We start from the raw sequence: 54209 nt of genomic DNA, 5'->3' as shown, positions 1-54209 counted from the left end.
CTGGCTCTATCTCCGCGGTGCGCGGTTCCAGGAGCGCGGCACCACCAGCGAGCTTCTGTTCCTGCCCGAATACCCGCTGGTCTACTTCATCGCCGCCACGGTGTTCGCGACCGGTGTGATCCTCGGCCTTCATACGCTGGCCCGGATGGTCATGGGCCGCAAAGGATGACCGTCTCCCTCATCGCCTTTGCCATCGTCATCGGGCTTGTCCTTCTGCGGGTGCCCATCGGCATCGCGATGGGCGGCGTCGGCGCGATCGGGTTCGTCTATCTGCGGGACGGGCGCTGGTCCGCGGGGCTCGGGCCGGCGGCGGATTCGATCCTCGACGTCACCCAGAACGATGCGCTCTCGGTGATCCCGCTCTTCATCCTGATGGGCATGCTGATCGCGCAAAGCGGCATGGCGCACGACCTCTATCGCGCCGCCTATGCTGCGGTGGGCCGCCTGCCGGGCGGGCTTGCCATGTCGACGATCCTCGCCTGCGGCGGGTTTTCCGCCGTCTCTGGCTCGTCGCTCGCCACTGCTGCCACGATGTCGCAGGTCGCGCTGCCGTCGATGCGCAAATACGGCTATCACGACACGCTCTCGACGGCCTCGGTCGCCGCGGGCGGCACGCTCGGCATCCTGATCCCGCCGAGCATCATCCTGATCATCTACGGCTTCCTGACCGGCCAATCCATCGGCAAGCTGTTCCTCGCCGGCATCCTGCCCGGGCTGCTCGGCATCGTCCTCTACCTTTTCGCGGTGGCCTTCGTCGTCTGGCGCAATCCGAAGGCAGGCCCGGCCGGCGATGCCATGGATGCGGCCGAAGCCCGCAAAAGCATCATCCGGGTGATCCCGATCCTGATCCTTTTCGTCATCATCATCGGCGGCATCTACGGGCAGATCTTCACCGCCGACGAAGCCGCGGGCGTCGGCGCCTTCGGGGCGATCCTGATTTCCATCGCCATCGGCCGGTTCAGCTGGTCCGGCCTGGTCAGTGCCCTTGCGCAAACCGTCAAGACCTCGGTCGGGCTCTTCGTTCTTCTGATCGGCGCCGACATCTTCAACCGGCTCATCACCCGCGCCGGGCTGCCCGACGATCTGCTGGCGCTGGTCCAGGGCAACGGGTTCGAGCCGTTCACGGTGCTCGCCATCATGATGGTGATCTATCTGATCCTGGGCGCGGTCTTCGAAAGCCTGTCGATGATCACGCTGACCGTGCCGGTCTTCGCCCCCCTCATCGCATCCCTGGGCTTCTTCGAAGGCGACGTGACGGGCGAGACGGCGCTGATCTGGTTCGGCATCATCGTCGTCGTCGTGACCGAGATCTCGCTGATCACGCCGCCCATAGGGCTCAACGTCTTCGTCCTGCGCTCGGTCGTGCCGGACGTGTCGACCGGTACGATCTTCCGGGGTGTCACGCCATTCTGGCTCGCCGACATCGTCCGCCTGATCATCCTGATCGCCCTGCCGGCCTTCGCGCTTCTGCTGCCGATGGGCGTATTGGGGTTCGGAGGGTCCTGACCGCCGGACGGAGGGGAGGGGCCGGACACCGAAGGCAGATCCCCGGATCCGCATCGGCTCCTTCACCGCACTCGAGCGGGACAGCCTCGACAGACCGGCCGCGCCAGGCCCAGGCGCGCTCTACGGCGCGTCCGAGACCAGATCGGAAAGCTGCACGATATCGAACGGCTTCTCGAAGAACCCGATCGGCGACACGCTTTTCGGCAGCTTGTCCTGCGATGCGACCGTGACGATCGCATAGGGCACCGCGGCCTTCTCCAGCGCCGCGGCAAGGCCTTCGGCCGTGCCGTCCTGAAGATGAAAGTCGATGATCGCGATATCGGGCTTGTGCCGCCCGATCGCCTCCGCCGCCGCCGCGCTTTTCGCGAACGGCCCGAGAACGGCATAGCCATGCTCGATGAAGTGACCCTTCAGATCGAGCGCGACCAAAGCGTCGTCTTCGGCCAGAAGAACGGTTTTCCGGGGATTCGCCATGACGCCGTCTAACAGCGGGCCGGGCAAGAGATAAGACGCGAAACCTCAGGCATCTACGGTCTCTTCGGCCTGGACGGTGACCCCCGCCTTCGGCACGTCAAGCCTGACGGTCGTTCCCTGCACATCGCCAGCCGCGACATCGAGATTTCCTTCAAGACCGCGAACGAGGCTTTCAATGATGCGCCCGCCCAGCTTGCCATCCGCCGGCCAGTTCACGTCATCAGAGATGCCGACACCGTCGTCCGAGACGACAAGCCGAAACACGCCGTTGCTCAGCGTCTTGGCCTCGATTTCCAGCAGGCCCTCATCGCGGTCCTCGAAGGCATGTTGCAGCGCATTCGTCATCAGTTCGGACAGGATCAGCCCAAGCTGCGTCGCCGTCTGGAACGGCACACGCAGTTTCTCGGCATCGATATTGACCCGCACCCCGCTGCGGCCGTCCAGATGCGCGACCGCATTCGCCACGCGGGACAGATACGCGCCAAGCGCCACGGTCTCTTCGCCGTCGGTCTGATTGATCTCGTCCTGTCCGGACAGCTCCTCGTAGAGCAGTTGCAGCGTCTCCACGCGCCGGGCCAGCATGTTGAAGTCCTGCTTGGGGTCCTCACCACTTCCCCGGGATTGCAGCCGGATCATGGAAACCACCATGGCAAGGTGGTTCTTCACCCGGTGCTGTATCTCTTCAAGGGCGCGTTGCGTTTCGCGATCTTGCCGCACCTTCTGCTCGTCCGGTGAAACCTCGATCTCAAGCTGCAGGCCAACAAAGTAAAGCACCGTTCCGTCCTCTCCGACGAGGGGCGAGATCATGAGCCTGTTCCAGAACATCTCTCCGTCGGGCCGGTAATTTCTGACATCGACAACCGCTTCTTTCTCACTCGCGATAGCCGCGCGCAGCTTTTTGATCGCCTCCTGATCTCTATCGTCCTGCTGCAGAAACCGGCAGTTGCGCCCGATGGCAAAGTCCCGGGCGTAGCCGGTAATGGTCGTGAAAGTATCGTTCACGTAAACGATCGGATTGTCTTTGGCACGCGGGTCCGTCAGGACGATCGAAATAGGTGCTTTGGCCAGAGCCTCCAGCAGGCTCATTCCGGCAAAGGAAACCGGGCTTTCGGTGTTGGGATCTGTCATCTCCGTGCCTCCGATGTTCGGAAAAGCTGAGCCAGGTCCCAAAGCAAACCCCAGCTCCGCCACGGCGGAACGAGGTTTCAACAAGAGGTCACGACAGCAGCAGTCCCAGCAGTATCTAAGGCGACCCCCGCTTTGTCAATTTAAGGTGACAGCCATACTGATCTATACCTATTGACACCCGGGAATGCCTTTTTGGCAGGCAGCCTGCCTGTCCCATGGCCTGAAGCAATCCCCGCATTTCTCGTCCATCACGTGAAGAGTTGCGCTGCACCGCAGCAGAACGCTCCGCTACCGGGCGATGTTGCGCTTGAATGTCCGACGGAAAGCCGACGCGATGCCGACCAGGTGCCGACACGCCCCCAACCCCTGATTTCCCTGAATTAACGGCCGATTCGCGGTGGGTCGCCGTTCCGCACCGCGCCCCCCACCGTCCGGTCCGCTTACGATCCGGTCACACCTGTGGCCACGTCAGGAGACGGCCCGCCCCTCCCGCACATCCTCGGGCACCTCGTCCAGATGATCCTCGTGGATATAACGGGCGTCGCAATAACCGCACTCGACCCAGCCCTTGTCCATCGGGATCTGCAGCCACACGCGCGGATGGCCCAAAGCCCCCTCCCCGCCGTCGCAGGCGATCCGGTAGGCGGTCACGATCTTGACTTCGGGCGCATCCATAACATCGGGTCCTTGCACTTGCAGGGGCCGCGCCCCCTGTTAGGTAAGCGCGGACAATAGCGCCCGCGCCGCCCCGCGCAACAGGAACTGCCCATGCCGCCCGCCATCGAGATCTCCGGCCTCACCAAAACCTACGCCGCCTCAAACCGGCAACCCCCGAAAGAGGCTCTGAAATCCGTCGACCTGACGATCCCCCGCGGCGCGATCTTCGGCCTGCTCGGTCCCAACGGCGCGGGCAAGTCGACGCTGATCAACATCCTCGCCGGTCTCGTCAACAAGACCGCCGGAACCGTCAAGATCTGGGGCTTCGACCAGGACGTGAACCCCCGCCAGTCCCGCGCCTCCATCGGCGTCATGCCGCAGGAGCTGAACCTCGACCCCTTCTTCACCCCCCGCGGCTCGCTCGAGGTGCAGGCGGGCCTTTACGGCGTGCCCAAGGGTGAACGCCGCACCGACGAAATCCTTGATCTCATTGGCCTTTCCGACAAGGCCGACGCCTATGCCCGATCGCTCTCGGGCGGCATGCGCCGCCGCCTGCTGCTCGGCAAGGCGCTGGTCCATTCGCCCCAGATCCTTGTCCTCGACGAGCCCACGGCGGGCGTCGATATCGAACTCAGGAACATGCTCTGGCGCAATGTCCGCCGCCTGAACGAGGAAGGCATGACGATCATCCTGACGACCCACTACCTCGAAGAGGCCGAACAGATGTGCGACGAGATCGCGATCATCCACCAGGGCGAGGTCCGGGCGCGCGACACGACTGCCAACCTTCTGGGATCGCTCGACAAGAAGACGATGGTCATCCTCCCGAAGGAACCGGGCAACGTCACCCCGCCCGAAGGCGCCACGCTCGACACCCGCCCCGACGGCCAGATGGAATTCACCTACCGCACCTCGCAAACCAGCGCCGACGCCATCCTCGACGCCGTCCGCGCCTCCGGCATCTCCATAAGAGACGTCAAAACCCGCGAGGCCGATCTCGAGGACGTCTTCCTTGAATTGACCCGCTGACCCCTATCTTGACGAAGACCGGACGGCTGGCGGACAGTCCCCTCGACGCCGCCAGAGAGGGAGAGCCGATGCCCCAAAGCGATCCGAAACCCCGCCTCGCCCTCGCCGCCTGCCTCGCCCTCCTCCTGCCGCTCAAAGCCCAGACCGAGGCCTTCCGCACTTTCGAAGGCCATGGCGGCCCCGTGATGGACGTGGCCATCTCGGAGGACGGCGCGACCCTCCTGACCGCCAGTTTCGACTACGCCGTGGGCCTCTGGCCGGTCGGCGACGACGCTGCGCCGGTCTGGCTCGACGGGCACAGGGCCGCGGTAAACGACGTGGTCTTCCTCGCGGATGACCGGGCGGCGTCCGGCGGCGACGACTTCGCCGTCATCCTCTGGAACCTCGCCGACGGAACGGCAGAGCGCCAGTTCAACGGCCACCAGGGCAAGGTCACCGCCGTCGCCCCGCATCCCGGCGGCCAAACCCTCGCCTCGGCCAGCTGGGACGGGACGATCCGCCTTTGGGATCTGACGAGCGGCGACAATACCGTCCTCAGCGGCCACGATTCCGGCGTCAATGACATCATCTGGACGGCAGACGGTTATCTGATCTCGGCCGGGGCCGACGGCGCGGTCTATCTCTGGGACACCGCCAGCGACGCGCCAACCCGAACGCTGGCCGAACACGGCTTTGGTGTGAACCGCCTGACGCTCGGCCCCGGCTGGCTCGCCTATGGCGCCGTCGATGGTGGCACCCGCATCCTCGATCTCGCGACGGGGGAAGAGCTGGCCGATCTCACCCTCGAACGCCGGCCCATCCTCTCCATGGCCCTCTCGCGCGACGGCCAGCACCTCGCCGTCGGCGACGGGGAGGGATACATCATGGTGGTCGACACCGCCGACTGGACCATCACCCGCGACTTCCGCGCCGCCGTGAACGGCCCGATCTGGGCGCTTGCCTTCACTGCAGAAGGTGGCCTGATCGCCGGCGGCATCGCGGACGAGGCCTATCTCTGGCCCCTCGACGGGGAAGAGACCCTGCCCGCCATGGCCGAAGCGCCGCGCGCCTTTCACACCGATCCGAACGAAGTCTCGAACGGCGAACGGCAATTCCTGCGCAAATGCTCCATCTGCCACACGCTCGGCCCAGACGGGGAACGCCGCGCGGGCCCGACGCTCTACGGCGTCTTCGGCCGCCGGGCCGGAGAGCTTGACGGCTACGCCTATTCCGACGCTCTGACCGGCAGCGACCTCGTCTGGGGCGAAGACACGATCGACCAGCTCTTCGATGTGGGTCCCGACGTCCTCACCCCCGGCTCCAAAATGCCCATGCAGCAGATCGCCTCCCCCCAGGATCGTGCCGATCTCGTCGCATTTCTTAAGGAACGGACGGCTCCCGCAGACGCCAAATAGTGCCCAATTCCGCAGCATAGCTGGCTTTGATCGGCGGTTTTCCACTCATCCGGGATCTGCCGCATTCTCCGCAACCGCGCCCAGAACAAATCACTAACTTGCCCCAAACGCCTCCCAGACCGGCCACAAGCGACCGTTAGGTAAAGGTCAAGCAGTAAAGAGTTTTTGGAGTTTGACCCATGACTGCATTGGCCCAGAAGATGACTAACGACACAAACGATTGCTTCCACACCCTGGCAGAAGGCACCCGCGTTCTGACCCCGAAAGGCCCCGTCGCGGTCGAGGCGCTGACCGAGGGGATGGAGATCCACACCAAGGGCGGCCAGACCGGCATCGTTCGCAGCGTCACCCGCCGCAACAGCGTCGACGCCCCGATCCGCTTCGACCAGGGCGCCATCGGCAACACCGAAGACCTTGTCGTCGCCCCCTGGCAGCGCGTTCTCGTCACCGGCTTCCAGGCCGAGATCCTTTACGGCCAGTCCGAACTGCTCGTCCCCGCCGCCGACCTGGTGGACGGCGACGCCATCCATCGCGGCGATGCCGGCCAGGTCGCCTATCTCGAGATCGAGCTCGACGGCGAGCACACGATCATCGCAGGCGGCGCCACCGTGACCGGATCCATGCCCGCCCCGCGCACGCAGACCCCGGCCGAACAGCTGCCGAATGTCCGCTCGATCTTCTCGGGAAAGCGCCGGTCCTTTGGCGCCGGCGGCATCGCGACGGCCTGAGATGCACGATACGTTTACCTCCCACGCGGCGCGCTTCGTGCCCGTCCAAAAGGCACCGGGCGACGATCGCCCTGCCCGAACCGGCAAGACGTTCAGTGCGTCGGTGAAGATCAGCGCGTCCAGCGATCAAAGAGATACGGATTTACGGAGTAGCAAGACCAGCTCCGTATCCTGAGGGCGACCTGTACCGCCCGAATGTTGTGTAACAAGTGATGTGCCAATGGCCCTGTTCCTGATGCCGGAAGAAACTGCCGCACGCCTGAAGGATCGCCTTCTCGCGCTGGCAGAAACAACCCCGATCCAGATACAGCGGGCCAGCGACCTCCGCGTCCAGATCGTCTTCACCAAGGATGAACTGCGCGATTTCGCCGCCGAACCCGGTGATCCGATCCTCGTCGCGGCGGACGATCAGGACGCGTTCAGGGCAGCCATTCCCGAAAGAGACAATGACCGGCGGTACTACACGCAGGTCCGAAACGAACGGGCTCTGTCCCGGTACGATCCGTTCACGGCAGTGGGCAGAACGCAAAGTGTCAGGATCGAAAAAGGTTGAGGTCACGGCGGGTCAAGATCCGCGGATAAGGATGAAGAGCAGGTAAATGGCATTTCTTTTTGATTGGTCAGAAATTGGTAGCCCAAACGGCTCCGCCACGATCAATGATGGCTCTGAAAGCACGACACTGACGGTGGTCTCCGACCCCGAGGTCGGATATTTCGGCGGCAATTCAAGCTTGACCGTGTCAAATCTCCCGGATGGAACTTCGGCAACAAGCCTCGTCACCTTCAGCACACCGGTCGAAAACGTAACATTCGAGATCTTCGACCTCGATGCGAGCCCCGGCAGCTGGGACGACGAGATCACGGTCAATGCATTCGACGCGAACGGCAATCCGGTCACGGTCAACTTCAGCGATCTTGAGAGCTACCATGTTCAGACGGGCAATACCGTCGAAGCGAACGACAATTCCAGCCCTGGTATCGAGGGGTCCGGCGCGCCGGACTCGATCACCGTTTCGATCCCAGGCCCACTGACGAGCATTGAAGTCATCTTCGCGACAGGAAGCTCGAGCGATGACGGGGGAATCGTCGACTTCTCCGATATCTCGGGCGACATCGCCTGTTTCGCAGCCGGCACACTGATCGAGACGGCGCAGGGGCCCGCGGCAATCGAAGACCTTCGGGTAGGGGCACTCATACGGACCTATGACGGGCGGGACGAACAGCTTCGCTGGATCGGCTCCAGCACCGTGCCCGCAACGGGCCGGTTCGCCCCCATCGTCTTCGCCCCCGGCGCCATCGGAAATGTGCGCGAACTTGTGGTGTCGCCGCAGCACCGCGTCCTGGTGACGGGCTGGCAGGCCCAGCTGCTGTTTGGTGAGGACGAGGTGCTGGTCGCCGCCAAGCACCTCGTGAACGGCGAGACGATCCATCGGCGCGAGGGGGGAGAGATCACTTACTATCACCTCCTCTTCGAACGCCATGAAATCATCCTCTCCGAAGGCACCCCGACCGAAAGCTTCCATCCGGGCCAGGTCGGCCTCGACAGGATGGAAGCCGACCAGGTTGAAGAGGTCTACGCCCTCTTCCCCGAACTCATCGACGATGTCGCGAGCTACGGCCCCTCTCGCGTCCCGTCGCTGAGGCGGCATGAAGGCCAGCTTCTGAGCCTCTGACGCACGCCCGGGCGCGCCCGCTCAAAGAACGCGCCGCATAACCGGCCGCTGCGGCGTGCGGCGGGCGATCTCGGCAAAGCCCGCCCGCTCGAACATCGATCGCGTGCCGTGCCACAGCCATTGCGGCTGCGACCGCTCGGCCTTGTCGACGGGATAGCCCTCGACCGCCTCGGCCCCGTGCGACCGGGCAAATGTCACCGCGGCCGACAGCAGATCGTGGGCAATCCCCTGCCCGCGCCGATCCGACGGCACCACGAAGCACACGACCGACCAGACCGGCACGTCGTCGACCGGCTTCATCACCGGCGACCGCGCCAGCCGCCTGAAACTCTCCCGCGGGCCCAGCGTCACCCAGCCCACCGGCGCGCCGTCCTGATAGGCGATCAGCCCCGGCGCGGGCGCCTGCCCCGCCAGATCGTGCAGCATCGCCTTCCTGGCCTCTTTCGGCGGCACGCCGTCCGGCAGATCCCGCTTGCCCGACAGGCGATACTCCATGCACCAGCAGCTCCGTGCGAAGGAACAGCCCTTCCCGGCAAACAGCGCCTCCAGATCGCCGAAGCGATCCTGCGTCAGAGGCCGGACGTCCATCATCGCGCCGCCACGTACCAGGCCCGGATCGCCGCCCGCTCCTCATCCGTCATGAAAGACAGGTTGCCGGGCGGCATCGCATGGCTCCACCCCGATTGCATCGCGATCCCCCGCGCGCCCGCCGCCACCTGCTCGGGCGTCTCCAGCACCACGCCCTTCGGCGCCCAGTGCAGCCCCGGCCAGACAGGTTCCTCCGCATGGCACATCGAACAGCGCCCGGTGACGATCCGGTGGATCTCGTCAAAGCTCTCAACCGCTGCGAACCGCTCCGCCCCCCGGGTCATCGCCGCCTCCTCCTCCACCGGCGCAGGAGCGACCGACAGCCAAGCGATCGCCAGGAAAATCACCGCCGTCGCCGCCCAGGTCCAGTTCGGCTGGCCTTTCCTCGCATGCATCGTGTTGAAGTAGTGCCGGATCGTCACCCCCATCAGGAACACCAGCGACGCGATGATCCAGTTATACGGCGTCGCGAAGGCCAGCGGGTAATGGTTCGACAGCATCAGGAAGATCACCGGCAACGTCAGATAGTTGTTATGCGTCGACCGCTGCTTCGCGATCACACCGTACTTCGCATCCGGCACCCGCCCCGCCTTCAGATCGGCCACCACGATCTTCTGGTTCGGGATGATGATGAAGAACACATTCGCGCTCATGATCGTCGCGGTGAACGCCCCCAGATGCAGCAGCGCCGCCCGGCCCGAGAAGACCTGCGTGTAGAACCACGCCATCGCCACCAGCACGCCGAACAGCACCACCATCAGCGTCGTCGCATGGACGCCCAAGGGCGACTTGCACAGCTGATCGTAGATCACCCAGCCCACGGCCAGCGACGCGCCAGAGATCAGCACCGCCTGCCACACCGCCAGATCCGCCACCTGCGGATCGATCAGATAGAACTCCGCCCCCAGCCAGTAGACCAGCGCCAGCAAAGCCGCCCCCGACAGCCAGGTCGAATAGCTCTCCCACTTGAACCAGGTCAGATCCTCCGGCATCCGCTCGGGCGCGACGAGGTACTTCTGGATATGGTAGAACCCGCCCCCGTGAACCTGCCATTCCTCCCCGTCCGCGGGGCCGGGAATGCTCCGGTTCAGCCCCAGATCCAGCGCGATGAAATAGAACGACGACCCAATCCACGCGATACCGACGATGACATGCAGCCAGCGCACCGCGAATTCCAGCCACTCCATGAGGATCGCCCAATCGTACATCCTGCCCGCTCCGTCTGGTCCGACCCCTCAGTCACCCGATCCTTGCACGAAACGCAATGCGTCCCTATGGCGTTGACCCATCAAGACAGCAATTCCGGAGTGCGATCATGAGTGGCCTTCTGACCCTGCTCGACGATGTCAGCGCCATCGCCAAGCTCGCCGCGACCCAGCTTGACGATATCGGCGTCCAGGCGACCAAGGCGGGGACCAAAGCCGCGGGGGTCGTAATCGACGACGCCGCCGTGACCCCGAAATACGTGACCGGCCTGCCCGCCGCCCGCGAATTGCCGATCGTCTGGAAGATCGCCCGCGCCTCGGCCTTCAACAAGCTGGTGATCCTGCTGCCCGCGGCGCTGCTCTTGAACGCCTTCCTGCCCTGGCTCATCACCCCGATCCTGATGCTGGGCGGCTGCTATCTTTGCTTCGAAGGGGCCGAGAAGGTCTGGCACCTGATCGTCCCGCACGAAGAGCATGGCCCGCAGGAGGCCGAAACCCTCGACGCCGCCCACCTTGAAGAAACGCGCGTCAAAGGCGCGATCAAGACCGATTTCATCCTCTCGGCCGAGATCATGACGATCTCGCTCAACGCCATCGACAGCGACAGCACCTGGATTATCGGCACCACGCTTGCTGCGGTCGCGGTCGGGATCACCGCGGTGGTCTACGGCGCCGTCGCGCTGATCGTGAAGGCCGACGACGTGGGCCTGAAGATGAGCCAGAGCGGCCGCCTTTCCGCCACCCGTGCCGCCGGCCGCGGCATCGTCGCCGGGATGCCGCATCTGCTGACCTTCATCTCTACCGTCGGAACCGCCGCGATGCTCTGGGTCGGCGGCAGCATCATCGTCCACGGCCTGCACGACCTCGGTTGGCACTGGCCCTACGAGACGATCAAGTACGCCGCCCAGGCCACCGCTGCCGCGATTGCCACCGCAGAAGGCTTCGTCACGTGGTTCATCACCGCGCTTCTCGACGGCATCCTGGGCCTGATCCTCGGCCTCCTCCTGATCCCCGTCGTCGGCAAGGTCATCCTGCCGCTTGCCGCCGCCTTCTCGGGTAAGAAGGAAGAGCAGACCCAGCCGCATTGAAGGTTCCAGCCTGTCAAGCGTCTCCGCCCCGCCCGGGATCAAGCGGCACCGCCGCGCCGGGCGAGCGCCTGACCGTCCCGCGGTCTGGCGCTTTGCCACCTGCGCACTGCCCGCTCCATTTGTGGGACGAGCTTGGCTGCCATAAAGCGCGTCGTTCCACCGTTACAGCGCCAGCCCCCGGTCAGGCGCGCGCCCGGCGCTCGGCACTCATTGGGTAAATTGCAGGAGTCTTTGCCTTTCGGCGCTGCTACCGCCGCCGCGGATCCGCCGGGAACACCCCCAAGAGCCTCACATCCGTCGTGAAATAATCCAGCTCTTCCATCGCCAGCTGCACCGCGCGGTCGTCCGGATGCCCCTCGATCTCGGCGTAAAACTGGGTCGCCGTGAACTTTCCGCCCACCATGTAGCTTTCCAGCTTCGTCATGTTGATGCCGTTCGTCGCAAACCCGCCCATCGCCTTGTAAAGCGCCGCCGGAATGTTGCGCACGCGGAAGACGAAAGCGGTCATCATCCCGGCCTTCCCCCGCCGCTTCAGATCCGGCTCCCGCGCCATGACGAGGAAGCGCGTGGTGTTCGTGTCATGGTCCTCGATCTTCCGGGCCAGGATATCGAGGCCGTAGATCTCCGCCGCCAGCTCCGACGCCAAAGCCGCCTCGGCCGGATCGCCCAGCTCCGCGATATCCCGCGCCGCGCGCGCGTTATCCGCCCAGTTCAGCTGGTCGAACCCGTGCTCCCGCAGGAAGTCCCGGCATTGCCCCAGCAGGATCGACATGCTGCGCACCCGCTTCACGTCCTCCAGCCGCGCGCCCTTCACGCCCAGCAGGTTGATATGCACCCGGACAAAGGATTCCTCGACGATATGCAGACCGCTTTCGGGTAGCAGCGAATGCACATCCGCGACCCGCCCGTAAGTCGAGTTCTCAACCGCGATCATCCCCAGATCGGCCCGCCCCTTGCGGACGGCCTCGATCGCGTCCTCGAAGGTGGCACACGGCAGCGGCTCCATCTTCGGATGGGTCTCGACGCAGGCCTGGTGACCATACGCGCCCAACTCTCCCTGAAAGGCGATCTGCCCTGTCATCCGAAACGCTCCCCCCGGCGCGCAACACTGCCCTTTTTTGGGCGTTTCGTCGCGCCTTAGCACCTTGCAACCGGCGCGGTGAAGCGGATACATGGCCCGCGAAATCGGATCGGGACGGAACGCGACATGTTCGACACAATGACCCTCACCAAGATCGTCGGCGGCTTTTGCGGCGCCTTCCTGCTGTTCCTACTGGGCAGCTGGACCGCACAGATCGTCTACGGCGCCTACGGGTATCACGAGCATGAAGAACAGGCCTATTCCATCGCCGTCGAAGGCGGCGAGGACGAACCCGAAGAAGAAGCCGTCCCGTTCGAGGAGATCTTCGCCTCCGCCGATCCCGCCGCGGGCGAACGCGTCTACGGCCGCTGCCGCGCCTGCCACATGCTGGAAGACGGCGCCAACGGCACCGGCCCGCATCTCTACGGGGTGGTGAACCGCGACATCGGCGCGGTCGACGGCTTCAGCTATTCCGGCGCACTCAGCGAGGTGGCCGAGGTCTGGACGCCCGAGAACCTCGACGGCTTCCTCGAAAATCCCCGCGGCTGGGCGCCGGGCACGTCGATGGGCTTCGCCGGCCTTGCCCGCCCGCAGGAACGCGCCGACCTGATCGCCTATCTCGAAACCATCGGCGGCAGCTGATCGCCGCCTTTTTCGGCCGAAATCTCGGACCTGACGATCCCCGGCCACGCCGGGGATAACATCTTCGCGCATCCGCCCTCCCCTCACGTCCGATCACACATTCTCGCCTTGATCATTGGACGGCGGGCCCTTTAGCTACATTTTCCAAGTCAAGTCCTGACCTCAGCCGACGGAGTGCCCATATATGACACATCCCCGCCGACGCCCCGCCCGCGCGATCGCCATCTCCAAAGCGAAAGACAAAACGCGCCAGGCGGGCATCGCCCTGGGCGGACTGGTCATCGGCCTCGGCCTCCTCGGCACCCAGGTCTTCGGCGAAAGCCACAGCGCCGATGAAAACATCACCGTCAGCCACGGCTACACCAATTTCGGAGAGCTGAAATACGGCCCCGACGAGCCCTTCTCCTACGTCAACCTCGACGCGCCCAAGGGCGGCGAAATCAGCCTCTGGGCCCAAGGCAACTTCGACAGCTTCAACCTATATACCCGCAAGGGCGTGCCCGTTGCGCAGACCGGTCTTCTCTACGAAGACATGATGATCAGTGCGGCCGATGACCCATACGGCCTTTATTGCTATCTCTGCACCACTGTCGAATATCCGGAAAGCCTCGACTGGGTCGTCGTGACCTTGCGCGATGACGTGACCTTTGCTGACGGCACGCCGATGACGGTCGAGGACATGAAGTTCACCATCGACCTCTTTCTCGAACAGGGCATCGCCGAGTTCCGCAATGTGATCGACGGCTTCTTCGAAAGCATCGAGATCGTTGGACCAAACCAGATCCGGTTCGAGTTCAACGAAGCCGCCCCCAAACGCGACCGTATGGGCCTCGTCGCGATCTGGAACCCGTTCTCGCAAGCGTGGTTTGAAGAAAACGAGGCGCGCCTCGATGAAAGCACGCCCGTCCCCTTCCTGGGCACCGGTCCCTATATCGTCGGCGATGTCGATATGGGCCGCAGCATTGTCTACACGAAGAACCCCGACTGGTGGGGCGCGGACCTTCCGATCAACCAGGGCCGAAATAACTTCGACCGCGTCCGCATCGAGTATTTCGCCGATGCAGGCGCTGCCTTCCAGGCTTTCACGGCAGGCGAATACACCTACCGGATCGAAACAGATCCCCGCGAATGGGCAACCTCCTACGATTTCCCAGCGGTCGAACAAGGCTATGTGAACGTCGAGTCTTTGCCCGACGGCACGATCAGCAACGGCCTCGGCTTCGTCTTCAACCTGCGGCGCGAGAAATGGCAGGATCCCCGGACCCGCGATGCCGTCCGGATGCTGTTCAATTTCGAATGGTCGAACGAGACCCTGTTCTACAGCCTCTACGAGCGCCCCTATTCCTTCTGGGGCAATTCCGACCTCGCCGCCGTCGGCGAACCGTCGGACGAGGAACGCGCCGTCCTGGAACCACTTGTCGAGGACGGGCTGCTCGATGCCTCGATCCTGACCGACCCTGCCGTCCTGCCGCCGGTCAACGAGGCCTCCTCCAACGACCCCTCCCGCCGCACCCTGCGTGAAGCCACCCGGCTCCTGCAGGAGGCCGGATGGACCGCGGGCAACGACGGCATCCTCCGCAACGAGGCGGGCGAACGGCTGGAACTCGTCATCATCCAGTTCAATCCGATCTACGACCGCGTCGTGACGCCCTATGTCGAAAACCTCCGCCGCGTCGGCATCGACGCCAAGCTCGAACGGATCGACACCGCGCAATACGTCGAACGCCGTCGCTCGGGCGATTGGGACCTGACGAACCAGCTTCTCGGCCAGGGGTTCGAACCGGGGCTCGGCCTGATGCAATGGTTCGACAGCTCCACGGCAGAGGACAGCTCGCGCAACCTGATGGCGCTCGCCGACCCCGCGATCGACCGTTTGATCGACGCCGTCATCGCGGCCGATACCCTTGACGGGCTGCAGACCCATGTCCGCGCCCTCGACCGCGTCCTGCGCGCCCACGGCTTCTGGATCCCGCAATGGGAAGATCAGGAATTCTGGGTCGCCTACTGGGACATGTACGACCATCCCGACCCCCTGCCGCCCCTTGCCCTCGGAACGCTCGATTTCTGGTGGTATGATGCCGAAGCTGCGGAACGCCTGCGCGAGGCGGGCGCGATCCGCTGATGGGCGCCTATATCCTCAGGCGTCTGCTGCTCGTCATCCCGACGCTGCTTGGCATTCTCCTGATCAATTTCGCCCTGATCCAGTTCGTACCGGGCGGCCCCATCGAACAGATCATCGCCCAGATGGAAGGCGGCGGCGATGTCCTCGGCGGCATCACCGGCAGCGTCGATTTTGAGAACCAGGGCGGCAATGACAGCGGCTACGCCGGCGCCCGCGGCCTTCCCGCCGACTTCATCGAGGAACTCGAACGCGAATTCGGCTTCGACAAGCCGCCCGTCCAGCGCTTCCTCGAGATGGTCTGGAACTACATGCGCTTCGATTTCGGAGAGAGCTATTTCCGCTCCATCTCCGTCGTCGACCTCGTCATCGAAAAGCTGCCCGTCTCGATCTCGCTCGGCCTCTGGTCGACGCTGATCGCCTATCTCATCTCGATCCCCTTGGGCATCCGCAAGGCGGTCAAGGACGGCTCGCCCTTCGACACCTGGACCTCGGGCGCGATCATCGTGGGTTACGCCATCCCCGGCTTCCTCTTCGCGATCCTGCTCATCGTCCTCTTCGCGGGCGGCTCGTATCTCCGGATCTTCCCGCTGCGCGGGCTGACCTCCGACGATTGGGAAACGCTCAGCCTCTTCGGCAAGATCGCCGACTATTTCTGGCACATCACCCTGCCGACCATCGCGCTGACGATCTCCAGCTTTGCCACGCTGACGCTGCTGACCAAGAACTCCTTCCTCGACGAGATCCGCAAGCAATACGTCATCACCGCCCGGGCCAAGGGCGTCAGCGAAAGCCGCGTCCTCTACGGCCACGTCTTCCGCAACGCGATGCTGATCATCATCGCGAGCTTCCCGGCCGTCTTCATCGGCGTCTTCTTCACCGGCGCGCTGATCATCGAGGTGCTCTTCTCCCTGGATGGCCTCGGACGCCTCGGCTACGAGGCTGCCGTCGCCCGCGACTACCCGGTGGTCTTCGGCACGCTCTTCATCTTCGGTCTCATCGGCCTTGTCGTGGGCATCATCTCGGACCTGATGTATGTCCTCGTCGATCCCCGCATCGATTTCGAGTCCCGCGCATGAGTGTCCAGCCAGACATCCCGCCCGAGCGCTATGGGGACCCGGCCGCGCCCGCTCAGCCGGTGCCCGCCGCACCCGAACGGCCCCGTACGTTCCTCTCGCCGCTCAACAAACGCCGCTGGCGCAACTTCCGCCGCAATCGCCGCGCCTTCTGGTCCCTGATCATCTTCATGATCCTGTTCACGCTCAGCCTGTTTGCCGAGTTCATCGCCAACGACAAACCGATCCTCGTCAGCTACCGCGGCGAGCTTCGGATGCCCGTCTTCAGCTTCTATTCCGAACAAAGCTTCGGCGGCGACTTCCCGACCGAGGCGGTCTATTCCGATGTCGAGGTGCAGTGCCTGATCGAAACCGGCGGCCTGATCGACTGTTTCGACACCCCCATTGAGCTGATCCAGCAGGCGCGCCTCGACATGATCGAGGATCCGGAGTTCCACAAAGGCTGGATGATCTGGCCGCTGATCCCCTACGCCTACGACACCATCGTCGACATCCCCGGCGTCGCCCCCTCCCCGCCCGACGACCAGAACTGGCTTGGCACCGACGACACCAAGCGCGACGTGCTGGCGCGCGTGATCTACGGCTTCCGGCTGTCGATCCTCTTTACCCTGATTGTCACCACATGCGCCTCGATCATCGGGATCGCCGCAGGTGCGATCCAGGGCTATTTTGGCGGCTGGACCGACCTCCTCTTCCAGCGCTTCATCGAAATCTGGAATGGCGTCCCCAACCTCTACGTCATCATCATCATGTTCGCGATCCTGGGGCGAAGTTTCTGGCTCCTCGTCGCGCTCAGCGTGATCTTCGGCTGGATGGCTCTTGTCGGCGTCGTGCGGGCGGAATTCCTGCGCGCCCGGAACTTCGAATATGTCCGCGCGGCCAAGGCGCTCGGCGTGTCGGACCGCACGATCATGTTCCGCCACATCCTGCCCAACGCGATGGTGGCGACGCTCACGCTCCTGCCCTTCATCATCACCGGCGCCATCGGCGCGCTCGCCACGCTCGACTTCCTGGGCTTCGGCCTGCCCTCCTCCGCCCCCTCGCTGGGCGAGATGACCCTTCAGGCCAAGCAGAACCTCCAGGCGCCGTGGCTCGGCTTCACCGCCTTCTTCACCTTCGCGATCATGCTGTCGCTGCTCGTCTTCATCTTCGAAGGGGTCCGCGACGCGTTCGACCCGCGCAAGACCTTCACCGGCGAGGGCTCGCCAGAGGAAGACACCGCGCCCGCCGCCACGCCGGAGGCCGCCCGCACATGAGCCGCCTCCTCGATGTCCGCGACCTGCGCATCTCCTTCCGCCAGGACGGCAAGACCACCCATGCCGTCCGCGGCGTGTCCTTCCACGTCGACAAGGGCGAAACCGTCGCGATCGTCGGCGAATCCGGCTCCGGCAAATCCGTCACCGCGCTCTCCACCGTCCAGCTCCTCGGCGACAGTGCCCGGCTCGAGGGCTCCGTCACCTATGCCGGAAAGGAGATGATCGGCGCCTCCGAAAACGATCTCCGCCGGGTCCGCGGCAACGACATCAGCTTCATTTTCCAAGAGCCGATGACGTCCCTCAACCCGCTCCACACCCTCGAAAAGCAGCTCCGCGAGTCGATCGAGCTGCACCAGGGCCTGCGCGGCGACAAGGTCCGCGCCCGTGTCATCGAATTGCTCACCAAGGTCGGCATCCGCGACCCCGAAACCCGCCTCGGCGCCTATCCCCACCAGCTCTCCGGCGGGCAGCGCCAGCGCGTGATGATCGCCATCGCGCTGGCCAACGGCCCCGACCTGCTGATCGCGGACGAACCCACCACCGCCCTCGACGTCACCATCCAGGCCCAGATCCTCGACCTCCTCGCCGACCTCAAGGAACAGGAGGATATGTCGCTTCTCTTCATCACCCACGACCTGACGATCGTCCGCAAAATCGCTGACCGGGTCTGCGTGATGAAGGATGGCGAGATCGTCGAGCAGGGCCTCACCGCCGACATCTTCAGCGCGCCCAAACACCCCTACACCCGGAAACTCCTCTCGGCCGAGGCGACAGGCCTCCCCGATCCCGTCCCCGCAGGGGCCGAGACCATCGCCGAGACCGAAAACCTCCGCATCTGGTTCCCGATCCAGAAGGGCCTGCTCAAGCGCACCGTCGGCCATGTGAAGGCCGTCAACGACGCCACGCTCTCGGTCCGCGAAGGCGAAACCGTCGGCATCGTCGGCGAAAGCGGCTCGGGCAAGACGACGCTCGCGCTGGCCATCATGCGGCTGATCCAGTCGAAGGGCCGCATCGTCTTCCTCGGGCGCGACATCCAGAACCTCCGGGCCCGCCAGATGCGCCCCCTGCGCAAGGACACGCAGATCGTCTTCCAGGATCCCTACGGCTCGCTCAGCCCCCGGATGACGGTCGAACAGATCATCGCCGAGGGGCTTGGCGTCCATGGCACCGAACCGGGCCGCGACAAACGCGAAATGGTGGCCGAGATCATGGCAGAGACCGGCCTCGACCCCATGACGATGGACCGCTACCCGCACGAGTTTTCCGGCGGCCAGCGCCAGCGCATCGCGATCGCCCGCGCCATGATCCTGCGCCCCCGCCTCGTCGTCCTGGACGAGCCGACCTCGGCCCTCGACATGACCGTCCAGGTCCAGATCGTAGAGCTTCTGCGCAGCCTCCAGCGCCGCCACGGCCTCGCCTACCTCTTCATCAGCCACGACCTCAAGGTCGTCCGCGCGCTGTCCCACAAGGTGATGGTGATGAAGCAAGGCGACGTGGTCGAAGCCGGCCCCGCCGAACAGATCTTCGACGCCCCCCAGACCGACTACACCCGCGCCCTCATGGCCGCCGCCTTCGATGCCGAAATCCGCGCGGCCGAGTAGGGTGGGGTTTCACCCCACCATCCCCGGTTAACATACCTCCCGCGAAGAATTGAGGGCCGCGCCCGACCCTGGGTGGGCGCTCGAACGATATCGTCAACGCATTCACTTCAAAGCATCCACGCCGTTCGAGCTGCGACCGACATCACCGAGCGCCCTCCCGGGGGAGGGTCGGGCGCGGCCCGGCGGTGCCGCCGGGCCAAAGCTCAAAGCTAAGCGCCCCGATCCAACAAGCGTAGGATGACTGATTTCCCCCACCACGCCCTCGGATCGGCGAGCCTTCACACTCACCCCGCCCCCTCCGGCAGCAACCCGCACGCCTCCAGCAACGTCACCGCCATCTCCTTCCGAAACACCCGGATCTCCGCAAAGCTGTCCGCCCGCGTATAAAGCGCGAAAACCGCCGGATCCCCGGCCTCTCTCGCAACCCAGCCGACATACCAGCCCTCAAACCCGGCGGAGAAATCGCCGGGCACCAGCGTCCCACCACCGGTCTTCCCATGCAGCGACAGGCCGTCCCCCTCCCATTCCAGGCTGGCCTGGGCCAGCGCCGCGACCGACGGTGCCGAGACCCCAAGCTCCCCCTGCAAAAGACGCTCCAGAAACCTCACCTGCTCGACTACGGAGATCTCCAACCCGTTGGCCAACCAGAAATCGTCCGCCCCCTCGGGAACCCCGGCATTGCCGTAGCCCCAATCCACGAGCCTCGCGCGATACGCCTCCGTCCCGATATCGCGCGCAAGATCCCGAAAGTACCAGACGGCCGACACGCGGAACGCGCTCTCCAGCGTATGATCCTTGGCCCACCCAGCAGGCCACCAATCGCGCGCCGGATGCCGTTCCCGGTCCCAGTCCCGCGCAGCGCCCAATCCATCCGCGGCCCCGGTCTCGAGCGCGATCAGCAGGTTTGGCATCTTGAAGGTCGACCACGGCGCATGGCGCGTCTCGAAATCGCTGCCGCTCAACGTGCACCGGCTGCCATCCGCAAGATCGGAGGCCAGAAAGCTCAAAGGCCGGTCCCCGACCGCCCCTTCGAAGGCATCTCTCTCCAGCACCCTGTCGAAGGCGACGCCGGCGGATGGCAAAAGTGTCGACATCACCGCGGTCAGAACCGCGGCGGCAAAGGTTGTGTGTCTCATGGTGTCCACTGCTCGTTCGGTATTGTGCGCCGATCGCTACGGCGTCCGATCCGCCCCCTCAAGGGCCGCTCCGGGCATGCGCCGCTTTCCGCCGAAGCCTCCCGGACGCATAAGCCATCGCCTATCGGTGAGCGTCACGCCGCTCCCCCTGTTAATCGGACAACGCCATGCGGGACGGGCTCCGCAGGCCATACTGTTAACCTGTTCCCGGTTTGGCCCCTCCGACCGGATGCCGACCAGATGCCGCCCGGATACCGGCACGACAATCCGAGATTATTCCGCAAGAACAGACCCTTGGGCGGATCGCCCCGCTATCCCCGCCCGAAGACGAAATCCGGCACCCGCCTGAGCGGATCCGACCCCCGTCTTGCCCGGCTCAAGGTCCACGCCCCCTGCAGCCCGATCCAGACCGCCTCAGACCGCCGCGCGGCCTCGTCCGCAGGCAGTCCCAACCGCCGCCCATGGGCCGCCACGGCCTCGATCCAGGTCTCGAAAATCTGCGCCGATTCCCGCCGGAATCGGTCGTTCGACGGCCCCTCGAACAGGGTCGACGAGATCGGACAGCCCAGCCAGTGATCCGACAGATCGAACAGTTTGGCCAGCTTGTAGCACAGCGTCGTCGCCCCCTGCTCGAAGCTCTCGGCGGGCGCGAACGCATCCTCGATGATCTGCAACAGCCCGGCCGAGGCCCACTCCGCCGCCGCCACGGCCAAGTCCGCCTTTCCATTGGGAAAATGGTGGTAAAGCGACCCCTTCGGCGCCCCCGACGCCTCCAGGATCTCGGCCACGCCCACGCCGTGATACCCCCGCTGCTGGAACAGCAGCGCGGCGTTCATCACCAGCCTCTCCCGGGTCGACAGCGCTTCGGACATGGGAAGCTTATCGCAGGACTAGACCGATTGGTCCAGAGCTGCTATTGGACCAATCAGTCTAGACCATTCGGTCCATCGGGAGAAGGCGATGAACAAGATGATCGAGATCGTGCAACCCGGCGGCGTGATCGAACGCGACGAGGCCATCCGCTCCGGCGCCGCCCGCCTGTCCGGCCGCCTCTTCCTGCCGCGCGAGACACCGCAAGCCGCCGTCGTCCTGAACGGGGCGACCGGCGTGCCCCACGGCTATTACGGCGACTTCGCCCGCTGGCTCGCGACCGAACGCGGCCTCGCCTGCCTGACCTACGACTACAGTGATTTCGGCGCCTCCGCCCGCGGTCATATCCGGACCTCGAAAGCCACGATGGGCCACTGGGGCATCCACGATCAGCAGGCCGCGCGCGACCACCTGGCGCATCTCCTGCCCGACACGCCGCTCTGGGTGATCGGCCATTCGCTCGGCGCGCTCTGCCTGCCGATGCAGCAGGGCCTCGACCGGATCGACCGGATCATCGCCGTCGCCAGCGGCCCCGTGCACCTCACAGACCATCCGTGGAGCTACCGCCCCTTCGCCGCCGCGTTCTGGCACGGGCCCACAGCGCTGGCCACGCTCGCGCTCGGCTACCTGCCCGGCCGCCGCTTCGGCCTCGGCGCCGATCTTCCGGCCGGCGTCTACTGGCAATGGCGCCGCTGGTGCACCCAGCGCGGCTTCTACGCGCGCGAGGCCGGATCGACCCTGCCCTGGCCCGACCGTCAGAAACCCGCGTGCGCGCTGCGTGCGGTGGCCGTCGCAGACGATCCCATGATCCCGCCGCACACCGTCTGGAAGCTGATGCAGCTCTACCCGGAAACGACACGCAGCCAGAAGGTGCTGCGCCCGGCCGAATACGGCCTGCCGAAGATCGGCCATATCGGCGCCTTCCACCGCCGCGCGCAGGCCTGCTGGCCCGATATCCTCGGCGACTGACCCGCGCTGGACCCCGCGCGGAAAAAGCGCGATCCAGAGGCAGGCAACTGCCCTGCAAGAGGTCGCATGGATATCTTCAAGATCTCCGAACGCCTGATGTCGATGGATGACGAGGCATGGCGCCGCCATGCGAATCCAATCAGCGTCTATACCCGGTTCACCTGCCTGCCCCTTCTGGTCCTCGCGATCTGGTCGCGCGTCTGGCTCGGCTGGTGGAGCCTAATCCCCATCGCGCTTGCCTGTCTCTGGATCTGGTTCAATCCCCGGATCTTCGGGCCGCCCGACAGCCTCGACAACTGGGCCTCACGAGGTGTGATGGGAGAGCGCGTCTTCCTCAACCGGCACAACACGCACATCGCCGACCACCACCTGCGCATGGCCAAGATCCTGACGGCGGCTTCAGGCGTCGGTGCGCTGATCCTGATCTACGGGCTTGTCGTGCTGGATGTCTGGGCGACGATCTGCGGCGTGATTGCAACGGTCGGGCCAAAGGTCTGGTTCGTCGACCGGATGCTCTGGATCCTGCAGGACCACGAACGGGGCGAACCCGGCCCGCGCGAAGAGACATCCCGACTGTAAGGAAATCTGGTGAGAGGCTGATAACGACCCAAGCGGGGCTCGTTACGGCTGCTTCCTTCCGGACCTGACCGGGTTGGCGAGGCGCCTGCCCGCACCAACCTCTCACCCCCTCATCTAGGCGAGTCGCCCCGGCCCCGCAAGGCTCACAGCGTCAGACGGAACCGGGCGAAGCCGCCGTCGGTCTCTCCCACATCCTCGGCCGGCAGCGTCAGATCGCCCAGATAGCTCCGGGCCGACGGCCCGCTGTCGAACAGCACCGTGGCCCCGTCCAGCGGCGCGAAACGGAAGACCGGATCGGGCCGCGGCTTCAGCACGCCGGCCTGGGCGATATAGCCCGCCAGCGCCTCCCGGTTGGTCATCAGCGTCTCGACAAGGACCGGCGCGGTCTCGATCCCCGGGAAGCCGCCGCCACCCGTCGCCCGGTAGTTGTTCGTCGCCAGCGCGAACCGATCGTCTTCCTCGACCGGCTTGCCCTGATACGTGACCTCGACAACGCGCGTCGCCTCGGGGTGCAGCAGCTCGCCCGCCGGGCCGAACCGCGCGGGCTGGGACAGGTCGATCGTATAGCGCAAGCCATCGACGATATCGAAATTGAAGGTCGGAAAGCCCTCGTTCCGCAGCTTCACGTCCTGCGCCCCCGGCGCGACCTGCCGGAACGCGCCCGCACAATGTTCCAGCCAGTCGAGCAGCATGCGGCCCGACACGTCCAGCACGGTCATGGTGTTGGGAAAGAGATAAAGATCGGAGAGGCTTCGGTGGCTGATCGGCCCTGCCCGCACCTCCGTGTAGAAATCCGGGCCGCCCCGCCCGCCGGACTTGCCCGGCGCCGAGGCCGACAGAAGCGGCAGATCGCCCCCGGGCTGCCCTTCCAGCAGCGAGCGCACCAGCCAGGCCTGTGCATCGGTCACGACCTTCAGCGCCGCATCCATCCCCAGCATCGTGAAATAGCTGTGCAGCGGCACCGCCGTCTCGCCCACCGGCGCCCGCATCCGGCGCAGCGTGTGGCGGTGCGTGTCCTCCACCGCCGCCTCGACCTTGGGGTTGGACTGGACCAGCGCATGCAGCGCGTGCCCGCTCGACCGCTCGGCGATCGGCCGCGCGGCGCCGCGCCCGCGGACCTTGATCCAGCCGAACTGCGTATGGCGCAGTTCCAGGTCGATCACCGCCACGTGCGAGCCCCAGAACCCCGCCTCGACCACCGGCGTGCCGTGGATCGTGCCTGTTTCGGGCTCGATGCCCGGCACGGTCTCGAACCCGGGCCCCGGAAAGCGGCGATGCGTATGGCCCGCCACCACCGCATCGACATCCGGCAGCCCGGCCACCGCGGCAGAGGCGTTCTCGTCCCCCGGCCGGTAGGGCCTGTCCTCGATCCCCGAATGGCTCAGCGCGATCACGATATCCGCCCCCCGCCGCTTGAGAGCGGCCGCCTCGGCCCGCGCCGTCTCAAGAATACCCGTCGTCCCCACCCGGCCAAGCAGATGGCGCCTGTCCCAGCGGGTGATCTGCGGCGGCAGAAGCCCCAGAAGCCCGATCCGGATCGGAAAGCTCAGCCCCTCGCCCGTGACAAGCTGCCGGTCCAGGATCACGGACCGCTGGACCAGCGGCCCGCCGTTCCGCTGCGGCCACAACCCGCTCAGGCTGGTCGAATAGACGTTGGAACTGAGGATCGGGAAGTCCGCCTGCTCCAGCGCGGTAATCAGCGCCTCCAGCCCGTAATTGAACTCGTGGTTGCCCAGATTGACCGCGTCATAACCCAGCTCGTTCATCGCGGCGATCACCGGATGCGGCCCCTCCAGCTCTCCCCGCGCGACGAGGTCGGACATCACCGTGCCGTTCAGGAAATCGCCGTTATCGACAAGGATCGACGCCGTGGCCTCGGCCCGCGCACCCGCCACCAGCGCCGCCGCGCGCGCCAGACCAACCTGATCGGACGGCTGGTCCCAAAGGTAGTCATAGGCCAGCACATGCCCATGCAGATCGGTCGTCGCGATCAGGCGAAGACTTGCATGGCTCGGCCGGATCGGGAAAGGCGCGTGCGGCTTGGTCACTGTTACTCCGTCACAATCCGGGCGCGGACCGGATATCGAAAACCGAACGTGCCCAAAGAAAAGGCGCGCTTCAACAGCGAAGACACAGCATTCGTTTGCCGCGACGGTACGTCCATGGCATCTCTGCCCCGATGCATCACGCGCGGGATTCCCTATGAAGATCGCTGAAACCGTCACTTTCGGCGGATCGGGCCTCGACCGTGCGGCAGAGTGGCGCAGCCAGGCCGAAGACCTCCGCAAGGCGCCCGGGGCGACGGCCATTCCCTTCTGGCGCGGCAAACCGGTGATCGCGGGCATGGGGCGGCTCGGCCGGCTGCCGACCGATCATCGCATCTTCGCCGATGCGGCCGACTGGATCCTCTTGGGTCGCGAAAACGGCGCCCCCGTCTTCGCCGCAGACCTGCCCGCCTGGGCGGCCGACGGGCAGGACCTCTCCACCCTTGGCGCCTTCGCCGACCGCAGCGAACAGCAACACCCCTTCCTGCCCGATAGCGACCGCTTCGCCGAACTGCGCGCGGTCATGACAACGCTCTCGCCCCGCGATGCGGAGCTTGCTGCGACCGCCAAGGCCGTTCTCGGCTGGCACGCCACCCACCGCTTCTGCGCCAATTGCGGCACCGAAAGCCGCATCTCCGATGGCGGCTGGCAACGCCACTGCCCCTCCTGCGGCCGCCGCCACTTCCCCCGCACCGATCCGGTCGTCATCATGCTGATTACCCAGGGCAACGACGCGCTGATCGGACGCTCCCCCGGCTGGCCGGAGGGGATGTATTCGCTTCTGGCAGGCTTCGTCGAACCGGGCGAAACGGTCGAGGCTGCCGTCCGCCGCGAAACCTTTGAGGAGGCAGGCATCCGGATCGGCCCCGTCTCCTACCTTGCCAGCCAGCCCTGGCCGTTCCCGGCCTCCCTGATGATCGCCTGTCACGGAAAGGCGCTGACCCGCGAGATCACCCTCGACCCGGTCGAACTGGACGACGCACTCTGGCTCCCGCGCGAGGAGATGGCCGAGGTCTTCGCAGGCCGCCATCCCTCGATCCTGCCCGCACGCTCCGGCGCCATCGCCCACTTCATCCTGCGCAACTGGCTTGCGGACCGGCTGGATTGACGCGATGACAGGGGCGGAGCGGCCAAAAACGGAACCCCGATGAGATTGCGCACCACCGAAGATATTGCCCTGCCGCAGGACCGCGTCTTCGCCTATGTCACCGATTTCGACCTGCTCGAACGCCGCGCGCTGCGCCGCGGGGCCGAGGTACGGCGCCTCGATCAGGGCCCGGTCGGCAAGGACACCCGCTGGACGCTCGCCTTCGACTACCGCGGCAAGCACCGCAAGGTCGACAGCCAGGTCACGGACTTCACCCCGCCCGACGGCTACACCGTCGAAAGCCATAGCAGCGGTGTCGACATCGTCACCCGGGTCGAGCTTGCGCCCGCCGGGGCGGACCGCACCAGGCTCAAGCTCGTCCTCGACATCACCCCCAAGACGCTGCCGGCCCGCGTCCTCGTCCAGTCCCTCCGGCTCGGCCGCGGCGCGGTCGAAGCCCGGATGAGCCGTCGCCTCGCCGATTACGCGCGCGAGATCGAGGCGCGCCACGCCGCCTAGTTTTCCAACCGAAAGGAGCATTCCCATGAAACCCATTACCCTCACAGCCGCAGCCCTGCTGGCCCTCAGCGGCTGCACCGCGGTGGGCGAATTGATCATCCCGCCGACGGATCTGGAACTGGCCGAGGCCGATTGCGACGCGACCGGCATCCCGCGTACCGCGCCCAGCTACGAGGCCTGCGTGCAAGCCTACCTCGCCGACCTCCAGCGCCAGCGCGAGGTTGCCGAAGCCTCCCAGGGCTGACCTCCGATCGGGGACGGGGGGCGGGGCGATGCGGCGCTCGCGCCGCGAGCGCGCGACCCGTCCCTACCGTGCGAGAACGACATCGGCCTGCCGGTCGAGGTCGTGCTCGATCGCATCGATCAGATATTTCGCCACATCGGCCCGGGACACCAGCCCATTGCGCCAGGTCTTCGGACTGCGCAGCACCCGGAAGGTTCCCTTCGCGCCCTTCGTCATGATCACCGGCCGCACGATCGTCCAGTCCAGATCGCTGTTCAGGATCTTTTCCTCCTGAAGGTCCTTGTCGTCATAGACCCGGCCGAGGATCGCCCGGTGTCCCATCCGCTCGATCCGGCTCATCGCGTCCTGGCTGCGCCCCGCGCCGAACCCGGTCACGGCGATCAGCCGCGTCACCCCGGCCTTCGGCATCTCGGCCAGCAGCACCTTGGTCGTCTCCGAAAACAGCGTCTCCTCTTCCCAAAGCATCGAAACCCGTTCCCGGATCCCCAGCGCATAGATCACGGCCCGCACGCCCTCCAGCGCCCGCGCCACGTCTTCCGCCTTCAGCGCGTCCCCGGCAAACGGCTCCAGCTTCGGCGTCGGGTCCAGCTTGTCGGCCCCCCGCGCAAAGGCCCGCACCGCCAGCCCGCGCGACAGCGCTTCCTCCACAGCCTTCGCCCCGACCCCGGAGGTCGCGCCCATGATCAAGATCGGTGCGCTCATCGTCTCATCTCCAATTTCTTCGCCATCGTGGTCCCCCGACCCAGTCCCGCCCTAACGCACCGACCCGCAATTGGTCACGAGAACGTACGAAGATGTCGCGCAAATCCGCCGAGCACGGCAAAACTGCCAATTGCCTCCAGCAGACGTCGCAACGCGCCTTTGGTCCGGAATCAACGCCCAACGGGCCGCCGGGCCAGCCCCCGCTCGCTCAATGGCAAGCCGACAGGACTGGTGGTTCCGCTAACTCCCCCGATAGGTCGAATACCCGTAGGGCGACAGCAGCAGCGGCACATGGTAATGCGCCGCCTCCGCCATCCCGAACCGGATCGGCACCTCATCGAGGAACAGCACCCCGCCCTCGGCCAGCCCCGCCCGCCGCAGGTAGTCGCCCGCGTGAAAGACCAACTCGTAGGTGCCCACCGCAAACCGCGCCTCCGGCAGGATCGGCCCGTCCGTCCGCCCGTCCGCATTGGTCACGGAACGGCCCACTTGCTCCCTCCCCTCCGCGCCGTCAAGGCGCATCAGAACGATCTCGATCCCCTCCGCAGGCACCCCCCGCGCGGTGTCCAGAACGTGTGTCGTCAGATATCCCGCCATGGCCCCGGCCCTCCTTGCCCCTTTTCAATCCGCAGAAAGCGCGGCAATCAAGGAGGATGCACCGCTATCCCAGAGATTTCCACGGCCACGGGGCCACACCGCCTGACCCTCAATGGCCCGGCGGCGCCCGCATCGCCGTCCAGATCGTCCTGAACTACGAGGAAGGCGGCGAAAACAGCCTTCTTCACGGCGATCCGGCGTCCGAAGCCTTCCTCTCCGAAATCGTGGGCGCCCAGGCCTGGCCCGGCCAGCGCCACTGGAACATGGAATCGATCTACGATTACGGCGCCCGCGCCGGCTTCTGGCGCCTCCACCGCCTGCTCGCAGACCTCCCCATCACCGTCTTCGGCGTCGCCACCGCGCTGGCCCGTGCCCCCGCCCAGGTGAAAGCCATGCAGGAGGCCGGGTGGGAGATCGCCTCCCACGGCCTCAAATGGATCGAACACAAGGACATGGAGGAAGCCGAGGAGCGCGCCCAGATGGAAGACGCGATCCGCCTCCACACGGACGTCACCGGCGCGCGCCCCCAGGGCTGGTATACCGGCCGCTGCTCCATGAATACCGAACGGCTCGTCGCCGAGCTCGGCGGCTTCGCCTATGCCGCCGACAGCTACGCCGACGACCTGCCCTACTGGACGCGCCACGGCGAGGCCGACCTCCTCGTCGTCCCCTACACGCTCGATGCCAACGACATGCGCTTTGCCACGCCCCAGGGCTTCAACTCCGGCGACCAGTTCGAGGCCTATCTGCGCGACAGCTTCGATACGCTCTATGCCGAAGGCCTCGCGGGCCACCCCAGGATGCTGTCCATCGGCCTCCACTGCCGCCTCGCCGGGCGTCCGGGCCGCGCCGCCGCGCTCAAGCGCTTCCTCGACCACGCGAAGGGCCATGAAGGCGTCTGGTTCGCCACCCGCCTGCAGATCGCGGAACACTGGGCCGCCACCCATCCGCCCCAACCCCGCGAGCGCCCCAGCCAGATGGACCGCACGACCTTCACCGAGGCCTTCGGCGGCATCTACGAACACTCCCCCTGGATCGCCGACCGCGCCTACAAGCTGGAACTCGGCCCCGCTCATGACACCGCGACCGGCCTGCACGCCGCCCTCACCCGCATCTTCCGCGCCGCTTCCGCCGACGAGCGGCTGCAAGTCCTCAAGGCCCACCCCGACCTCGCCGGAAAACTCGCCGCCGCCAAACGCCTCACCGCCGACAGCACGTCCGAACAGGCCTCCGCCGGGCTCGACGCCCTGACCGACGACGAGCGTCAGCGCTTCACCGACCTCAACACCGCCTATACCGCCAAACACGGCATCCCCTTCATCATCGCCGTGCGCGACCACGACAAGGCGGGCATCCTGCGCGCCTTCGAACGCCGCCTCGACAACGACACCGAAACCGAGCTGCAGGAGGCCGCCCGTCAGGTCGAACGCATCGCCGAGCTTCGCCTCAAGGATCGCCTCCCATGACCCGCCCCCCGCTTCATCTGGCCAAAAATACTCAACTCCAACCGCGCCACCGGCGCCCCGCCCGACCATGACGCGCACCTACTACGCCCCCCGCGGCGGGCTTCCCAACCCGCGCACCCGCGCCCATGACCGCGCCCGGTTCACCCAGGCCTACGCCGTCATCCCGCGCGGCGTCATGTCCGACATCGTCTCCAGCTTCGTCCCCGGCTGGACCGGCTCGCGCGTCTGGATCCTCGCCCGGCCCATGTCGGGCTTCGCCGAAACCTTCGCCCAGTACATCGTCGAACTGATGCCCGGCGGTCGCGGCGACCGCCCCGAACCCGATCCCGAGGCGCAGGCCGTGCTCTTCGTCCTCCGCGGCGAACTTCAGCTGAACCTGGACGAAACGATCTACCGGCTCACCCCCGGCGCCTGGGCCTATATCCCGCCGGGGACCAACTGGCAGTGCCGCAACGCCGCCGACGACCGCACCAATTTCGTCTGGATCCGCAAGCGGTACGAGCCGGTTCCGGGCCTGCCCGCCCCCGACCCGATCATCTCCCACGACGACGATGTGGACCCCGAACCCATCCGCGGCACCGACCACGCCTGGTCCACCACCCGCTTCGTCGATCCCGGCGACCTGCGCCACGACATGCATGTCAACATCGTCACCTTCCATCCCGGCGCCACGATCCCCTTTGCCGAAACCCACGTGATGGAACACGGCCTCTACGTCCTGCAGGGCCGCGGCGTCTATTACCTCAATGAAAACTGGGTCGAGGTGGAAGAGGGCGATTTCCTCTGGCTGCGCGCCTTCTGCCCGCAGGCCTGCTACGCGGCGGGAACCGAACCCTTCCGCTACCTCCTCTACAAGGACGTCAACCGCCACCCGAAGCTGGCCCTATGACGCCCGAGCCGCTCACCGCTGACGCCTTCGCCCCCTACGGCGACGTGCTCGAGGCCACGGGCCAGAGCCGCGCGATCAATGCCGGCCTCTGCGCCCGCTTCCACGACCGCGCCCGGCTCGACTTCGGCCCCGAGGGGCAAGCGGGCATCTCCATCTTCCAGGCCGAGTGCCGCAGCCTGCCCTATGCCTGCGACCTCCTCGAACGGCACCCCGACGGCAGCCAAAGCTTCATCCCGATGAGTGCCGACCCCTTCCTCGTCATCGTCGCAGAAGACGATGCCGGTCACCCGACCCGCCCCCGCGCCTTCCTGACGAACGGGTCGCAGGGCGTCTCCTACCTGCGCGGCACCTGGCACGGCGTCCTCACCCCGCTGACCGGTCCCGGCCTCTTCGCCGTCATCGACCGCATCGGCGACACCCCGAACCTCGAAGAACACCGGCTGGTCGACCCTATCGTCATCAAGGGCACCCCATGATCACGCTCAAATGGATCGCCATCGCCGCCGTCGCACTCTACCTTGTCGCGGCTGTCGGAATGGCCCTCCTGCAGACCCGCCTGATCTTCCCCGCCTGGGCGGTCAGCGGCGATGCCGTGCCCCTTCCGACCGTGGCGGAACGGCTGGAGATCGACTTGCCCGAAGGCGGCCAGATCGTCGGCACCCGCCTGCCTGCGACCGAATCGAAACCGGCAAACGCGGCCCATATCCTCGCCTTCGGCGGCAACGCTTGGAACGCCGACGTCTTCGCCAATTACCTGCACGCGATCTTTCCAGACCGCGACATCACCGTCTTTCACTACCGCGGCTACAGCCCCAGCGACGGCGCCCCCAGCGCACAGGCCCTTCTCGAAGATGCACTGCTGATCCACGACCGGCTCCAGGCTGACCGCATTGCCATCGTCGGCGTCAGCATCGGCACCGGCCCCGCTGCCCATCTGGCGGCCGAGCGCCCGGTTGCCGGTACGCTCCTCATCACCCCGTTCGACAGCCTTCACGCGCTGGTGCGCGGCCACCACCCGTGGCTGCCCGTCCGTGCCCTCCTGCGGCACGAGATGGAGGCCGCGCAGGCGCTCTCCCGCTCCACCGCGCCAGTGGCGGTCATCGCCGCCGCCAACGACACCCTCGTGCCGCCCCGCCGCACCGTCGCCATTCGCGAGGCGGCGCAGACCCTGGTCTACGACCGCACCATCGCAGGCACCGACCACATCAACATCTTCGACAGCCCCGAATTCCCCCCGGCTCTTCGCGAAGCCTTGGAGCGGATCGAAGGCGCCTCCGGATAAAGCCTTCGATCAGAGACACATCGCGTCGAACAACCGCCCCGCCCGACGTCCCGCAGGAAGCCGATTTTCCAACGCGTCAATCGGCCGGCCCGTCAGACGTCTGGCGACGACACCTCAAAGCGCGACCACTGCAATCGCGCTCCTGGTCGGGCACACGGTCGGGCACACCCCTTATCTCGCATCTCAACCATGTGGGCCGTCATCCTCGGGATCGTCCGGATATCCAAGTCAACAATCCACCCCAAATGGCCTATACTATCTCCGGATCGAGATCGAAGCCTTACTGCTTTCCCACCCCACCGTGCCGGGCAACGCCCCTGGAACGCCCTGAGATGCAACGATTCGTCCCCTCATGTCCGACGAAAGTCCGACAGAAAGCAGACGGTATGCCGCCTTCGAAAACCAGCCCCCGACAGACCGCACAAACCCCTGTCAAGCCGGCCGGAATCTCCACGCAACGATTGGGGCCCGATGCAACGACACACTGTTTCACGCAACAAACCCGGCCCCCCGCGCAACAGCCCCGAATTGCCCATGACGCAGCGTCATGGCGTCTACGCCGCGCACCCTGTCGCACCCCCATTTGCCCCGCCAGAAACCGCCCCAAATAGAGGTCAAAGCAAGGACAGACAGACCCCACTCCGAAGGCCACAGCCATGATGGAAACGCTCCTCCTCTCCCGCATCCAGTTCGCGGCGAACATCTCGTTCCACATCCTCTTCCCGACGATCACGATCGCGCTCGGCTGGGTCCTCCTCTTCTTCCGCCTCCGCTTCTCCCAGACGGGCAACGAGAAGTGGATGGATGCCTATCGCTTCTGGGTGAAGGTCTTCGCCCTGTCCTTTGCCATGGGCGTCGTCTCGGGCATCACGATGTCCTTCCAGTTCGGCACGAACTGGCCCGGCTTCATGGAAACCGTGGGCAACATCGCGGGACCGCTGCTGGCCTATGAGGTGCTGACCGCCTTCTTCCTCGAGGCGGTGTTCCTTGGCATCATGCTCTTCGGATTTTCCCGTGTTCCCGGGTGGTTACACATCCTGGCGACCTTTCTCGTCGCCTTCGGCACGACCATGTCCGCCTTCTGGATCCTCGTCCTGAACTCCTGGATGCACACGCCACAAGGGTTCGAGATGATCGATGGCGTGGCGCATGCAACCAGCTGGGTCGAGATCATCTTCAACCCGTCCCTGCCCTACCGGTTCGGCCACATGATGCTGGCCTCTTTCCTGACCGTCAGCTTCCTGATCGCGGGCATCTCGGCCTATCGCTGGCTGCTTGGCGGGCGGACTTCGGGCGTGCGCGCCGCGCTCAAGACCAGCGTCTACGCCGCCGCGCTCCTGATCCCGGTGCAGATCTTCGTGGGCGACCTCCACGGCCTCAACACGCTGGAGTATCAGCCGGCCAAGGTCGCCGCGATGGAAGGCAACTGGGAGACCGACACTAACGTGCCGCTCCTCCTCTTCGCGTTGCCCGACGAAGAGACGCGTCAGAATCACTTCGAAATCGGCATCCCGAACATGGCATCGTTCATCCTGACTCATCATTTCGATGGGGAGGTGCCCGGCCTGAACGATTTCGTAACGGAAGACGGCGATACTCTGCATCCGCCCGTCGCCCCGGTCTTCTGGTCGTTCCGCGTCATGGTCGGCACCGGCCTGCTGATGCTCCTGATCAGCTGGTCGATTTCCGTCCTGATGTTGCGCCGCAGCCGCAGTAATGAACAAACGGTTAACGGCAAGACGGTCCGGACCCGCGCCGGCGTCGAGGGGCTGCCGAAATGGTCGCTCTACGCCCTCGTCGGCATGACCTTCTCGGGCTGGCTGGCGACGCTAGCGGGTTGGTATACAACGGAAATCGGCCGCCAGCCGTGGCTTGTCAACGGCGTGATGACGACCGAAATGGCCGTGGCCGACGTGCCGGCCCCGATGGTCCTCTCGACGCTGCTCGGCTACCTTTTCATCTACGCCGTGCTTCTGACGGCCTATGTCGGCGTCATCTTCTACCTCGCCCGCCGCACCTCCCGCGGTGAGCGGATCGAGCCTCTGGCGCCCGATTCCGAAAAGGCCCAAGCCATCGTCGCAGCGGAGTAAGTCCATGGAATTGTTCGGAGATCCCGCCATCTGGCTCCCCTGGACCTTCGCGGCGCTCATGGGTGTCTCGATCCTGATCTACGTCGTCCTCGACGGCTTCGACCTGGGCGTAGGGCTGCTGTTCCCGCTGGCCACGCCGGACGAGAAGGACCGCATGATCGCCTCCATCGGCCCGTTCTGGGACGCCAATGAAACCTGGCTGGTGCTCGCCGTCGGTCTCCTCCTCGTCGCCTTCCCGGTGGCCCACGGCACCATTCTGACGGCTCTCTACCTGCCCGTCGCGATGATGTTGACGGGCCTTATTCTGCGGGGCGTGGCGTTCGAATTCAGGGTCAAGGCCCCCACCTCCCATAAAGAGCGCTGGAACTGGGCCTTCTTCACGGGCTCTGCAATGACCTCGGTCGCCCAAGGCTTCATGCTTGGCATGTATATCATGGGCCTCGAATACACCTGGGCGACCTTCGGCTTCGCCCTTGTCACCGCCGCCTTCCTCACCGTCGGCTACAGCTTCATCGGCGCCTGCTGGCTGATCCTCAAGACCGAGGATCGCCTGCAAATCAAGGCGGTGGAATGGGCCAAAGGCGGCAAGTGGGGCGTGATCCTGGGGATTGCCGCGATTTCTTTGGCAACGCCGCTGACATCGTCCCGCATCTGGGAGAAATGGACGAGCTGGCCCAGTATGCTCTATCTCTCGCCGCTCCCCATCCTGTCGCTGATCTGCATCTTCGGAATTTGGTGGCTCCTCCAACGGATGCCCGCGAAGAACGACCGGTACTCGCTCCTGCCGTTCGTGCTGGCCACGACGCTCTTCGTCCTCGCCTTCCTCGGCATGGCCTACAGCTTCTACCCCTATGTCGTCCCCGAGCAGCTGACGATCTACGAGGCCGCGTCGGCCCCCGAAAGCCTCTTCATCATCTTGATCGGCACCTGTTTCGTGCTGCCCGCGATCCTGCTCTACACCGCGCTCGCCTACACGATCTTCCGCGGCAAGGCGCGGGATCTGCGCTACGACTGACGCCGCGACGCGGCGACGAAAATCCTTGGTCCGGCCCTGCTGCCCGTGCTCAATTTCCTTGGGGAAGACACGCGGGCTATGGGAGGACCACCACATGCAAGACCGGATGCGCTTTGGCATTTTTCTGGCGCCGTTTCACAAGCCGGGGATCAATCCGACACTGGCGCTGGAACAGGATCTCGACCTCGCCGAATGGCTGGACCGTTGCGATTATGACGAGATCTGGTTCGGCGAACACCATTCCGCGGGGTCCGAGATCTCGGCCAGCCCGGAGCTGATGATCGCCACCGCCGCCTGCCGCACCAAGCGCATCAAGCTGGGCACCGGCGTCGTTTCGGTGAGCTATCACAACCCGCTTTGGGTGGCCGAACGGATCGTGCAGCTGGATCACCTGACCCGCGGGCGGGTGATGCTGGGCGTCGGCCCCGGGTCGCTGCCGACGGATGCGACGATGATCGGCCTCAGCCAGAAGGATACGCGCGGGCTGCTGGACGACGGCCTGGGCGTGATGATGAAGCTCATCCGCGGGACCGAGCCGGTGACCTTCAAGAACGACCGGTGGGAGCTGACCGAGGCGCGCCTGCACCTGCGCCCCTATTCCAATTTCGACATCGCCACCGCCGCCGTCGCCTCCCCCACCGGCCCGCGGCTGGCCGGCAAGCACGGGGTGGGCATGCTGTCCATCGGGGCGACCACGGCCGCCGGTTTCGATGCGCTGGCGCTGCATTGGGACGTGATCGAGGAGGAGGCCAAGCATCACGGGCACAAGGTCGACCGCAGCAAGTGGCGGCTTGTCGGGCTTTGCCATATCGCCGAAACGAAGGAACAGGCGCGTAAGGATGTCGAATACGGCATCGAGCACTGGTTCAACTATTTCCAGGAAATCGCCGCCTTCCCGCAGATGTCGATGCCCGGTCAGAACGCCGCGGAGATGATCGACTTCATCAACGATTCGGGCTTCGGCGCCATCGGCACGCCCGAGATGTGCCGCGCCCAGATCGAGCGTCTGTGGAAGCAGTCGAACGGTGGGTTCGGGGCCTATCTGATGCTCGCCCATAACTGGGCCAATTTCGAGGCGACAAAGCGCAGCTACGAGCTGATCGCGCGCGAGGTCTTCCCGCATTTCCAGGGGCAGCACCATTCAACGATGGAGGCGGCGATCCGCGCCCAGAAGATGCGGCCGGAACTGGCGGAAATCCACGCGAAGGCGGTCGAGACGGCACAGCAGAATTACGCCGCCGAGAAGGAGTCGCGCACGGCAGAAACCGCATGAGGCGTCCGGTCTGTTAAGGGGTTGGTAGCGGAGGAGGGACTTGAACCCCCGACACGCGGATTATGATTCCGCTGCTCTAACCAACTGAGCTACTCCGCCAACAGCCCGCCAGATAAGCGAGCCCCGCGGGCCCGTCAAGCCGCAAGATCGTGGAAATCCCTTTGAGCCAAAGGGGTTTCCCGTGGCGTCGCGCTACACTAACGCCAGTCGAAAAAGCCCTCGCCCGCCCGGTCCAAAAGGCGCTTTCCCAGCGCTTCCCCCATCGCGCCCGCATCCTCCAGCGGGGCTTCTTCCGTATCATCGATCCGCTCTGACCCGTCGGGGCGCAGGACCTCGCCCCGCAGGGCGACCGAGCCGCCGGTCAACGTGGCGAGCCCGGCAATCGGTGTTTCACAGGATCCGTCGAGCGCGGCGAGGAACGCGCGCTCGGCCGCGAGCCGATGGCCGGTTTCCTCGTCGTGGATCGCAGCGAGCATGTCACCCACGCGGGCGTCGTCGCCCCGCCGTTCGATCCCGATGGCGCCTTGCCCAACGGCGGGCAGCATGTCGTTCACATCGATAGCGGTCCGCGGCACATCCTCGAGGTTCAAACGGTTCAGGCCGGCCATGGCGAGGAAGGTTGCCTCTGCCACGCCATCTTCGAGCTTTTTCAGGCGTGTCTGGAGGTTGCCCCGGAACTCCACGATCTTCAGATCCGGACGGCGGTTGGACAGCTGAGCCCGGCGCCGCAGGCTGGACGTGCCGACAACCGCGCCGTCGGGCAGATCGGCCAGCGTCAGCCCGCCGGGAGAGATGAAGGCATCCCGCACGTCCTCTCGCGGGAGGTAGGTGTTGAGGAGCAGTCCGCAGGGCTGTTCGACCGGCATGTCCTTGGTCGAATGCACGGCCAGGTCGATCTCGCCCGACAGCAGCGCTTCTTCGATCTCTTTCGTGAAGAGGCCCTTGCCGCCGACCTCTTTCAGTGGGCGGTCGATGATCTTGTCACCGGTCGTCTTGATGACGACGATCGTGAACGCCTCGTAGGGCAGATCCCAGGCGCGGGCGAGCCGGTCGCGTGTTTCGTTCGCCTGGGCGAGTGCCAGGGGCGATCCGCGGGTTCCGATTTTCAGGGCGTTGTCGGGGGTGGGCAAGTCGATCGTCATGGCGCCAGCATTAGAGGTGTCAGGCAGCGCTGACAATCGCTTGACAACCGGGCCCCCGCTTCGCACCACGGGGCCGAACCGCAAGGCGAGGGCCAGAATGACCGACAAGACCATCTTGCGCGCCTTGCGCGGTGAAACCCTGCCGACCCCGCCGATCTGGATCATGCGCCAGGCGGGCCGCTATCTGCCGGAATACCGCGCGACGCGGGAGAAGGCCGGGGATTTCCTGTCGCTCTGCTACACGCCGGAACTGGCTGCCGAGGTCACTCTGCAGCCGATCCGCCGCTATGGGTTCGACGCGTCGATCCTGTTTGCCGATATCCTGCTGGTGCCCGATGCGCTGGGCGCCGATCTGTGGTTCGTCACGGGCGAGGGGCCGCGCCTGTCGACAATCGAAAGCCAAGCGGATTTCGACAAGCTGCGCCCAGCGCATGCGATCCACGACCACCTTGCCCCCGTGTACCAGACACTTCGCATCCTGCGGGAAGAACTGCCCGAGGAGACGACCCTGATCGGGTTTGCCGGCGCGCCCTGGACTGTCGCCACCTATATGATCGCGGGCCGCGGCACGCCCGATCAGGGGCCCGCCCACAAGATGCGGGTCGAGGCGCCCGAGCTTTTCGAGGCGGTAATGGAGCGGCTGATCGACGCCACGATCGACTACCTTTCGGCGCAGGTCGCCGCCGGGGCCGAGGTCATCAAGCTGTTCGATAGCTGGGCCGGATCGCTGGAGGGCGCGGCGTTCGAGCGCTGGTCGATTGCGCCCATGGCGCGGATCACCGCCGCACTCAAGGCGCGCTATCCAGACCTGCCCGTCATCGCCTTCCCCCGCGGCGCGGGAGAGCGCTATGCCGGCCTTCACGGGCAGATCGGTGCCGATTGCATCGCGATCGATCAGGGCGTCTCGGCAGAGTGGGCGGCCGCGAACGTGCAGATCAGTGGTTGCGTGCAGGGCAACCTTGCCCCCGAGCACCTTGTCACCGGCGGGCAGGCTTTGGTCGATGAGGCGCAGAAGGTCATGCGCGCATTCTCCGGCGGGCCGCATATTTTCAACCTCGGCCATGGGATCACGCCGGATGCCGATCCGGAGAACGTGCAGAGGTTGATCGAGGTCGTTCGGGCCGGTATCTGAGGTCGGGCGCGGCCCGGCATTGCCGCCGGGCGGGGGCAACTGAGCGGCGCGTCACGAGAGGTTTGACAGCCGCGATCATTGCGAGAGCCTCAAACCCATTTCGCCAGGGGCGGGAGGCTCATGAGCACCGCGTTGGCGTCGTGGCCGGTTTCCAGCCCGAACTTCGTACCCCTGTCGTAGACGAGGTTGTATTCGGCGTAGAGACCGCGATGGACGAGTTGTGCGTCTTTGTCCGCGTCGGTCCAGCCGGTCTTACGGCGCTTTTCGACGATCGGGATATAGGCGGGCAGAAAGGCGCGGCCGATATCCTGGGTGAGCGCAAAATCGGCCTCCCATTCGCCGGTGTTCCGGTCGTCCATGAAGATACCGCCGACGCCGCGGGCCCGGCCGCGATGGGGAATGAAGAAGTATTCGTCGGCCCAAGCCTTGAGTTCGGGGTAGAGGTGATCTCCATGCGGGTCGAGATGGGCCTTCTGTTCGGCATGGAAGTGCTGGGTGTCCTCGTCATATTCGATGGCCGGGTTCAGGTCGGAGCCGCCGCCGAACCACCACGCGTGGGGCGTCCAGAACATGCGTGTGTTCATATGCACCGCGGGGACATGCGGGTTCTGCATATGGGCGACGAGGCTGATGCCCGACGCCCAGAAGCGGGGATCGTCGGCCATGCCGGGAATGCCCTTGCGCGCGGCCATCGCCGCCTGAGCGCGTTCGCCCAGTTTGCCGTGAACCGTGGAGATGTTGACGCCGACCTTCTCGAACACTCGGCCGCCGCGCATGACGCTCATCTCACCGCCGCCCGCATCGGTGCCATCGTCCGAGGCGCGTTTCGTTTCGCTCACCTCGAAGCGGCCTGCGGGCCAGTCCGACAGAGGGCCGTCGGTCTGGCTGTCCTCGAGCGCATGGAAGGCCGCGACGATGTCGTCGCGCAGGGTCCGGAACCAGGCGCTGGCGCGGGCTTTGCGGTCGTCGAATTGTTCGGTCATCAACCCCTCCTAAAACGGGGTTAATCTAGCAGGCTTCAAATGGGGCGACCACCGGCCTAGCATCCTGCCAGGAGGGATCCGTCATGCGCCTGCCACTTGCCTTTCTCTGCCTCTCTACGCTCGCCGCTTGCGCGACGGAACGCGAGCGCTGCGTCGCGCGCGCGTCTGAGGATTTGCGGATCGTTGATCGACTGATCGTCGAGACCGAGCAAACGATCGACCGCGGCTATGCGATCGAAGTCGACACGATTCGCGTTCGCCGTACCGGTTTCTGCACCGAACGGCTATCGAATGGCGGGCTGGTGCGGCTGCCGTGTACCGACACCGATACTTACACGACGCGCCGCGCTGTTGCGGTTGATCTGGAAGCCGAGCGAAGGAAGCTCGAGTCGTTGCGCGAGAAGCGGCCGGAGCTTGTACAACGGGCGCAGTTGGGGGCGGCGCAATGTGCAGCTCAGTTCCCCGAGGAGAGCTAGTGCGCCGGGGCGCTGACCGGATCAATCAGTGTCCGGCCGCCATCGACCGTCAGGATCTGGCCGGTGACGAAGGCCGATGCCTCTGACGCTAGGTACTGCACGGCGTCCGAGACCTCTCCCGGCCCCGCGATACGGTGCAGGGGTGTGTGGTCGACGATGTCTTCGCGATATTCGTCATGCTCGCGCAGGGAGCCTTTGAGCGACGCGCTCATCACGCTGCCGAAGGCGACGGCGTTGACGCGGATGCGGTGGGGGGCCAGGGCCACGGCAAGAGACCGCGTCATCTGGTCAAGCGCCGCGCAGCTGACGGAATAGGCGAGCAGGTCCGGCTGCGTCCGCCGCGCAGCGATGGAACTGAGATTGATGATCGCCCCGTTTTCACCTTCCCCGTCATCGGCCTGTTTGATCATCCGCTTGGCCACACCCTGACTGAGGCGCAGCGCCGCCATCAGGTTCTGCGACAGCATCTGTTCGACCCCGTCTTTTTCCGGATCGAGCGGGTCGGACGAGACGACCTGGCGGCTGGCATTGACCAGGATATCGATCCTTTCGTAAGCGTCGATCGTCGCAGACAGCAGGTTGGCGATCGTCAGCTTTTCCCGCAGGTCGCCTGCGAAGAGGCGGACCGCCTGGTTCTCTTCCGCGCGGTCGCCCAGTTCATCCTGCAGGCGCACCTCGTCCATATCTGCGAAGACGACATTCGCGCCCGCATCGACGAAGCGGCGACCGATGGCGAGGCCAACGCCGTTTGCCGCGCCCGTGACGATGGCGGTTTTTCCGGAGATCGAGAACGACATGGGAGAGACCCTTTCGGCTTAACGGCGGGGGCGGCGGGCAGTGAAGACCTTGAAGGAGGGATCTCCGGCGATCTCGGCGACCTCATTGAACTGCTCGACGAGCACCGCCTCATAAGGCAGGTGGCGATTGGCGACCATATGAAAGGCGCCGCGTGGCGAAAGCATCCGGGCGGCGTCACGGACAAAGCCGCGGCCGAGATCGAGATCGGCCTTTCGTCCGCTATGGAAGGGCGGGTTGCTGACGACGGCGTCCGCTGCATCTTCGGGCGTCCAGCGATGGGCGTCAGCCCAGTGGAACGTCGCCCGCACGTCGGAGATATTGCGCCTGGCGCAGGCGAGCGCGGCATGATCGGCTTCGACCAGATCGAGCGCGGTGACGCCCGGCTGAAGCAGAATATGGTGCGAGAGGTATCCCCAGCCCGCGCCGAGATCGACGACGCGGCCCGCAAGCGAAGGCAGGGCCGATGCCAGCATGGCCGAACCCCTGTCGATCTTGTCGGCCGAGAAGACACCGGCCGAGGTGTAGAACGATCCGGCCACGCGCCGCGGCCCGGGATCCCGCCAGTTGGGCAGCGCGATACCGGGAGAGAGGCGGGCGATCTTGCCATGGGCCTTAGCCAGCACGTCTTCTACCGCACCCCACGCCCGAAGTTCGCGCAGCAGGCTGTCGATCCCGTCCTCCTTCTGGCCGTCGAGGATCACGGCCTCGCGGCTTATTGCCATCGCCCTTGCGATCCAGTCCCGAGCGAGCGCCTTGGCGCGGGGCAACAGGACGATCGCGATGTCCGCCTCGCCCGGGATGTCGGGCGAGACCGCATACCCATGCTCTTTCCATGCGTCATGGTCAGGCTTCATGCCCTGGACGATCTGAACGGCCTCTTTCGGGAGCGCCGAAAGGTCATCGTTCTGCCGCGCGCCGAAGACCACGATCGAAGATGCGTCCGCCGGAAGGAGGCCATTTTCGACGGCCAGGGAAAGACGAGGCGACATCGCGGGCGGGTTATTCCCGCTCCATCGTGCATTGCAACGGATGCTGGTGCCGCTGGGCGAAGTCCATGACCTGGGCGACCTTGGTTTCGGCGATCTCGTAAGAGAACACGCCTACGACGGCGAGGCCTTTCTTGTGGACCGTCAGCATCAGCTCGAACGCCTGCGCGTGAGACAGGCCGAAGAAGCGTTCCAGCACCATCACGACGAATTCCATTGGGGTATAGTCGTCGTTCAGGATCAGCACCTTATAGAGTGGCGGGCGCTTGGTCTTCGGGCGCACGTCAAGAGCGACGCCAAGATCACTGTCGCCGTCCTTTGGTTTATCTGCCATGAGCCAATCGTCTCTGCGCATTGCGCGTCCCCGATGCTGAATGCGTCTCGCCTCAAGACGGTTGTATATATACGCCGACCCCTGCGTGAAAAGGGGTCGATAGTCGCGGGATCGGTTCAATGACAGCAAAACTTGAAACGATTGGCTTCGATGCGGACGATACGCTGTGGCACAATGAGAGGGTGTTCCGTCTGACGCAGGAGCGTTTCCTAGACTTGCTGCGCTCTTATGCGGAGCGCGATCACCTTGAAAGCCGTCTGCTTGATGCGGAGCGTCGGAACCTGGAACATTACGGTTACGGGGTGAAAGGCTTTGTCCTGTCGATGATCGAGACGGCGGTTGAGGTCACCGAGGGCCGCGTGCCGTCCAGCGCCATCGGAGAGCTTTTGGCCGCGGGTCGGGAGATGCTCGCCCATCCGATCGAACTGTTGCCCCATGCGCGCGATGCGGTGGAGGCGCTTGCGGCGAGCCATGAATTGCTGCTGATCACCAAGGGGGACCTGCTGGATCAGGAGCGCAAGCTGGCCCAGTCCGGCCTTGGCGACTTCTTCGACGGGGTCGAAATCGTGAGCGAGAAGACACCAGCGGCCTACAAGGCGATCTTCGACCGCCATGGGGTGACAGCAGAATGCAGCATGATGGTCGGCAACTCTCTCAAATCCGATGTCTTACCGGTGATCGAGGCCGGCGGATGGGGCACCCACGTGCCCTATGAAGTGACCTGGGACCTTGAGCATGCGGATGCGCCGAAAGACCATCCGCGCTTTCGGGTGCTCGATGACCTCGGCAAGCTGCCCGATCTCGTGGCAGAGTTCGATTGACCCCCCGTATCTAGCGGCGAGTCCTCAAGGGCACATTAACCTTTTCCCAGCAAAATAAAGGCTTTGAGAAGCGAAGTTCGTCTGCTAGCGTGACGTCAATAACAAAGGTCAGTCGGAAAACCGGCGGCTATCGAGGCAGTTTTCAGAGAATGAGGCACCGACGTGGCAGGTCGTCTGGGGCAGCACACCCGATTTGTGCTCACTTCGCTTGTATTTTGGCTCGCGATTGCGTCGGCACCGCTGTTTGCGGCACCCTACGCGGCAATGGTGATGGATGCGCGCACCGGGGAGGTGCTGCATTCGCGCAATGCCGACACACGCCTGCATCCGGCTTCGCTGACCAAGATGATGACGCTCTATATCGCGTTCGAAGCGGTCGAACGGGGCGAGATCAGCCTCGACACGATGGTGACGATTCCGCGGATCGCCGCAAACGAGCCGCCATCGAAGTTGGGCCTGCGCGCCGGGCAGAGGATCCAGTTGCGCTTTCTGATCCGAGCATCGGCGGTGAAATCGGCCAATGACGCGGCAACTGCCATCGCCGTCGCGATCGAAGGGTCGGAGGCGGCATTCGCCCGACGGATGAACCGTACGGCCCAAGCGATGGGGATGACCCGCACAACATTCCGCAACGCCCATGGGCTGACCGAACAGGGGCATATGTCGACAGCACGGGACATGACGATCCTCGGGCGGCACATGATCTATGATTACCCGGAATACTATAATCTCTTCTCCCGCCGATCGACGGATGCGGGCATCACTCAGGTCGCCAACACCAACCGGCGGCTTCTGAACGCCTACCGCGGCGCCGACGGCATCAAGACGGGCTACACTCGCGCCGCTGGCTTCAACCTTGTCGCCTCGGCTGAACGGAATGGCGAGCGTGTGATCGCCACGATGTTCGGCGGAAGCTCGGGGGCCGCGCGCAACGCCCGGGTGGCGGAACTGCTCGACATGGGGTTCGAAAGAGCGCCACGCAGGGTTGCGATGAACACGCCGCAGCGGCCGACCTATGTCGGATCCGAACGTGGGCGCGTCGTCGGCAAGACCGTCCGCGTCTCCGGCCTCGTGACGCGGTCGCTGCGCCCACAAACTCGCCCCGACCTGACCCCGCTCGATCCCGATGTGGTGTTGGTGTCTCAGTCTGACATTCTCAAAGCGCTCGAAGAGGCGCAGACGCTCTCGATTGCGGAGGCGGTGACGCCGCAGGAAGCCGAAGGCTCCGACGTCGCCCCACGGGCGCGGCCGGGCGAGATGGTTCTGGCGGCGGCGCCGCAAGTCAGGGCCGTTGAGCAGGAGGTCGTGACGCGTGTCTCGACATCCGGCGGGCGGCATTGGGGCATCAACGTAGGCCGGTACGGGTCCAGGTTTCATGCTGAGCAAGCGCTGCTTAAGATCGCGTTAGCTGAAATGGCGACGCTCGATGGCACGCTCCGCAAGGTGGTTCGCAATCCGCAGGGCTTCGATGCGACGTTTATGGGGATGACGCGGGAAGGCGCCGACCTGTCGTGCCGCAGGCTGCAGGCACAGGGGACGACCTGCTTCATGGTCGGCCCGCCGGGCTGAGCCGATCAGGGCTCCACGTTGCTGCGCGGGGATAGATGATATCTCAGCGCGGACCGGATCAGCGCATTGAGAGCCTCCTCGGGGAGCGGGGAGGCGGGATCGAGATACACGGCCCGGTTGCCTTCATAGGTGAAAGTGTCGGGAAAGAGCGCCCGAAAGTCCGAGATCACCGAGGTCTGACAGTGGGTGTAGATGGCGGCAGCCCCTGTCTTGGCACGGCCCAGTCGGATGGTGGTGCCCGAACGGCTGCCGTTCGTCAGATAGGCCGGTTGCCCCCATTTCAGCGTCTCGGCCAGATCACCAATTTCGGGATCCGCGCCAGCAATCGCGAAGATGAGGCGCCTCACATCGAGCAGGATGCCTTGATAAGGATCGGGAAAGCTCGCGAAGGCGGCAGCGACGGCGTCGCTCTGGAAAGGCGGCGAGAGTTCGGGGCGGGCCATCATCTGCAGCGCCATCGGGCGGGTCCTGCTATCCGTTGCGGTTCCAGGCTAGCTGACAGAGCGCTGTACCTCAATTCCGGTGCCACCCAGACCGCCATCGATCGGCACCTCGGTGTCACTTCTCTGGGCGCAGGCCGAGAGAAAGATGAGCAGTATGACTGCCAGGATACGTCTCATTTCTGATCCTCACTGTAGAAGTATCCGCCCGCCCGGAAGCGGCCTATATGCCGTGCATCATCGGCCAGATCAGCGTTCTGCAGCTCTGCCGCCAGCGTATTGATCTCTTCCAGAAGCTGGGCCTGCCGCTCGCGGTATCTTCCTTCGAGGCGGGCGATCGAGGCCGCGGAGAGACGGTTGTAATGAACGGCCCGTTCAAAGAAGGGCGGCTTTTCTGCCTCGAGATTGGCAATCGCTGCCAAGAGATGATCTCCAACGTTGCGGGCGAGGTAATCCCGTTGCTCATCGCTGCCCGTCTCCGGCTTGTGGAAGCGGCGGAGCAGCGTGATCTCCCCTGTGTCTGCAAGCGCGGCGGTCCCGGCCTCGACCAGTTGATCGAGAAGGGATTTGGGATGGACGTCCTTGAAGACGGAGGCGGCCAGCGAGTCGAAGGAGGGCGCCGGACCGCGGCGGAGCAGCGGGGCGCCATCGTGATCGGCCACCCATCTCGCGACGATGCGCGCGAGCGGGTCGGGGCGGTCTTCCCGTACGGGCTCGGACCGAAGGCGGCCGATATCCCGGCGCTGAAGACCGGTCAGCAGGCTCAGCCGGCTGTCAGTCAGATCGCGCCCGGCGGCATCGATATAAGCCCGTTTCAGCATCTCGGCCGCCTGCGGGAAGGGCACGCGGAGAGAGAGGAAGAGCTTGGCAACGGGGACGAGAAGGCGGTCAAGGATCATGAATGGGCATTTTGCACATCTTTTCTTGCTCGACTATCAAAATTATGAAATGGGTAATTTACACATTTATTGGAGAGACCCATGAAGTTCCTGATCCCCCTGACCTGCGCGGCCTTGCTCGCAGCGTGCGCACCGTCGTTTCAGACAACATCGGGCGCGGAGTTCGTCGCCGCACGCCCCGGCTTCATCGACCCGGAGATCGCGGCAGCGGCTGCGGTCGAGCCTGATCTGAGGTTTCCGGCACGGATCGGCGTGGCTCGGCTGACCGGCTATGGGGAGTTGTCCGCCCCGTCCGGGGAGGAGGTGCAAGCGCTCGGGCGTATCGCGGCCGTCGCCCAGCTTGGCGCTGTCGTGCCGCTCACCTCCTTCGCGCTCGACAGTGAAGATCGCGGGTCGCGCCTGGATCAGATGGAGCTGCGAAAGATCGCGGCCCGGCAGCACGCTGACTACCTCGTCATCTATCAGCTCAACACGCGCGGGCGCACCGGTTTGGCCGAAGCTGCCTTCATCGATGTGCGCAACGGATACATCTACGCGAACACGCAAGCCACGGCCGGGATCGGATGGATGGGGCAGGAGCGGGCGGAGGCCCGGCTGGCCAAGGCGCTGATGCCAGAGATCGAAGCGATGGCCGAAGGCCTGGCCGCGCGCGCCGGTCGCTGATCGGTTGCGCGGTCTGGACGCCCCCCCGGCGGGCCCCTACCCTGTCCGGCGATGCCCGAATCCGGACGATGCGCATGACAGACCAACCCGCCTATCAGGTGCTTGCCCGCAAGTACCGGCCTGAGACCTTCGCGGATCTCGTGGGCCAGGATGCGATGGTGCGGACGTTGAAGAACGCCTTTGCGGCGGACCGGATCGCGCAGGCTTTTATCCTTACGGGCATAAGGGGCACCGGCAAGACGACGACGGCGCGGATCGTGGCCAAGGGGCTGAACTGCGTTGGTCCCGACGGTAACGGTGGTCCGACGACGGAGCCTTGCGGCGTCTGTGAGCCATGCGTCGCAATCTCGGAAGGGCGGCATGTCGACGTGCTTGAGATGGATGCGGCGTCGCGTACCGGCGTCGGTGACATTCGTGAGATCATCGAAAGCGTGAACTACCGCGCGACCTCGGCCCGCTACAAGATCTACATCATCGACGAGGTCCACATGCTGTCGACGAGCGCGTTCAACGCGCTTCTGAAGACGCTGGAGGAACCGCCCGCCCATGTGAAATTCATCTTCGCCACGACCGAGATCCGGAAGGTGCCGGTCACCGTCCTCTCGCGGTGCCAGCGCTTCGACCTGCGCCGGATCGAGCCGGAGGAGATGATCGCGCTGATGCGCAAGATTGCGACGGCCGAGGGGGCGGAGATCGCCGACGATGCGCTGGCGCTGATCGCGCGGGCGGCGGAGGGGTCGGCGCGGGATGCGACGTCGCTTCTAGATCAGGCGATTTCCCATGGGGCGGGCGAGACGAGCGCGGATCAGGTCCGGTCGATGCTGGGGCTCGCTGACAGGGGGCGCGTGCTTGACCTGTTCGATTTGGTGATGAAGGGCGATGCGGCGGGAGCCTTGGCGGAGCTGTCCGCGCAATATGCAGATGGTGCCGATCCGCTGGCGGTTCTGCGGGATCTGGCTGAAGTGACCCATTGGGTCAGCGTCATCAAGATCACACCCGATGCGGCGCAGGATCCGACGGTTTCCCCTGATGAGCGCGACCGGGGCGCGGGGATGGCCGGGGCCTTGCCGATGCGGGCGCTCGCGCGGATGTGGCAGATGCTTCTGAAAGCGCTGGAGGAGGTCGGGCGTGCGCCGAATGCAATGATGGCGGCCGAGATGGCGATCATTCGGCTCACGCATGTCGCCGAACTGCCGACGCCTGGGGATCTGGTCGCCAAGATCAAGGATCAGACGCCGCCACCGCAGACAGCCAGCCCTGCTCCGGCACCCCAGAGCGGCAACGGCCCCACGGTGGCGGCCAGCCCGTCGCCGATCCCGTCTGCCCGCTCTGCCGCCGTTCCGGCGATTGAGGCAGAGACCGATACGGCGCTCGCCCGGTACGCCCGCTTTGACGATGTCGTCGCATTGATCCGGAGCCACCGGGACGTAAAGCTCCTCGTGGAGGTTGAGACGGGCGTCAAGCTCGTCTCCTACGCGCCGGGACGGATCACATTCAAGCCCGCGGACGATGCGCCGCCGGATCTGGCTCAGCGGCTCGGGAGCCGGCTTCAGGCCTGGACCGGAAACCGTTGGGCCATCTCCGTCGTCGCCGAAGGGGGCGCGCCGACGATTGCCGAGACGCGGGACGCCGAGGCTACAAAACTCAGGGAGGAGGCGACAGATCACCCTTTAGTCAAGGCGGTCCTCGTCCAGTTCCCGCAGGCGAAGATCACCGAGATCCGCACGGCCGACGACCTTGCCGCGGAAGCGTCCGAAGAGGCCCTTCCCGAGGTCGACGAGGAATGGGATCCGTTCGAAGACGATTGATTGCTGACAAACGGGGCATCGCGACATGAGGAGACACTGATGTTCAAAGGCTTGGGCGACATGGGCAAGATGATGAAGGCGGCCCAGGAGATGCAGGGCAAGATGGCCCAGTTGCAGGAGGACATGGCCTCGATCACCGTGACCGGAGAGGCGGGCGCGGGACTCGTCAAGGCGACGGCCACCGCGAAAGGCGAGCTGACCGCGCTCGATATCGACCCGTCAATCTTTTCGGAGGACGACAAGGAAGTTGTCGAAGACCTGATCCTTGCCGCTATCAAGGACGCCCAGTCGAAGGCGACCCAGCGCGCCCAGGAGGAAATGGCCAAACTGACCGAGGGCATGGGCCTGCCACCCGGCATGAAACTACCGTTCTGACGTGGCTCGCTTGGTATCCATTGGCGCACCACTGACGCGTCGCGGCTGCTCCGGATGGGAGACCGGCCCGCCGTCCGCGTCAAAGAATGATGTGCGCCGAAGGCGCTCCGAATTGTTATACCCTGCGATACCAGCATGAGCGACGTCCCGCCGGAAATCGAAACGCTGATCGAACGGATGGCCAAGCTGCCCGGCCTCGGGCCGCGGTCGGCGCGCCGGGCCGTCCTGCACCTGATCAAAAAGCGCTCCCAACAGCTCGTCCCTCTTGCCGAAGCAATGGCAGAGGTCGGCCGGACCGCGCGGGAATGTCTGCGCTGCGGTAATGTCGGGACGGGCGATCTTTGCGCGATTTGTCAAAGCGAGAAGCGGGCCACGGGAGAGATTTGCGTAGTCGAGGACGTCGCCGACCTTTGGGCGATGGAACGATCCGGCGTCTTTAAGGGGCGATATCATGTTCTCGGGGGCACGCTTTCTGCCCTTGATGCGATCGGACCGGACGAATTGCGGATCCCGCGGCTGGTCGAACGGATCGCGGATGAAAACGTAACGGAGGTCATCCTCGCGCTCGGAGCGACGATCGATGGGCAAACCACGGCGCATTACATCGCTGATCAACTGGATGGTGTGAAAGTCACGTCGCTGGCGCAAGGGGTGCCTGTCGGCGGAGAGCTCGATTATCTGGACGATGGGACCATCACTGCCGCTCTCAACGCCAGAAAAGCGCTCTGAGCATACCGTCAGCATACAAACCTGACCGGGGCCGCGACGGAAAGCAGATTCGCCGACGTTAAAGGCTACGTAGGCGGTTTGATCAGTTTCCATGGAATGACCCTTGCGGCAGCGCAGCGACGGGGATATTGAACTAAAAAGTTTAGTATAGATGGGGCCATGACTCAACCCGATGACAACCTCCCCAAAGACGTCCTTCCGGATGACGGCACAGAGCCTGCGCCGTCCCCGGAAAGCCGCCCGCGCCTTTACTGGCGGCTTCTTCGGCTCCCGCTTTTCTTTGCGGTTCTGTTTGCCGGAGGGTTCCTCGGTCTTTACTTCCAGCCCCCTGGTCTTCAGGCCGTTTTTGAGCGCACAGGCTTGCAGCCTGGCGGCGGCGCTGATGATCCTTTCGCCCTGCCCCGCACGGTCGAGATACCCGATGAAGTCGTCGCAAGCCTGGAGCCGTCGGATGTCGTCGGTCTTGCCCGGCTCCTGCCGCGGGGAGAAGTTGCCACGGTCGCCCGGCCCTTTGGGGCTGGTGATGCGCGTATCGATGAACTTCTAGCTGCGATAGGAGATGATGTTTCCCGCGGGGATCGTGTCGCCGTTCTGGATAACCTTGCCTCTCTCGAAATCGCGGTCGCCCAGGCCGAGGCGAATGTCGCCCTGCAGGAGGCGAGCCTTTTGCAGACCCAGCAATCGGTCGCGATCTCGATTGCCGAAGCCGAAGCGACGCTCGATCAGGCTCTTGCGGCCGAGGAGGTCGCGCAGACGGAATTCGAACGCACGCAGTCCCTTCTGGGGCGGGGCGTCACGACCCAGGCGCAATTCGATCAGGCTCAGCTCGAACTGCGGCAGGCCGAGCAGTCTGTGGCCTCCGCCCGCGCGACGCTGTCGCGGTTCACATCCGACGACCCGGAAGAGCAGGCAGATGTGATCGTGGCCCGCAGGACACTGGATGCGGCAAAGGCGGATGTGGAACAGGCCCGGCGGGATTTGCAGAAGGCCTATGTCGTCTCGCCGATCGACGGCACGATCCTCGATATCCATTCGCGCCCGGGCGAGGTACCCGGCAGCGATGGCGTTATGGAGGTCGGACGGACGGCTGAGATGATGGCCGAAGTCGAAGTCTACCAGAATCAGGTTCGCCAGATCGAGATAGGGCAGCCTGTGGATCTCCTTGCGGAACCATTGGGGGAGACCCTGACGGGAACAGTGGAACACATCGGCCTGATCGTCGGACGGCAGGATGTCGTCTCTGACGACACCGCGGCCAACGTTGATGCCCGGGTCGTCGATGTGCTTGTCGCGCTCGATCAGGAATCCTCGGAAATAGCGTCTCGTTTCACCGGTCTGGAAGTCGTTGCCCGGATCGACACTGGCGGCACAGAAGCCGCCGCGAGGAGCGGACAGGCGGGCGAATGACAAAGGTGCTCGCTCGGCTCATCGGCCGGATGCCGGTCGGATGGTTGCAGCTTGTCCACAACAAAGGGCGGTTGGCCGCCGCTGTGGCTGGCGTTGCCTTCGCGATCGTTCTGGTTCTGGTGCAGCTTGGCATCTCAGGCAGCATGAACAGGACGATCCAGGCGGGCTATCAGCTCTATGACGCCGACATCATGATCTCGGCCGAGGACGCGAATACGATTACCGAAGGTGGTAATGTCGCCCGGCAATGGCTCCTTCATGCCTTGGCGGTTGATGGTGTCGCGTCCGGTACGGGTCTCTTCCTGGCCACGATCGAATGGTCCGAGTTGGACGGTGACACGACGCTGCTGGCAAGCGGGATCGATATCCAGCGCCTTGACTACCTCGCGCCCGCGATCGAGGCGGCAGCGGGGCCGATCCGCCTGCCGGACGTGGCCCTCCTTGATTCGCAGTCGCGCGGGCAGGATCCGGAGCGGCTTGCCGGGATCTCTCCGCAATCCCCTCTCCGGATCGAACTGGGCGGGCGCCGGGTGATGATCGCCGATACGTTCGAAGGCACCACCAGCTTCAGCGCGGATGGCAACCTGGTCATTTCCGACCAGACCTTCCTGCGCCTCTTCCCGCAGCGCGTTTCGGGCGCGCCGGACCATATCCTCCTTAAAACTGACCCCGGCGTTTCCCCCATCGCGGTCGTCGAACGGTTGCGTCTAGCCCTTCCCGACTATCTGCGCATCCGTACGCTGGAGCAGGCTGCGGCGGGGGATCAGAACTATCAGAACACCGAGCGCCCGACCGGGCTGATCTTCGGCTTCGGGGTCGTCATGGGGATCCTTGTGGGATTGGTGATCGTCTATCAGATCCTCGCGACCGATGTGGCTGACCACATGGGCGAATACGCGACTTTCAAGGCGATGGGCTATGGCTCGGGCTTTTTCTTCGGCGTCGTCTTCGAAGAGGCAGTGGTGCTGGCGATCCTCGGCTTCATACCCGGCGTGATAATATCGTGGGGGCTCTATACTCTTCTTGAGGCGATGACCGCGCTGCCGATGATCCTCGAGCCGAATACGGCGATCATGGTTTTCCTGGGAACGCTTTTCGCCTGCACGATCTCGGGGGCCTTTGCAACACGTAAGCTGAACGCGGCCGATCCGGCGGACCTGTTCTGAGATGCTGAAGAACACGGAAAGTGCGATCGTCGTGCAGGGGCTGAACCACTGGTTCGGTAGTGGTGAGGCGAAGAAGCAGGCCATCTTCGACGTCCACCTGGAGATCGAGAAAGGCAGCCTGACGGTGCTGATGGGCCCGTCCGGGTCAGGCAAGACAACGGTGCTGACGCTGATGGGCTGCCTGCGGGATGTGCAGGAGGGGTCGGTCAAGCTCCTGGGCAATGAGCTCAACGGGTCGAGCGAGCAGACAAACGTTGCGCTCCGGCGGCGGCTTGGCTTCATCTTCCAGGCGCATAATCTGCATGAAAGCCTAACAGCCCGACAGAACGTCCGCATGGGGGTCGAGGTGCATGGCCGGAAGGACAGGGACGACGCCTATGACCAGGCCGCGGCGCATATGCTGACCCTGGTCGGCCTGGGAGATCGGGTCGACTACCTCCCCGGCAACCTGTCCGGCGGGCAAAAGCAGCGGGTCGCGGTGGCGCGCGCTTTGGTGAGCAATCCTGATATCGTCATGGCCGACGAACCCACCGCCGCGCTCGACAAGGAGAGCGGTATGAACGTCGTGGAACTTCTGAAGCGGCTTGGACAGGTGCGGGGAACCACCACGGTGATGGTCACCCACGATAACCGCATCCTCGATCTGGCCGACCGGATCGTAACGCTCGAAGACGGTGCGATCGTCAGCGACGAACGGCGCTAGCGCTTCTCGTCTTCCTCGTCGTCGCTGCTGCTGTCGCCCGGCAGATTGAAGAAGCTGTCCGCGTCGGGCACTTCGTCATCAGTCACCTCATCGAGGCTCTCGCCGGTGTCGGACAGCGTGAAGGTCTCGAGCCCCGAAATCGACGTCGGGATTTTCGGCTCGGGATCCATCACGAGCGATTGCTCGGTCGAGACGAGCTTGCGCCGCTCGTCATCGGACATTGCGGTGCCTTCCTTCGACTTCTTGGCGTTGGCCTTCTGGACGGCCAGATCGAGTTCCGACTGCTTGCAAAGACCAAGAGCCACCGGGTCGATGGGTTGGATGTTCGAAATGTTCCAGTGCGTCCGCTCCCGGATCGACTGGATCGTGGGCTTGGTCGTGCCGACGAGCTTGGAGATCTGGCCATCCGTCAGTTCCGGGTGGAACTTGACCAGCCAGAGGATGGCGGCGGGACGGTCCTGGCGTTTGGACAGCGGCGTGTAGCGGGGGCCGCGGCGCTTTTCCTCGCCCACGGCGGACGGGTTGAACTTGAGCTTCAGCTTGTGCAGCGAATCCTTCTCGGCCTTGTCGATCTCGTCCTGGGTCAGCTGGTTGTTCGAGATCGGGTCGAAGCCCTTCACGCCCTGCGCCACGTCGCCATCGGCGATGCCCTGCACCTCGAGCTCGTGCAGACCCACGAAATCGGCAATCTGCTTGAAGCTGATCGTCGTGTTGTCCACCAGCCAGACGGCGGTGGCTTTGGCCATGAGCGGCTTGTCGGACATGTCGGTCTCCTCAAGTCTTGACGCGAGCGGGCGGGTTCCGTCCCTTCGGGGCGGCGGGCACCGGGCCCTGGTTCTCGCTGTCGGGGAACTTGAGCGGTATATAGTCATGGGTTTTCGAGAGGAAAAGGCGAAAATGCGGGGATTGCGGGCTCTGATCGCGTGTTTTGCGGTGGGTTTCGGCGGTGGCGTGCAAGCCGAGGGAGTCGCGGGAGAGTTCGATTACTGGGTGATGGCGCTGTCGTGGCAGCCCTCATGGTGCGCAAACGACGGCGCCGGATCGGACCAGTGCGAGCGGCCCGCGGGTTGGACGCTGCACGGCCTTTGGCCGCAATATGAGCGGGGCTGGCCGAGCTATTGCCCGACAGCCAAGCGCCCGCCGACCCGGTCGGAGACCGGCGCGATGGCCGATATCATGGGATCGGGCGGGCTGGCCTGGCATCAATGGCGCAAGCATGGGGTCTGTTCAGGGCTGGATGGGGCGGACTATCTGGACCTGTCACGGGAGATGTATGGGCGCGTGGTCCGGCCGGAGCTCTTGCGGCAGTTGCGGCAGGAGGTCCAACTGCCCGCCCATGTGATCGAAGAGGCGTTCCTGGCAGACAACCCGCAGCTGGAGCCCGACGGCATCACCATCACCTGCAAGGCGGGCCGGATCGCCGAGGCGCGGATCTGTTTCTCCCGCGATCTGGAGCCGGTGCTGTGCGCAGCGGATGTCGTGCGAGACTGCACTGCGAACGATGCGCTTTTTGCGCCGATTGAGTGAGACCGCGTAGGAGGTGCCGGTTTGCTGCGTTCAAGGGGACAGAGCCGCAAGGGAATGCGGCGCTGAACGGAGCGTGAGAAAGACATGATGAAGTATGCGACCTTCGTGATCGGGCTATGCCTTGCCGGGGCGGTTTCGGCCGAAACCATCGTGACACGGACCGGGCCGAATGGCGGCACCGGAACATCTGTGCGGACCCTGAACGGCGACACCTATAGCAACGATTACGCGTTCACCGGACCG

General features: G+C 64.9%; 58 protein-coding genes, 1 tRNA gene and 1 other RNA gene (2 of these 60 running past the window's edge). 38 read left to right on the top strand and 22 right to left on the bottom strand.

Annotated features, from left to right (window positions below; all coding sequences use genetic code 11):
- Window positions 1-169, top strand: the 3' portion of a protein-coding gene (locus AADZ90_RS06705) for a TRAP transporter small permease (protein WP_367308511.1). 323 nt of this gene lie to the left of the window's left edge; 169 of the gene's 492 nt are visible here — the last part of the coding sequence; the start codon falls outside the window, past its left edge; its stop codon occupies window positions 167-169.
- Complete coding sequence (locus tag AADZ90_RS06700) at window positions 166-1506, top strand: TRAP transporter large permease (protein WP_367308512.1); 1341 nt, start codon at window positions 166-168, stop codon at window positions 1504-1506. The genes AADZ90_RS06705 and AADZ90_RS06700 overlap by 4 nt, the downstream gene beginning before the upstream one ends.
- 120 nt (window positions 1507-1626) lie before the next feature.
- Here AADZ90_RS06700 and AADZ90_RS06695 read toward each other — a convergent pair whose 3' ends face one another.
- From AADZ90_RS06695 to AADZ90_RS06685, 3 genes are all read right to left on the bottom strand, one after another.
- The gene (locus AADZ90_RS06695; RefSeq protein ID WP_367308513.1) at window positions 1627-1980 is read right to left on the bottom strand and encodes a response regulator; all 354 of its coding nucleotides are present in this window, start codon (window positions 1978-1980) and stop codon (window positions 1627-1629) included.
- Window positions 1981-2025: 45 nt separating this feature from the next.
- Window positions 2026-3108: a PAS domain-containing protein gene (locus AADZ90_RS06690; protein WP_367308514.1), complete on the bottom strand. Its 1083-nt coding sequence runs from the start codon at window positions 3106-3108 to the stop codon at window positions 2026-2028.
- Window positions 3109-3576: 468 nt separating this feature from the next.
- Window positions 3577-3783, bottom strand: coding sequence for a zinc-finger domain-containing protein (locus AADZ90_RS06685; protein WP_367308515.1), 207 nt, complete (start codon window positions 3781-3783; stop codon window positions 3577-3579).
- Window positions 3784-3876: 93 nt separating this feature from the next.
- Here AADZ90_RS06685 and AADZ90_RS06680 point away from each other — a divergent pair, with 93 nt between their 5' ends.
- From AADZ90_RS06680 to AADZ90_RS06660, 5 genes are all read left to right on the top strand, one after another.
- On the top strand, window positions 3877-4794 hold the full coding sequence (locus AADZ90_RS06680; protein ID WP_367308516.1) for an ABC transporter ATP-binding protein: 918 nt from the start codon (window positions 3877-3879) through the stop codon (window positions 4792-4794).
- Window positions 4795-4862: 68 nt separating this feature from the next.
- Window positions 4863-6188, top strand: coding sequence for a c-type cytochrome (locus AADZ90_RS06675; protein ID WP_411996956.1), 1326 nt, complete (start codon window positions 4863-4865; stop codon window positions 6186-6188).
- A 179-nt stretch (window positions 6189-6367) separates the two neighbouring features.
- On the top strand, window positions 6368-6916 hold the full coding sequence (locus tag AADZ90_RS06670) for a Hint domain-containing protein (RefSeq protein WP_411996955.1): 549 nt from the start codon (window positions 6368-6370) through the stop codon (window positions 6914-6916).
- A 220-nt stretch (window positions 6917-7136) separates the two neighbouring features.
- Window positions 7137-7469 carry a hypothetical protein gene (locus AADZ90_RS06665; protein ID WP_367308519.1) on the top strand — a complete coding sequence of 111 codons (333 nt, stop codon included), beginning with the start codon at window positions 7137-7139 and terminating at the stop codon, window positions 7467-7469.
- A gap of 46 nt (window positions 7470-7515) precedes the next feature.
- Complete coding sequence (locus AADZ90_RS06660) at window positions 7516-8589, top strand: Hint domain-containing protein (RefSeq protein WP_367308520.1); 1074 nt, start codon at window positions 7516-7518, stop codon at window positions 8587-8589.
- 21 nt (window positions 8590-8610) lie between these two features.
- On the opposite strand, the gene AADZ90_RS06655 is transcribed toward AADZ90_RS06660, so the two are convergent.
- Entirely contained in the window at window positions 8611-9177 is a 567-nt protein-coding gene (locus tag AADZ90_RS06655; protein WP_367308521.1) for a GNAT family N-acetyltransferase, read from the bottom strand.
- Entirely contained in the window at window positions 9177-10385 is a 1209-nt protein-coding gene (locus tag AADZ90_RS06650; protein WP_367308522.1) for a urate hydroxylase PuuD, read from the bottom strand. Before AADZ90_RS06650 ends, AADZ90_RS06655 begins: the two co-directional genes overlap by 1 nt.
- Window positions 10386-10492: 107 nt before the next feature.
- Between AADZ90_RS06650 and AADZ90_RS06645 the strand changes: the two genes are divergently transcribed.
- Window positions 10493-11470 (top strand): DUF808 domain-containing protein, encoded by a 978-nt coding sequence (locus AADZ90_RS06645; RefSeq protein ID WP_367308523.1) that lies wholly within the window; start codon window positions 10493-10495, stop codon window positions 11468-11470.
- A gap of 247 nt (window positions 11471-11717) precedes the next feature.
- Here AADZ90_RS06645 and AADZ90_RS06640 read toward each other — a convergent pair whose 3' ends face one another.
- Window positions 11718-12551 carry a prephenate dehydratase gene (locus AADZ90_RS06640; RefSeq protein WP_367308524.1) on the bottom strand — a complete coding sequence of 278 codons (834 nt, stop codon included), beginning with the start codon at window positions 12549-12551 and terminating at the stop codon, window positions 11718-11720.
- A gap of 126 nt (window positions 12552-12677) precedes the next feature.
- Here AADZ90_RS06640 and AADZ90_RS06635 point away from each other — a divergent pair, with 126 nt between their 5' ends.
- The 5 genes from AADZ90_RS06635 (at window position 12678) to AADZ90_RS06615 (ending at window position 19245) form a co-directional block, all read left to right on the top strand.
- Window positions 12678-13193, top strand: a complete 516-nt coding sequence (locus AADZ90_RS06635; protein WP_367308525.1) for a c-type cytochrome — start codon at window positions 12678-12680, stop codon at window positions 13191-13193.
- A gap of 184 nt (window positions 13194-13377) precedes the next feature.
- A complete protein-coding gene (locus AADZ90_RS06630) occupies window positions 13378-15315 on the top strand; it encodes an extracellular solute-binding protein (protein WP_367308526.1) in 1938 nt (645 codons plus the stop codon).
- Entirely contained in the window at window positions 15315-16391 is a 1077-nt protein-coding gene (locus AADZ90_RS06625; RefSeq protein ID WP_367308527.1) for a microcin C ABC transporter permease YejB, read from the top strand. Before AADZ90_RS06630 ends, AADZ90_RS06625 begins: the two co-directional genes overlap by 1 nt.
- Window positions 16388-17644, top strand: coding sequence for an ABC transporter permease (locus AADZ90_RS06620; RefSeq protein ID WP_367308528.1), 1257 nt, complete (start codon window positions 16388-16390; stop codon window positions 17642-17644). Before AADZ90_RS06625 ends, AADZ90_RS06620 begins: the two co-directional genes overlap by 4 nt.
- Window positions 17641-19245, top strand: coding sequence for an ABC transporter ATP-binding protein (locus AADZ90_RS06615; protein ID WP_367308529.1), 1605 nt, complete (start codon window positions 17641-17643; stop codon window positions 19243-19245). Before AADZ90_RS06620 ends, AADZ90_RS06615 begins: the two co-directional genes overlap by 4 nt.
- Window positions 19246-19529: 284 nt before the next feature.
- Here AADZ90_RS06615 and AADZ90_RS06610 read toward each other — a convergent pair whose 3' ends face one another.
- Window positions 19530-20381 (bottom strand): penicillin-binding transpeptidase domain-containing protein, encoded by an 852-nt coding sequence (locus tag AADZ90_RS06610; RefSeq protein WP_367308530.1) that lies wholly within the window; start codon window positions 20379-20381, stop codon window positions 19530-19532.
- 311 nt (window positions 20382-20692) lie between these two features.
- Window positions 20693-21253, bottom strand: coding sequence for a TetR/AcrR family transcriptional regulator (locus AADZ90_RS06605; protein WP_367308531.1), 561 nt, complete (start codon window positions 21251-21253; stop codon window positions 20693-20695).
- 88 nt (window positions 21254-21341) lie between these two features.
- Between AADZ90_RS06605 and AADZ90_RS06600 the strand changes: the two genes are divergently transcribed.
- Both AADZ90_RS06600 and AADZ90_RS06595 read left to right on the top strand, forming a co-directional pair.
- Window positions 21342-22220 (top strand): alpha/beta hydrolase family protein, encoded by an 879-nt coding sequence (locus AADZ90_RS06600; RefSeq protein ID WP_367308532.1) that lies wholly within the window; start codon window positions 21342-21344, stop codon window positions 22218-22220.
- A 66-nt stretch (window positions 22221-22286) separates the two neighbouring features.
- Window positions 22287-22799, top strand: a complete 513-nt coding sequence (locus AADZ90_RS06595; protein ID WP_367308533.1) for a DUF6653 family protein — start codon at window positions 22287-22289, stop codon at window positions 22797-22799.
- 7 nt (window positions 22800-22806) lie between these two features.
- Here AADZ90_RS06595 and ffs read toward each other — a convergent pair.
- Window positions 22807-22904: signal recognition particle sRNA small type (ffs, locus tag AADZ90_RS06590), an RNA gene on the bottom strand.
- A 38-nt stretch (window positions 22905-22942) separates the two neighbouring features.
- A complete protein-coding gene (locus AADZ90_RS06585; protein WP_367308534.1) occupies window positions 22943-24847 on the bottom strand; it encodes a bifunctional 2',3'-cyclic-nucleotide 2'-phosphodiesterase/3'-nucleotidase in 1905 nt (634 codons plus the stop codon).
- 154 nt (window positions 24848-25001) lie between these two features.
- On the opposite strand from AADZ90_RS06585, the gene nudC reads away from it, so the two are divergent.
- The 3 genes from nudC to AADZ90_RS06570 are packed head-to-tail and all read left to right on the top strand — an operon-like array spanning window position 25002 to window position 26694.
- Window positions 25002-25952 (top strand): NAD(+) diphosphatase, encoded by a 951-nt coding sequence (gene nudC, locus AADZ90_RS06580; protein WP_367308535.1) that lies wholly within the window; start codon window positions 25002-25004, stop codon window positions 25950-25952.
- 39 nt (window positions 25953-25991) lie between these two features.
- Window positions 25992-26450 (top strand): SRPBCC family protein, encoded by a 459-nt coding sequence (locus tag AADZ90_RS06575; protein WP_367308536.1) that lies wholly within the window; start codon window positions 25992-25994, stop codon window positions 26448-26450.
- 25 nt (window positions 26451-26475) lie between these two features.
- Complete coding sequence (locus tag AADZ90_RS06570) at window positions 26476-26694, top strand: hypothetical protein (RefSeq protein WP_367308537.1); 219 nt, start codon at window positions 26476-26478, stop codon at window positions 26692-26694.
- A 63-nt stretch (window positions 26695-26757) separates the two neighbouring features.
- On the opposite strand, the gene AADZ90_RS06565 is transcribed toward AADZ90_RS06570, so the two are convergent.
- Entirely contained in the window at window positions 26758-27396 is a 639-nt protein-coding gene (locus tag AADZ90_RS06565) for an NAD(P)-dependent oxidoreductase (protein WP_367308538.1), read from the bottom strand.
- A gap of 240 nt (window positions 27397-27636) precedes the next feature.
- Window positions 27637-27993 carry a hydroxyisourate hydrolase gene (gene uraH / locus AADZ90_RS06560; protein WP_367308539.1) on the bottom strand — a complete coding sequence of 119 codons (357 nt, stop codon included), beginning with the start codon at window positions 27991-27993 and terminating at the stop codon, window positions 27637-27639.
- A 56-nt stretch (window positions 27994-28049) separates the two neighbouring features.
- Here uraH and puuE point away from each other — a divergent pair, with 56 nt between their 5' ends.
- The 7 genes from puuE to AADZ90_RS06525 all read left to right on the top strand — a co-directional run bounded on the left by puuE (window position 28050) and on the right by AADZ90_RS06525 (window position 36008).
- A complete protein-coding gene (puuE, locus tag AADZ90_RS06555; protein ID WP_367308540.1) occupies window positions 28050-29459 on the top strand; it encodes an allantoinase PuuE in 1410 nt (469 codons plus the stop codon).
- 67 nt (window positions 29460-29526) lie between these two features.
- Window positions 29527-30348 (top strand): bifunctional allantoicase/(S)-ureidoglycine aminohydrolase, encoded by an 822-nt coding sequence (locus AADZ90_RS06550; RefSeq protein ID WP_367308541.1) that lies wholly within the window; start codon window positions 29527-29529, stop codon window positions 30346-30348.
- Window positions 30345-30824: an ureidoglycolate lyase gene (locus tag AADZ90_RS06545; RefSeq protein WP_367308542.1), complete on the top strand. Its 480-nt coding sequence runs from the start codon at window positions 30345-30347 to the stop codon at window positions 30822-30824. Before AADZ90_RS06550 ends, AADZ90_RS06545 begins: the two co-directional genes overlap by 4 nt.
- Window positions 30821-31630: an alpha/beta hydrolase gene (locus AADZ90_RS06540; protein WP_367308543.1), complete on the top strand. Its 810-nt coding sequence runs from the start codon at window positions 30821-30823 to the stop codon at window positions 31628-31630. The genes AADZ90_RS06545 and AADZ90_RS06540 overlap by 4 nt, the downstream gene beginning before the upstream one ends.
- Window positions 31631-32286: 656 nt before the next feature.
- Window positions 32287-33720 carry a cytochrome ubiquinol oxidase subunit I gene (locus AADZ90_RS06535; protein WP_367308544.1) on the top strand — a complete coding sequence of 478 codons (1434 nt, stop codon included), beginning with the start codon at window positions 32287-32289 and terminating at the stop codon, window positions 33718-33720.
- A gap of 4 nt (window positions 33721-33724) precedes the next feature.
- Window positions 33725-34735 carry a cytochrome d ubiquinol oxidase subunit II gene (locus tag AADZ90_RS06530; RefSeq protein WP_367308545.1) on the top strand — a complete coding sequence of 337 codons (1011 nt, stop codon included), beginning with the start codon at window positions 33725-33727 and terminating at the stop codon, window positions 34733-34735.
- Between the two features lie 94 nt (window positions 34736-34829).
- On the top strand, window positions 34830-36008 hold the full coding sequence (locus tag AADZ90_RS06525; RefSeq protein ID WP_367308546.1) for an LLM class flavin-dependent oxidoreductase: 1179 nt from the start codon (window positions 34830-34832) through the stop codon (window positions 36006-36008).
- Between the two features lie 22 nt (window positions 36009-36030).
- Here the strand turns inward: AADZ90_RS06525 and AADZ90_RS06520 are convergent.
- Both AADZ90_RS06520 and hemC read right to left on the bottom strand, forming a co-directional pair.
- Window positions 36031-36107, bottom strand: a tRNA-Met gene (locus AADZ90_RS06520).
- A gap of 98 nt (window positions 36108-36205) precedes the next feature.
- Window positions 36206-37150: a hydroxymethylbilane synthase gene (gene hemC, locus AADZ90_RS06515; protein WP_367308547.1), complete on the bottom strand. Its 945-nt coding sequence runs from the start codon at window positions 37148-37150 to the stop codon at window positions 36206-36208.
- A gap of 97 nt (window positions 37151-37247) precedes the next feature.
- Between hemC and hemE the strand changes: the two genes are divergently transcribed.
- A complete protein-coding gene (hemE, locus tag AADZ90_RS06510) occupies window positions 37248-38282 on the top strand; it encodes a uroporphyrinogen decarboxylase (RefSeq protein ID WP_367308548.1) in 1035 nt (344 codons plus the stop codon).
- Between the two features lie 89 nt (window positions 38283-38371).
- Here the strand turns inward: hemE and hemF are convergent, their stop codons facing one another.
- Complete coding sequence (gene hemF, locus AADZ90_RS06505) at window positions 38372-39265, bottom strand: oxygen-dependent coproporphyrinogen oxidase (RefSeq protein ID WP_367308549.1); 894 nt, start codon at window positions 39263-39265, stop codon at window positions 38372-38374.
- 83 nt (window positions 39266-39348) lie between these two features.
- On the opposite strand from hemF, the gene AADZ90_RS06500 reads away from it, so the two are divergent.
- Window positions 39349-39741 (top strand): hypothetical protein, encoded by a 393-nt coding sequence (locus tag AADZ90_RS06500; protein ID WP_367308550.1) that lies wholly within the window; start codon window positions 39349-39351, stop codon window positions 39739-39741.
- Here AADZ90_RS06500 and AADZ90_RS06495 read toward each other — a convergent pair.
- From AADZ90_RS06495 to clpS, 3 genes are read right to left on the bottom strand one after another with little or no spacing between them, the layout of a single operon-like run.
- Complete coding sequence (locus tag AADZ90_RS06495) at window positions 39738-40538, bottom strand: SDR family NAD(P)-dependent oxidoreductase (protein WP_367308551.1); 801 nt, start codon at window positions 40536-40538, stop codon at window positions 39738-39740. The genes AADZ90_RS06500 and AADZ90_RS06495 overlap by 4 nt on opposite strands.
- Window positions 40539-40556: 18 nt before the next feature.
- Window positions 40557-41528, bottom strand: coding sequence for a class I SAM-dependent methyltransferase (locus AADZ90_RS06490; protein ID WP_367308552.1), 972 nt, complete (start codon window positions 41526-41528; stop codon window positions 40557-40559).
- Between the two features lie 10 nt (window positions 41529-41538).
- Window positions 41539-41880 (bottom strand): ATP-dependent Clp protease adapter ClpS, encoded by a 342-nt coding sequence (gene clpS, locus AADZ90_RS06485; protein ID WP_367308553.1) that lies wholly within the window; start codon window positions 41878-41880, stop codon window positions 41539-41541.
- Window positions 41881-41978: 98 nt separating this feature from the next.
- Here clpS and AADZ90_RS06480 point away from each other — a divergent pair, with 98 nt between their 5' ends.
- Entirely contained in the window at window positions 41979-42680 is a 702-nt protein-coding gene (locus tag AADZ90_RS06480) for an HAD family hydrolase (RefSeq protein WP_367308554.1), read from the top strand.
- A 270-nt stretch (window positions 42681-42950) separates the two neighbouring features.
- Window positions 42951-44249, top strand: coding sequence for a D-alanyl-D-alanine carboxypeptidase family protein (locus AADZ90_RS06475; RefSeq protein ID WP_411996954.1), 1299 nt, complete (start codon window positions 42951-42953; stop codon window positions 44247-44249).
- Between the two features lie 5 nt (window positions 44250-44254).
- On the opposite strand, the gene AADZ90_RS06470 is transcribed toward AADZ90_RS06475, so the two are convergent.
- Genes AADZ90_RS06470 through AADZ90_RS06460 form a run of 3 tightly spaced genes read right to left on the bottom strand, consistent with a single transcriptional unit; the run spans window position 44255 to window position 45588 of the window.
- The gene (locus tag AADZ90_RS06470; protein ID WP_367308556.1) at window positions 44255-44707 is read right to left on the bottom strand and encodes a DUF1801 domain-containing protein; all 453 of its coding nucleotides are present in this window, start codon (window positions 44705-44707) and stop codon (window positions 44255-44257) included.
- A 33-nt stretch (window positions 44708-44740) separates the two neighbouring features.
- Complete coding sequence (locus AADZ90_RS06465; protein WP_367308557.1) at window positions 44741-44869, bottom strand: hypothetical protein; 129 nt, start codon at window positions 44867-44869, stop codon at window positions 44741-44743.
- Window positions 44866-45588, bottom strand: coding sequence for a DUF6502 family protein (locus tag AADZ90_RS06460; RefSeq protein ID WP_367308558.1), 723 nt, complete (start codon window positions 45586-45588; stop codon window positions 44866-44868). The genes AADZ90_RS06465 and AADZ90_RS06460 overlap by 4 nt, the downstream gene beginning before the upstream one ends.
- 81 nt (window positions 45589-45669) lie before the next feature.
- On the opposite strand from AADZ90_RS06460, the gene AADZ90_RS06455 reads away from it, so the two are divergent.
- The 7 genes from AADZ90_RS06455 (at window position 45670) to AADZ90_RS06425 (ending at window position 52439) form a co-directional block, all read left to right on the top strand.
- On the top strand, window positions 45670-46251 hold the full coding sequence (locus AADZ90_RS06455) for a hypothetical protein (RefSeq protein WP_367308559.1): 582 nt from the start codon (window positions 45670-45672) through the stop codon (window positions 46249-46251).
- A gap of 74 nt (window positions 46252-46325) precedes the next feature.
- A complete protein-coding gene (locus tag AADZ90_RS06450) occupies window positions 46326-48059 on the top strand; it encodes a DNA polymerase III subunit gamma/tau (protein WP_367308560.1) in 1734 nt (577 codons plus the stop codon).
- 39 nt (window positions 48060-48098) lie between these two features.
- A complete protein-coding gene (locus AADZ90_RS06445; RefSeq protein WP_367308561.1) occupies window positions 48099-48434 on the top strand; it encodes a YbaB/EbfC family nucleoid-associated protein in 336 nt (111 codons plus the stop codon).
- Between the two features lie 135 nt (window positions 48435-48569).
- Entirely contained in the window at window positions 48570-49163 is a 594-nt protein-coding gene (gene recR, locus AADZ90_RS06440) for a recombination mediator RecR (protein WP_367308562.1), read from the top strand.
- A gap of 159 nt (window positions 49164-49322) precedes the next feature.
- Window positions 49323-50570 (top strand): HlyD family efflux transporter periplasmic adaptor subunit, encoded by a 1248-nt coding sequence (locus AADZ90_RS06435; protein ID WP_367308563.1) that lies wholly within the window; start codon window positions 49323-49325, stop codon window positions 50568-50570.
- Window positions 50567-51736: an FtsX-like permease family protein gene (locus tag AADZ90_RS06430; protein ID WP_367308564.1), complete on the top strand. Its 1170-nt coding sequence runs from the start codon at window positions 50567-50569 to the stop codon at window positions 51734-51736. Before AADZ90_RS06435 ends, AADZ90_RS06430 begins: the two co-directional genes overlap by 4 nt.
- Window position 51737: 1 nt before the next feature.
- Window positions 51738-52439 carry an ATP-binding cassette domain-containing protein gene (locus AADZ90_RS06425; RefSeq protein ID WP_367308565.1) on the top strand — a complete coding sequence of 234 codons (702 nt, stop codon included), beginning with the start codon at window positions 51738-51740 and terminating at the stop codon, window positions 52437-52439.
- Here AADZ90_RS06425 and AADZ90_RS06420 read toward each other — a convergent pair.
- Entirely contained in the window at window positions 52436-53203 is a 768-nt protein-coding gene (locus AADZ90_RS06420; protein WP_367308566.1) for a DUF1013 domain-containing protein, read from the bottom strand. The genes AADZ90_RS06425 and AADZ90_RS06420 overlap by 4 nt on opposite strands.
- Before the next feature lie 133 nt (window positions 53204-53336).
- Between AADZ90_RS06420 and AADZ90_RS06415 the strand changes: the two genes are divergently transcribed.
- Both AADZ90_RS06415 and AADZ90_RS06410 read left to right on the top strand, forming a co-directional pair.
- Entirely contained in the window at window positions 53337-53966 is a 630-nt protein-coding gene (locus AADZ90_RS06415; RefSeq protein ID WP_367308567.1) for a ribonuclease T2 family protein, read from the top strand.
- An 84-nt stretch (window positions 53967-54050) separates the two neighbouring features.
- A protein-coding gene (locus tag AADZ90_RS06410) for a hypothetical protein (protein ID WP_367308568.1) crosses the window boundary here: on the top strand, window positions 54051-54209 show its beginning. 264 nt of this gene lie beyond the right edge of the window; only the first 159 of its 423 coding nucleotides appear in the window; it begins with the start codon at window positions 54051-54053; the stop codon falls past the right edge of the window.

The organism is Aestuariibius violaceus, assembly GCF_040779325.2.
Taxonomy (GTDB): Bacteria; Pseudomonadota; Alphaproteobacteria; order Rhodobacterales; family Rhodobacteraceae; genus Aestuariibius; species Aestuariibius violaceus.
The sequence above is the reverse complement of the archived record's forward strand: the minus strand, read 5'-3'. Positions and strand labels throughout refer to the sequence as shown.

Excerpts from the sequence above, each read along its gene's own strand:
- AADZ90_RS06700 (WP_367308512.1), top strand. The coding sequence starts at position 166 with ATGACCGTCTCCCTCATCGCCTTTGCCATCGTCATCGGGCTTGTCCTT.
- AADZ90_RS06695 (WP_367308513.1), bottom strand. The coding sequence starts at position 1,980 with ATGGCGAATCCCCGGAAAACCGTTCTTCTGGCCGAAGACGACGCTTTG.
- AADZ90_RS06690 (WP_367308514.1), bottom strand. The coding sequence starts at position 3,108 with ATGACAGATCCCAACACCGAAAGCCCGGTTTCCTTTGCCGGAATGAGC.
- AADZ90_RS06685 (WP_367308515.1), bottom strand. The coding sequence starts at position 3,783 with ATGGATGCGCCCGAAGTCAAGATCGTGACCGCCTACCGGATCGCCTGC.
- AADZ90_RS06680 (WP_367308516.1), top strand. The coding sequence starts at position 3,877 with ATGCCGCCCGCCATCGAGATCTCCGGCCTCACCAAAACCTACGCCGCC.
- AADZ90_RS06675 (WP_411996956.1), top strand. The coding sequence starts at position 4,863 with ATGCCCCAAAGCGATCCGAAACCCCGCCTCGCCCTCGCCGCCTGCCTC.
- AADZ90_RS06670 (WP_411996955.1), top strand. The coding sequence starts at position 6,368 with ATGACTGCATTGGCCCAGAAGATGACTAACGACACAAACGATTGCTTC.
- AADZ90_RS06665 (WP_367308519.1), top strand. The coding sequence starts at position 7,137 with ATGGCCCTGTTCCTGATGCCGGAAGAAACTGCCGCACGCCTGAAGGAT.
- AADZ90_RS06660 (WP_367308520.1), top strand. The coding sequence starts at position 7,516 with ATGGCATTTCTTTTTGATTGGTCAGAAATTGGTAGCCCAAACGGCTCC.
- AADZ90_RS06655 (WP_367308521.1), bottom strand. The coding sequence starts at position 9,177 with ATGGACGTCCGGCCTCTGACGCAGGATCGCTTCGGCGATCTGGAGGCG.
- AADZ90_RS06650 (WP_367308522.1), bottom strand. The coding sequence starts at position 10,385 with ATGTACGATTGGGCGATCCTCATGGAGTGGCTGGAATTCGCGGTGCGC.
- AADZ90_RS06645 (WP_367308523.1), top strand. The coding sequence starts at position 10,493 with ATGAGTGGCCTTCTGACCCTGCTCGACGATGTCAGCGCCATCGCCAAG.
- AADZ90_RS06640 (WP_367308524.1), bottom strand. The coding sequence starts at position 12,551 with ATGACAGGGCAGATCGCCTTTCAGGGAGAGTTGGGCGCGTATGGTCAC.
- AADZ90_RS06635 (WP_367308525.1), top strand. The coding sequence starts at position 12,678 with ATGTTCGACACAATGACCCTCACCAAGATCGTCGGCGGCTTTTGCGGC.
- AADZ90_RS06630 (WP_367308526.1), top strand. The coding sequence starts at position 13,378 with ATGACACATCCCCGCCGACGCCCCGCCCGCGCGATCGCCATCTCCAAA.
- AADZ90_RS06625 (WP_367308527.1), top strand. The coding sequence starts at position 15,315 with ATGGGCGCCTATATCCTCAGGCGTCTGCTGCTCGTCATCCCGACGCTG.
- AADZ90_RS06620 (WP_367308528.1), top strand. The coding sequence starts at position 16,388 with ATGAGTGTCCAGCCAGACATCCCGCCCGAGCGCTATGGGGACCCGGCC.
- AADZ90_RS06615 (WP_367308529.1), top strand. The coding sequence starts at position 17,641 with ATGAGCCGCCTCCTCGATGTCCGCGACCTGCGCATCTCCTTCCGCCAG.
- AADZ90_RS06610 (WP_367308530.1), bottom strand. The coding sequence starts at position 20,381 with ATGAGACACACAACCTTTGCCGCCGCGGTTCTGACCGCGGTGATGTCG.
- AADZ90_RS06605 (WP_367308531.1), bottom strand. The coding sequence starts at position 21,253 with ATGTCCGAAGCGCTGTCGACCCGGGAGAGGCTGGTGATGAACGCCGCG.
- AADZ90_RS06600 (WP_367308532.1), top strand. The coding sequence starts at position 21,342 with ATGAACAAGATGATCGAGATCGTGCAACCCGGCGGCGTGATCGAACGC.
- AADZ90_RS06595 (WP_367308533.1), top strand. The coding sequence starts at position 22,287 with ATGGATATCTTCAAGATCTCCGAACGCCTGATGTCGATGGATGACGAG.
- nudC (WP_367308535.1), top strand. The coding sequence starts at position 25,002 with ATGAAGATCGCTGAAACCGTCACTTTCGGCGGATCGGGCCTCGACCGT.
- AADZ90_RS06575 (WP_367308536.1), top strand. The coding sequence starts at position 25,992 with ATGAGATTGCGCACCACCGAAGATATTGCCCTGCCGCAGGACCGCGTC.
- AADZ90_RS06570 (WP_367308537.1), top strand. The coding sequence starts at position 26,476 with ATGAAACCCATTACCCTCACAGCCGCAGCCCTGCTGGCCCTCAGCGGC.
- AADZ90_RS06565 (WP_367308538.1), bottom strand. The coding sequence starts at position 27,396 with ATGAGCGCACCGATCTTGATCATGGGCGCGACCTCCGGGGTCGGGGCG.
- uraH (WP_367308539.1), bottom strand. The coding sequence starts at position 27,993 with ATGGCGGGATATCTGACGACACACGTTCTGGACACCGCGCGGGGGGTG.
- puuE (WP_367308540.1), top strand. The coding sequence starts at position 28,050 with ATGCACCGCTATCCCAGAGATTTCCACGGCCACGGGGCCACACCGCCT.
- AADZ90_RS06550 (WP_367308541.1), top strand. The coding sequence starts at position 29,527 with ATGACGCGCACCTACTACGCCCCCCGCGGCGGGCTTCCCAACCCGCGC.
- AADZ90_RS06545 (WP_367308542.1), top strand. The coding sequence starts at position 30,345 with ATGACGCCCGAGCCGCTCACCGCTGACGCCTTCGCCCCCTACGGCGAC.
- AADZ90_RS06540 (WP_367308543.1), top strand. The coding sequence starts at position 30,821 with ATGATCACGCTCAAATGGATCGCCATCGCCGCCGTCGCACTCTACCTT.
- AADZ90_RS06535 (WP_367308544.1), top strand. The coding sequence starts at position 32,287 with ATGATGGAAACGCTCCTCCTCTCCCGCATCCAGTTCGCGGCGAACATC.
- AADZ90_RS06530 (WP_367308545.1), top strand. The coding sequence starts at position 33,725 with ATGGAATTGTTCGGAGATCCCGCCATCTGGCTCCCCTGGACCTTCGCG.
- AADZ90_RS06525 (WP_367308546.1), top strand. The coding sequence starts at position 34,830 with ATGCAAGACCGGATGCGCTTTGGCATTTTTCTGGCGCCGTTTCACAAG.
- hemC (WP_367308547.1), bottom strand. The coding sequence starts at position 37,150 with ATGACGATCGACTTGCCCACCCCCGACAACGCCCTGAAAATCGGAACC.
- hemE (WP_367308548.1), top strand. The coding sequence starts at position 37,248 with ATGACCGACAAGACCATCTTGCGCGCCTTGCGCGGTGAAACCCTGCCG.
- hemF (WP_367308549.1), bottom strand. The coding sequence starts at position 39,265 with ATGACCGAACAATTCGACGACCGCAAAGCCCGCGCCAGCGCCTGGTTC.
- AADZ90_RS06500 (WP_367308550.1), top strand. The coding sequence starts at position 39,349 with ATGCGCCTGCCACTTGCCTTTCTCTGCCTCTCTACGCTCGCCGCTTGC.
- AADZ90_RS06495 (WP_367308551.1), bottom strand. The coding sequence starts at position 40,538 with ATGTCGTTCTCGATCTCCGGAAAAACCGCCATCGTCACGGGCGCGGCA.
- AADZ90_RS06490 (WP_367308552.1), bottom strand. The coding sequence starts at position 41,528 with ATGTCGCCTCGTCTTTCCCTGGCCGTCGAAAATGGCCTCCTTCCGGCG.
- clpS (WP_367308553.1), bottom strand. The coding sequence starts at position 41,880 with ATGCGCAGAGACGATTGGCTCATGGCAGATAAACCAAAGGACGGCGAC.
- AADZ90_RS06480 (WP_367308554.1), top strand. The coding sequence starts at position 41,979 with ATGACAGCAAAACTTGAAACGATTGGCTTCGATGCGGACGATACGCTG.
- AADZ90_RS06475 (WP_411996954.1), top strand. The coding sequence starts at position 42,951 with ATGGATGCGCGCACCGGGGAGGTGCTGCATTCGCGCAATGCCGACACA.
- AADZ90_RS06470 (WP_367308556.1), bottom strand. The coding sequence starts at position 44,707 with ATGGCGCTGCAGATGATGGCCCGCCCCGAACTCTCGCCGCCTTTCCAG.
- AADZ90_RS06465 (WP_367308557.1), bottom strand. The coding sequence starts at position 44,869 with ATGAGACGTATCCTGGCAGTCATACTGCTCATCTTTCTCTCGGCCTGC.
- AADZ90_RS06460 (WP_367308558.1), bottom strand. The coding sequence starts at position 45,588 with ATGATCCTTGACCGCCTTCTCGTCCCCGTTGCCAAGCTCTTCCTCTCT.
- AADZ90_RS06455 (WP_367308559.1), top strand. The coding sequence starts at position 45,670 with ATGAAGTTCCTGATCCCCCTGACCTGCGCGGCCTTGCTCGCAGCGTGC.
- AADZ90_RS06450 (WP_367308560.1), top strand. The coding sequence starts at position 46,326 with ATGACAGACCAACCCGCCTATCAGGTGCTTGCCCGCAAGTACCGGCCT.
- AADZ90_RS06445 (WP_367308561.1), top strand. The coding sequence starts at position 48,099 with ATGTTCAAAGGCTTGGGCGACATGGGCAAGATGATGAAGGCGGCCCAG.
- recR (WP_367308562.1), top strand. The coding sequence starts at position 48,570 with ATGAGCGACGTCCCGCCGGAAATCGAAACGCTGATCGAACGGATGGCC.
- AADZ90_RS06435 (WP_367308563.1), top strand. The coding sequence starts at position 49,323 with ATGACTCAACCCGATGACAACCTCCCCAAAGACGTCCTTCCGGATGAC.
- AADZ90_RS06430 (WP_367308564.1), top strand. The coding sequence starts at position 50,567 with ATGACAAAGGTGCTCGCTCGGCTCATCGGCCGGATGCCGGTCGGATGG.
- AADZ90_RS06425 (WP_367308565.1), top strand. The coding sequence starts at position 51,738 with ATGCTGAAGAACACGGAAAGTGCGATCGTCGTGCAGGGGCTGAACCAC.
- AADZ90_RS06420 (WP_367308566.1), bottom strand. The coding sequence starts at position 53,203 with ATGTCCGACAAGCCGCTCATGGCCAAAGCCACCGCCGTCTGGCTGGTG.
- AADZ90_RS06415 (WP_367308567.1), top strand. The coding sequence starts at position 53,337 with ATGCGGGGATTGCGGGCTCTGATCGCGTGTTTTGCGGTGGGTTTCGGC.